This is a genomic window from Chromobacterium sp. INPA-IVC (assembly GCF_059047085.1).
Window position 1 is genome coordinate 56,047 of sequence record NZ_JBTNLS010000004.1, and the last position, 54,577, is coordinate 110,623.

Here is a 54,577-nt window from a genome sequence, read left to right on the forward strand (position 1 = left end):
GGCCAGCCGGTTGGCTTCGGCCAGCAACTGGTCCACCTTGCCGGACGCGCGCGGCTGGGCCGATTGCGCCGGCCGGGACGAGGCGCCGGAGCCGGAATGGATGGGCACGCCCAACTGCTGCAGCGCGCTGCAAGCGGTCAGCGAGCCCAGCAGGGAGAAAGCGATGAGCTGTCTTTTCATGGCGGCCATTGTAGCCCGCCCTGCCCGCGCGCCGTCAACGGCAAACGTATTGCGATCGATTGCGCGCGGGGCTGGCCGCTCAGCCCAGGTGCTCGAACAACACGGTGGACAGGTAGCGCTCGCCGAAGGACGGGATCACCACCACGATCAGCTTGCCGGCGTTTTCCGGCCGTTTGGCCAGTTGCAGCGCCGACCACACCGCCGCGCCGGAGGAAATGCCGACCAGAATGCCTTCCTTGGTGGCCACTTCGCGCGCGGTCTGCAGCGCGTCCTCGTTCTTGACGCGGATGATTTCGTCGTAGATGCCGGTATTGAGAATGCCCGGCACGAAACCGGCGCCTATGCCCTGGATCGGGTGCGGACCCTTGGGACCGCCGGAGAGCACCGGCGACGCGTCCGGCTCCACCGCGACGATCTGCACGCCGGGCTTGCGCGCCTTCAGCACTTCGCCGACCCCGGTGATGGTGCCGCCGGTGCCCACGCCGGCCACGAAGATGTCCACCTTGCCGTCGGTGTCGTTCCACACTTCCTCGGCGGTGGTATGGCGGTGGATTTCCGGATTGGCCGGGTTCTCGAACTGCTGCGGCATGAAATAGGTGTCGGGGAATTCGTCGACCAGCGCCTTCGCCTTGGCGATGGCCCCGCCCATGCCGTCCGGCCCCGGCGTCAGGATCAGCTCGGCGCCGTAGGCTTTCAGCAACTGGCGGCGCTCCTTGCTCATCGACTCCGGCATGGTGATCGCCAGCTTGTAGCCGCGCGCCGCGCACACCATCGCCAGGCCGATGCCGGTGTTGCCCGAGGTCGGCTCGACGATGACGGTGTTGGGGCCGATCTTGCCGGCCGCCTCCGCCGCGTCCAGCATCGCCACCGCGATGCGGTCCTTGACGCTGTGCGCCGGATTGAAGAATTCCAACTTGGCGACCACCGTGGCGCCAACGCCCTCGGTGACGCGGTTGAGCTTGACCAGCGGGGTGTTGCCGATCAGGTCGGTGATGGTATTGGCGATGCGCATGATCTTATTCCTCATCCTGCTAAAATGACGATGCCGATATTCCACGGCATCATAATCAATACGATGCGGGCGACCTAATATTGTTTGCTTATATCCAGCAAACCAAACTCCGGCTACCCTCTCTAACCCGCCGCCGACCGCCTGCGGCCAGCCTGGAAACAGGCCAGCCGCCGCTGCGGAGAAAACGCCGGCGGACTCAAACCGCTTTGTTATAGTCAATGCAAACACAGGCAAGGTTCATATGCCCACCCAGGAAACCCTGATTCCGCTGTCCGGCTGGCGCCGCAAACTGTACATCGTCATCTACGAGGCCGACACCCGCGCCGGGCGCATTTTCGACATGGCGCTGATCGCCGCCATCCTGCTCTCCGTCGCCTGCGTGATGCTGGAAAGCGTGTCGTCGATACGCCAGCGCTACGGCACGCTGCTGACCGTGCTGGACTGGCTGTTCACCCTGCTGTTCACCATCGAGTACGCGCTGCGGCTGATCTGCGTGCACAAGCCGATGCGGTATGTGAAGAGCTTCTTCGGCATCATCGACCTGCTGTCCATCCTGCCGCTCTACCTCGGCCTGTTCATCCCGGAAAGCCGCTTCCTCGCCGACGTGCGCATCCTGCGCCTGCTGAGGATGTTCCGCATCCTCAAGCTCAGCCGCCACCTGGGCGAGGCGGCCCAGCTGCGTAAGGCGCTGATGGCCAGCCAGCGCAAGATCACCGTGTTCCTGGTGACCGTGGTGCTGCTGGTGATCGTGCTGGGCACGCTGATGTATGTGATAGAAGGCCCCGAGCACGGCTTCACCAGCATCCCGATCAGCATCTACTGGGCCATCGTCACGCTGACCACCGTCGGCTTCGGCGACATCACGCCGAAAACGCCGCTGGGACAGGCGCTGGCCAGCCTGGTGATGATCACCGGCTACGGCATCATCGCGGTGCCGACCGGCATCGTCAGCGCCGAGATCGCCCGCAGTTCGCCGCCCGAGCCTTCCGAAAACCGCTCCGCCACCCGGCTGTGCCCGCATTGCTTCAGCGAGGGGCACGACTGGGACGCCCGCCACTGCAAGCACTGCGGCGGCCAGCTGCCGCGCCCGGCCAAGGGCGAGGTCAGCTAAGCGCCCGCCGGTAAGCGTCCAGCGCGCGGGTGTCGAAAGCCACCAGCCTCACCTCGCGCAGGCCATGGGGCCGGCTGGACAGCCAGGCCCTCAGCGCGCCGGCCGCCAGACCGCAGGCGGCCTCCAGCGGATAGCCGTAAACGCCGCAGCTGATCGCCGGAAACGCGATGCTGGCCACGCCATGGCGCGCGGCCAGCTCCAGGCTGTTGCGGTAGCAAGCCGCCAGCAATTCCGGCTCGCCCTCTCCCCCGCCCTGCCATACCGGCCCCACGGTGTGGATCACGTAGCGGGCGGGCAGCAGATAGCCATCGGTCAGCCTCGCCTCTCCGGTCGGGCAGCCTCCGAGCAAACGGCAGGCTGCCAGCAGGCCTGGGCCCGCCGCCTGATGAATCGCGCCGTCCACCCCGCCGCCGCCCAGCAGGCTGTTGTTGGCCGCATTGACGATGGCGTCCACCTCCATGCCGGTGATGTCGCCCTGAACACATCGCAGCAAATCTTCCATATCGTCTCCTTCGCCTCGCAGCCCGCGCCCGATCTCCGGCCGCTATAAAGCCTCCGGGTGGTATCATGGCCGCTGCCGCAATGGCGGGTTTCAATTCACGCTATTGTCATTTATTCGACACAACAGAGACAAATCGCCTCCGCCAAATAGCAAGCGTTTACTCTGGCTGCGGCGCTGACGCAACATGCCATTGGCAATCCTAATCGCTCCGCCCGGCAGGGAACAAGGCTGCGCCAAGCTTTGCGGCCCGCTGTGGATAACTTTGTTGATAAGCCGGTGCACAGTTGGGCTAAACCCTTGCCAAGCGCGGCTTCCACTGGTTTTTCACGCCGGGGATTGATTTTTGTAAGATATTGATTTGATTGCACTTTGAATCAGATATCAAACGCTACGCAGGTGGGAGGCCGCCCGCGTCCCTTGAATATTTACTCCAGTGAAGCATTGTGGATCACTTGACAAGATACAATTTCCCTGATCAGAGCCAGGACGTGATCAGCGTCTCCTCCCTCAACCGCATGGCGCGGGACCTGCTGGAAGCGGGCATTCCGCCAGTGTGGATAGGCGGGGAAATTTCCAACCTGACGCTGGCCGCCTCCGGCCACGCCTACTTCTCGCTGAAGGACGGCGGCGCCCAGCTGCGCTGCGTGATGTTCCGCCACAAGCTGTCCCTGCTGCCGTTCCGGCCGCAGGAAGGCATGCAGGTGGAGCTGCGCGGCCAGGTGACGCTGTACGAGGCCAGGGGCGAATTCCAGATCAACGTCGGCGAGATGCGCGCCGCCGGGCTAGGCAGGCTGTACGAGGCTTTCGAGCGGTTGAAGGCGCGGCTGCAGGCCGAGGGTCTGTTCGACAATGCCCGCAAGCGCGAGCTGCCCGTCCACCCCGCGGCCATCGGCATCGTCACCTCCCCCGCCGCCGCCGCGCTGCGCGACGTGGTCAGCACGCTGCGCCGCCGCATGCCGGGCATCCCGCTGATCCTCTACCCGGCCCAGGTGCAGGGCGAAAGCTCGGCCCGGCAGATCGCCGATGCCATCCGCCAAGCCGGCGAGCGCCGCGAGGTCGACGTGCTGATCGTCTGCCGCGGCGGCGGCAGCATCGAAGACCTGTGGTCGTTCAACGAGGAAATCGTCGCCCGCGCCGTCGCCGCCTGCCCGATTCCCACCGTCAGCGGCGTCGGCCACGAAACCGACTTCACCATCTGCGACTTCGTCGCCGACCGCCGCGCGCCGACGCCGACCGCGGCGGCGGAGCTGGTATCGCCCAACCGCGAGCACCTGGCCATTCAGCTGGAGCAAACCCGCCGCGCGCTGGAGCGGGCGCTGGGCCGGCTGCTCACCGACAAGGCCCAGCAGCTGGATTTCCTCGGCCGCCGGCTGACCCACCCCGGCGCCAGATTGCAAACCCAGCGCGAACGGCTGAACACGCTGTCGCAAACGCTGAAGCAACGCGTACATGCCGCCTTCGAACAGGGCCGCTGGCGGCTGCAGCTGGCCGGCACCCGCCTCGCCCGCCACCAGCCGGATCTGGACGCGGGCAGACAGGCGCTGCAGCAACGGCAGGCCGCGCTGATCCGCGCGCGCGACCGGCTGCTGGAGCGCCGCGCCCAGCGGCTCGCGCAGCTGGCCGCCACGCTGACCGCGCTCAATCCCGATGCCGTGCTGGCGCGCGGCTACGCCATCGTGCAAAAACAGGATGGCCAGGCGGTCAAGAACCCGGCCGAGCTGCTCAACCACGAAAAGGTGACGCTGCGGCTGGCCGAAGGCAGCACCGAAGCCCGTATCGAGCATTCCGAAGGCGCGCAAGCCCAGCTGCCGTTTTAAGGCCTGCTAAAGATCCCTGCCGGCGAAAACCTCGCGGCAAGGAGCCAGATGCGCCATCAACGGCGCCTGGCCACGCCTCTGGTTTCACCCCGGTGCCGCCGACTATCAGCCCCATCCCGTGAAAGACGCCGCCGGCGTCTTTTTTCATTTCCGTTTCACTCTTCCGGAACGGTTTATTTCCACAGAAATAATTTGCCGATTATTTATCCAAGCGCAGCTTAAAATAAATCCCGCCTTATTTTATTTCTCCGCGCCATATTCTTATCAAATCACGCATTTGCTGATCCAGATTAATCCTTTCCGATTGACGACGTCATTTAGCTTTGCGATCATGCGCCGCAACAAAAACATTCATCCGCGCAGCGCATTGATTTTAATGAATGTTCGCAATTGAATGGTCGCTGTTGGCTATATAAAAATGGCGTGAGAAAACATGCTGACCAATTTAAACAAGGCTGACAAACAGCCGCATGAAACCCATCAACACAAGGCATTGAATATGAAACCGAAGCAAATCAATAGCGCCGCCGAATTTGAAAGCCAAATTCAGAAAAGTTTGGACCTTGCCAAAATGATTCGATTAAGCGCCGAGGAAATAGAAATGATCAGCGGCGGCGCGCAGGAAAATCCGCCGCGCATGACAGGGAAAATCGTACAGCCATCAGCCAAGCAATAAAAGCGGCCATCCATTCCGCCCAAGCGGCGGGCGAACATTCATTCAGGCGCTTCGCGAACCAATATGAACAACGACCAAACCCGGCTCTGTCCCAGCTCCACCTTCGAAGGCGATGGCAATATGGTGTTCGGCATCGTGGGCGGCAGCGCGCATCAGCGTCGCGTGATCTATCTGAAACAAATGCTGCCGGCCGCCGGGATCGACCGTTCCCGCTTGGACGGCATCGCGCCGGAGGAAGTGTTCCGCACCGCCGGTCCTTGCGCCCAGGCCCGTTGCGCCCATCACGACAATGCCGCCTCGCGCTGCACGCTGGCCGAGCGCGTGGTGGCCGCGGCGGACGAAGTGGTGGACCGGCTGGCCTACTGCGCGATACGGCCCCGCTGCATGTGGTGGAGCCAGCACGGCCGCGACGCCTGCGCGCGCTGTCCACAGGTGGTATCCATCGATCGCCTGCCGGGTGAAGCCATCGCCCAGGCCCGAATCCCGCCCCGGCACGCCGCCGCCGGCCACTGAACCCCTTCCAGCAATCGCTCAGAAAAGGAAAATCGCCATGAAGCAAAGCCAGACCCTTCAACACGCCGAGTGGGACGCTCAGCTCGACCGCAGCCTGGAAATCGCCCAGCTGGTGCGCCTGAGCGCCGACGAGATCGAATGCGTATCCGGCGGGCAGGCCAACAACGGGCCGAGCACCGGCTTCGTGCCGCGCAAGCCGCCGACGACCGGCTTCGTTCCGCAGCCCTGAGCCCGCCATGAAAAAGGCCGCTCCCGATGGAGCGGCCTTGGCTTTTGCGATACGAATTCGCGTCAGGCTTGCGGGCGCAGCGCCGGCGGCAGCGCGAATACTGTGCTCTCCTCCACCCCGGGCAGCTCGGTGACCTGGGTGACGTCGAACGCCTTGATGCGGTCGATCACCGCCTGCACCAGCACTTCCGGCGCGCTGGCGCCGGCGGTGACGCCGACGCGGCGCTTGCCGACGAACCATTCCGGCTCCAGCAAGCTGGCGTTGTCGACCATATAGGCGTCGACGCCCTTCAGCGCCGCCACTTCCCGCAGGCGGTTGGAATTAGAGCTATTGGGCGATCCCACCACCACCACGATATCGCACTGGTCGGCCAGCAGCTTCACCGCGTCCTGGCGGTTCTGCGTCGCGTAGCAGATGTCGTCTTTCTTCGGACTGTGGATCTTGGGGAAGCGGGCCTTCAGCGCGGCGATGATGTCGCGGGTCTCGTCCACCGACAGCGTGGTCTGGCTGACGTAAGACAGCGCGTCCTCGCGCTTGACCTGCAGCGTGGCGACGTCGTCTACCGTTTGCACCAGATACATGCCGGAATCCACCTGGCCCATCGTGCCTTCCACTTCCGGATGGCCGGCGTGGCCGATCATGATGATTTCCATGTCAGCCTTGTGCATCCTCTTCACCTCGACATGCACCTTGGTCACCAGCGGACAGGTGGCGTCGAACACCGTCAGCCCCAGCGCCTCGGCCTCCGCCCGCACCGTCAGCGGCACGCCGTGGGCGGAGTAGATCAGCGTGCTGCCGGGCGGCACGTCTTTCAATTCCTCGATGAACACCGCGCCCTTGTTGCGCAGGTCATCGACGACGAAGCGGTTGTGCACCACTTCATGGCGCACGTAGATGGGTGCGCCGTACAGCTCGATGGCGCGCTCGACGATGGCGATGGCCCGGTCGACGCCGGCGCAGAAGCCGCGCGGGTTGGCGAGCATGATGGTCTTCGTCATCAGAATTTCCTCAATCGAGCCGGAACCGCGTCCCGGCAGGTGCGCGAATGGCCCGCTGCGCGGGCCATCGCCTTGCATTCACAACGGCGTGTCTCAGTTCGACGGTTTTTTCAGGCTGTCCAACACCATCAGCGCCGCGCCGACGCAGATGAAGGAATCTGCCAGGTTGAACGCCGGGTAGAACCACTGGTTGTAGTAGTGGAGCATGATGAAATCGATAACGTGGCCATAAGCCAGGCGGTCGATCACATTGCCCAGCGCGCCGCCCATGATGAAGGCCGCGGCCAGGTTCATCATGCCGGAAAAACGCCGCTTGACGATGTTCCATCCCAGCCAGCCGGACACGGCGAAGGCCAGGATGGTGAACAGATACTTCTGCCAACCGCCGGCATCGTGCAGAAAACTGAACGCCGCGCCGGGATTGTAGACCAGGGTGAAATTGAAAAAGCCTTCCACCACCGGCCGAATTTCGCCGTACTGGAAGCGGCTGTTGAAATACAGCTTGCTGATCTGGTCCAGTACGATCACCAGGGCCGCCAGCGCGAACCACTTGGGCCAGCTGCGGGCGCCGGGCATAGTCATTGCAGAATCCATCTATCGGTATCCATGGGCTGGCGGGGCCGCCTCGGCGGCCCCGGCGGACGGTCAGGCGTGCAGCCGCGGCTCGCCCTTGCCGTCCAGGTTGTCGACGCAACGGCCGCAAACGGCGCCGTGTCCGGCGTGGCTGCCCACGTCGGCGCGGTAGTGCCAGCAGCGGTCGCACTTGCCGTGCGCGGACGGGGATACCCGGATGGCCAGCTCGCCAGCCTCGCGCACACCCGCCTTGGACACGATCAACACGAACTTCAGTTCCTCGCCCAGGCTGGCCAGATGGCGGGCCAGCTCGGCCGGCGCGTCGATTTCGATCTCCGCCTGCAGCGAAGAGCCCAGCTTGTCGGCGCTGCGCAGCTCCTCGATCTCCTTGTTAACCGCGACGCGCAGCTCGCGGATCGCTTGCCACTTGGCGGACAAGGCGGCCTCGCGTTCGACGGCCTGCGCCGGGAACTCATGCCAGATGTGGTACAGCGTGGACTCTTCCTCGCTGTCCACCAGCACATTCCACGCCTCGTCGGCGGTGAAGCACAGGATGGGCGCCACCATCAGCAACAGGCTGCGGGTGATGTGGTACAAGGCGGTCTGCGCGCTGCGGCGGGCGTGGCTGCCGGCCTGGGTGGTGTACAGGCGGTCCTTGATCACGTCCAGGTAGAACGCGCCCAGGTCTTCCGAGCAGTAGCCGACCACTTCCTGCACCACGTGGTGGAAGGCGTAGCGGGAGTACAGCTCGCCCACCACTTTTTCCTGCACCTCGCGGGCGCGCAGCAGCGCGTACTGGTCCAGCTCCACCATCTTCTCCAGCGGCACGGTGTGCTCCAGCGGATCGAAGTCCGACAGGTTCGACAGCAGGAAGCGGATGGTGTTGCGCAGGCGGCGGTAGCTTTCCGTAGTGCGCTTCAGAATCTCCTGCGACAGCGACATGTCGCCGGAGTAGTCGGCACTGGCGACCCACAGACGCAGGATGTCGGCGCCCAGAGTGCCGCAGATCTCTTCCGGCGCGATGCCATTGCCCTTGGACTTGGACATCTTGTAGCCCTTGTCGTCCACGGTGAAGCCGTGGGTCAAGAGCTGCTTGTACGGCGCGCGGCCGATGGTGGCGCAGCCGGTCTTCAGCGACGACTGGAACCAGCCGCGGTGCTGGTCGGAACCTTCCAGGTACAGGTCTGCCGGCCAGGCCAGCTCCGGGCGCTGCTTCAGCACCGCGAAGTGGGTGGCGCCGGAGTCGAACCACACATCCAGCGTGTCCGTCAGCTTGCGGTATTGCTCGGCCTCGTCGCCCAGCAATTCCTTGGCGTCCAGGCTGAACCAGGCTTCGATGCCCTGCTGCTCGATGCGCAGCGCCACTTCCTCCAGCAGCTGGGCGGAACGCGGATGCAACTCGCCCGACTCCTTGTGGATGAAGAAGGTCATCGGCACGCCCCAGTTGCGCTGGCGCGATACGCACCAGTCGGGGCTGTTCTTGATCATCGCGTCCAGACGCGCGCGGCCCCAGGCCGGGAAGAACTCGGTAGCGTCGACGGCGCGCTGGCTGATCTCGCGCAGCGTCTCGCCGCCATTGGCCTGACGGTCCATGCTGATGAACCATTGCGGCGTGGCGCGGAAGATGATCGGCGTCTTGTGGCGCCAGCAATGCGGGTAGCTGTGCTCCAGCTTGGCCTTGTGCACCAGCGTGCCGTGCGACTCCAGCGTCTCGATCACCCGCGGGTTGGCGTCCCATACCAGCATGCCGGCGAACAGCTCGGTGGTGCTCTTGTAGCGGCCGTCGTCGGCAACCGGGTTCGCGATAGGCAGCTTGTACTGCAGGCCGGCCTGGAAGTCTTCCAGGCCATGGGCCGGCGCGGTGTGCACCAGGCCGGTGCCGGCGTCGGTGGTGACGTGGTCGCCCAGGATCACCGGCACCTGACGGTCGTAGAACGGGTGGCGCAGCTGGATCAGCTCCAGCGCCTCGCCCTTGGCTTCGCCCAGCACGCGATATTCGTCGACGCCGTAGCGCTTCATCGCCGACTCGACCAGATCCTTGCCCAGGATCAGCTTGCCCTTAGGGGTGTCGACCAGCTGGTAATCCAGATTGGCGCCGGCGGCGACGGCCTGGTTGGCCGGCAGCGTCCACGGCGTGGTGGTCCAGATCACAGCCATGGCGCCGGAAGCGTCCGCGTCGAAAGCGGCGGAGGCCTTGTCGGCGTCGATCACCTTGAAGCCGACGTCGATCGCCGGCGACACCTTGTCTTCGTATTCCACCTCGGCCTCGGCCAGCGACGAGCCGCACTCGATGCACCAGTGCACCGGCTTCTCGCCCTTGGTCAGGTAGCCGTTTTCATGGATCTTGCCGAGCGTGCGGACGATGTCGGCCTCGGTCTTGAAATCCATGGTCAGATAGGGATTGTCCCAATCGCCGAGCACGCCCAGACGGATGAAGCCCTTCTTCTGGCGCGCCACCTGCTCCTTGGCGTATTCGCGGCACAGTTCGCGGAACTTGGCGGCGGGAATGTCCTTGCCGTGCAGCTTCTCGACCATCAGCTCGATCGGCAGGCCGTGGCAGTCCCAGCCCGGCACATAGGGCGCGTCGAAGCCGGCCAGCGTCTTGGAGCGGACGATGATGTCCTTCAGCACCTTGTTGACCGCGTGGCCCAGATGAATGTCGTTGTTGGCGTACGGCGGGCCGTCATGCAGGATGAACTTGGGCCGGCCGGCGGACAGTTTGCGCAGCTTGTCGTAGCGCTTCTCTTCCTGCCAGCGCTTGACCCAGGCCGGTTCGCGTTTGGCCAGATCCCCGCGCATGGCGAAGGGTGTATCCAGCAGGTTTACGGTTTTACGATAATCGATGCTCATGCCTGCTCTCGCTGCAAACTTGTCAAATAGGTCTTGGCGCTGGCCGCGTCGCGCTCGATCTGGGCCACCAGGGTCGCCAGATCATCATAGCGCTCTTCGTCGCGCAGTTTCTTCAGGAAGCGTACCGTCAGCCGCTGGCCGTACAGATCGCCCGAAAAATCGAACAAATGCACTTCCAGCTTGTAATCCGGGGTGTCGCTGACCGTCGGGTTCAGGCCCAGGCTGGCCACGCCGCCCAGGCGGCCCTGCGGCGCGTCGACCTCCACCACGAACACGCCCTTCAGAGCCGGCTTCAAATGCGGCAGGTGGATGTTGGCGGTGGGAAAGCCTATCGTGCGTCCCAGCTTCTGGCCATGCATCACTTTGCCCGATATCCGGTATACGCCGCCCAACAGCGCGTTGGCCGAGTCCAGATCGCCGGCGCCCAAGCGCTCGCGTACCAAGGTGCTGGAAGCGCGTTCGCCCTTGACCAGCACCGACGGCATCGCCTCGGTGGCGAAGTGCGGACAGGAAGCCAGCAACTCGAAATCGCCCTTGCGGCCGGCGCCGAACTGGAAATCGTCGCCGATCAACAAATACCGTGTTTTCAGTTCCCGCACCAGCACCTGGTCGACGAAACCCTGCGCCGACATATTGGAAAAGCTGTGGTTGAAACGGTAAACGAACACGTAATCGATCAAGCCCAGCTCTTCCAGCAGCGCGAACTTGTCGCGCAAGGTGGACAAGCGAGCCGGCGGATTGGCGCGGGCGAAAAACTCGCGCGGGTGCGGCTCGAAGGTCAGCAAAGCCGTTGGCAACGCGCGCGCGCGCGCTTCCGAACGCAAACGTTCCAGCATGCGCCTGTGGCCTTGGTGCACGCCATCGAAGTTGCCGATGGTCAACGCGCATCCTGGCAGGGCGAAACGACGCGGATCCCCCAGAAATACCTGCATTCGCTGTCTTTACATACGTCCCGAAACCTTCGATTGTAGCCGCCGGCTAGCGATAGCGTCCAGCCATGATCTGGAAGGAAAGCAAACAAAAAGCCCCGCTTGTTGCGGGGCTTTTTGACGTTTGGCAAAAATTAGTTGCCAGACTTCTCTACCACGGACTCTTTAACAGCGTCGATGGTCACTTCTACGCGACGGTCAGACTCGATGCAAGCCTTGATTTCGGCGTTTTGCTTCTTGTTCTTCACGTATTTCGGGAACTTGGCCTTGCACTCTTCGGTCATCTTGGCTTCAGCCTTGCCCTTGCCAACTGCGGCAACCTTCTCGGCCGGCACGCCAGCGTTCACGAAGTAGTTCTTAACAGCGTCGGCGCGGTTCTGGGACAGAGCGTTGTTCAGCTTGTCGGAACCCATGAAGTCGGTGTAACCGTCGATTTCAACACCGTTCAGGTAACCCTTGCCGGCGTGAGCCTTCAGCTTGGCGACCAGCGGGTCCAGTTCGTTCTTGGCGTCAGCGCGCAGAACGGACTTGTTGAAGTCGAACAGAACCTTGGCGGACAGGGTCACTTTTTCCTTCACGGAAACCAGAGCCGGCTTCGGAGCGGCGACAACCGGCTTGGCGGCTTCGCGATCGCCACATTCAACCAGACCGTCCTTGGCCTTGTCGAAATAGGTGGTCTTCCAGCATTCGCCGTAGCTGTTGCGGGTCACTGCGTCAGTGGATTGGTCAACGGCATAACCCGGTTTGGCAGCAAAAGCGCTAGCAGAAACCAACAGGGCGGCAACCAGTGCGCTCAGTTTCAGCTGTTTAGTCATGTTATTCCCTCTTTAATCTATAAAATGGGTAGCAATGCGGGCTGACGCAAAGACCACGCGAACTAAGTTGACTGCAAACATCAGGGATGGCTACATGCTGTGTTGATGCAGTTAACCCGCACTATAGGAATGCTGCAACACCATGTCAACACGGCGTCGGGCGCTTTGTCGCGTCAGCGTTGTATAAATACATCACATTTCGCTAAATTATACCCGAAGCTGTATCGATCATGCGACACATTACGGTCTTGTGACGCGTCGGCGAAACAGTGGCAACGGCTGCCTATAAGTCACCTGATAGCTATCACTGAAGGTATTGTAATAATCACCATCATCCAGCGACTTGCCGTCCTTGACCGCGAAGGCGTCGAAACCCACCTGCCACAAGGGCCGGATCAGATCCGCCCAGACATCGCCCACCGCCCTCAGCTCGCCTGCATAATCATAGCGCTCGCGCAACAGCCTGGCGAGGCTGTAGCCGCGTCCATCGGTGAAGGCGGGAAAATCCACGGCGACCAGCGCCAGTTCGGCCAGATAAGGCTGCAATTGCGCCGGATCGTCGTCCGGCGACAGATAGACGCCGACGTTCCCCTCTCTCGCGCGCCAAGCGCCGGCATCCGCCAGCCAGCTGGCCAGCGGCACGATCACGTCCTCGGCGGGATCCGCGTCTGGCAGCTTGCCGCTCTCGTCCGGCCGCAGCAGCCGCCAGTGGTCGGCCTGCAGCCGGCCATCCTTAATGAACTGGGGCATACACCCTCTCCTTGAACGGTTCGGCGCCGAGGCGGCGCAAGGTTTCGATGAAGCGCTCGCCGTTCTGCCGCCGCTCGATGTAGACCTGCATGATCTTGGAGAAAGCCACCGGCACGTCGGCCTGGGCGAAAGACGGGCCGATCACCTTGCCGATGGCGGTGTCGCTGCCCTGGCTGCCGCCCAGCGTGATCTGGTACCACTCCTCGCCATTCTTATCGACGCCGAGAATGCCGATATTGCCGATGTGGTGATGGCCGCAGGCATTCATGCAGCCGGAGAAGTTACAGGCGATGTCGCCCAGATCATATAAATAATCCAGATCGTCGAAAGTCTTCTGGATCGCGTTGGCCACCGGAATGGAGCGCGCATTGGCCAGCGAGCAGAAGTCGCCGCCCGGACAACTGATGATGTCGGTCAGCAGGCCGATGTTCGGCGTCGCCATGCGCAGTTGCCGCGCCTCTCGCCACAGCGTGTACAGATCCTTCTGCTCGACGTCCGGCAATACCAGATTTTGTTCGTGGGCTACGCGCAGCTCGCCGAAACCGAAACGTTCGGCCCAGTCGGCGGCGGCTTCCATCTGCTCGGCGCTGATGTCCCCCGGCGGCGCGCCGGTCTCCTTCAGCGACAGGACCACCGAACGGTAGCCGGACAGCCGGTGGCCGCGGGTGTTGCGCTCGAACCAGCGGGCGAAGGCCTTGTCCTCGGCCAGCGGACCGGCCAGCTCGGCCGGGTCGTCGGCAAGCATCTTGTAAGCCGGATCACCGAAGAAGCTGGCGTAATGGACGACATCCTCGTCGCGGAGAGTCGCCGGGCCATCCTTCAGATGGCGCCATTCGTCCTCCACCTTGGCGGCAAAACCGTCCCGCGTCAGCGCCTTGACCAGAATCTTGATCCGCGCCTTGTACTTGTTATCGCGGCGGCCGAAACGGTTGTACACCCGCAAAACCGCGTCCAGATAGGTCAAGAGATGCTGGCGCGGCAAGAACTCGCGGATCACTTCGCCCACCATCGGCGTGCGTCCCAGGCCGCCGCCCACGATCACCTTGAATCCCGCCTCGCCGGCCTCGTTGCGGCTGACGTGCAGGCCGATGTCGTGGACCATGGTCGCCGCGCGGTCTTCCACGCTGCCGGACACCGCGATCTTGAACTTGCGCGGCAGGAAGGTGAATTCCGGGTGCATCGTGCTCCACTGCCGGATGATCTCGCAGTAGGGGCGCGGATCGAACAGCTCGTCGTCGGCCACGCCGGCGAAAGCGTCGGTGGTGGTGTTGCGCACGCAGTTGCCGGAGGTCTGGATCGCGTGCATTTCCACCGTGGACAGCTCTTCCAGGATGTCCGGCACGCTCTCCAGCGCCGGCCAGTTGAACTGGATGTTCTGCCGGGTGGTGAAATGGCCGTAGCCCTTGTCGTAGCGGCGGGCGATGTCGGCCAGCTTCCGCAGCTGCTCGCTGCGCAAGTGGCCGTAGGGAATCGCCACCCGCAGCATGGGCGCGTGGCGCTGGATGTAGAGGCCGTTCATCAGCCGCAACGGCCGGAATTCGTCCTCGGACAGCTCGCCTGCCAGGAAGCGGCGGGTTTGATCGCGGAACTGGACCACGCGCTCGCGCACCAGCCGATGGTCTACTTCATCGTATCGATACATGTTTGGATTCCAGCGGGAATGCCGACGACTGCGGGCCGGCGGTTCAAACGGGGCGTTGCAGCGGACTGGACTTCGCGTGCAGCCCGCACTCCTTGGTTTCCGGGTTTTCCCACCACCAGCGTCCGGCTCGCACATCCTCGCCCGCGCTGATGGCGCGGGTACAGGGCGCGCAGCCTATCGACGGATAGTGCCGGTCGTGCAGCGCGTTGTACGGCACCTGGTTTTCCTTCAGGTACTGCCACACCTCGGCCTCGGTCCATTCCAGCAAGGGGCTGAACTTCACCAGGCCGTTGTCGGCGTCGTACTCCCTGTCGGCCAGGTCTTGCCGAGTAGGCGACTGCTGGCGGCGCAGGCCGGTGATCCAGGCCGAACGGCCGGCCAGCGCGCGCTTCAGCGGCTCCAGCTTGCGGATCTGGCAACAGGATTTGCGCAGTTCGACGCTCTGGTAGAAACCGTTGATGCCGTGGAAGTTGACGTACTGCTCGGTGGCGGCGGTGTCGGGGAAATACACCCTGACCGGATGGCCTGGATAGCGCTCGGCCACCCGCTGCATCAAATCATAGGTTTCGGCCGGCAGGCGGCCGGTATCCAGACTGAAGCTTTCCAGCGGCAGATCGAGGCGGGCGATCAGGTCGGTCAGCACCATGTCTTCGGCGCCGTAGCTGTTGGCCAGCACCGCGTCGGGGTGCTCGGCGGCGACGGTTTGCAGCAGGGCCGTGGTGGCGGCGAGTTTGGACTCCAGGCTCATCAAGCGCTCCGGGGATGGTTCGAGCGTATCCTAACCAAAGCGCTTATAAACCTAAAAGAATATTGTGTTAGTATTTAATGACTACAGGTTGTATAGAGGATAGATCGCCAAGATGAAGCTACAACAACTCCGCTACCTGGTCGAAGTGGCCAAGCAGGGCCTCAACGTTTCCGAGGCCGCCGAAAAGCTGCACACCTCGCAGCCCGGCATTTCCAAGCAGATCCGCCTGCTGGAGGACGAACTGGGCATCCAGGTATTCATCCGCAACGGCAAACGGGTGGTCTCGGTGTCCGAGCCGGGCAAGGAAGTGCTGCGCATCTCCGAGCGCATCCTGCGCGAGGCGCAGAACCTGAAGCGCGTCGGCGACGAGTTCTCCCGCGAATCGGAAGGCGCGCTGACCATCGCCACCACCCACACCCAGGCCCGTTACGCGCTGCCGCAGGCCATCGCCGAATTCGTGCGCCGCTATCCCAAGGTGCGCTTGTCGCTGAAACAGGGCAGCCCGACGCAGATCTGCGACATGGTGGTGTCCGGCGAGGCCGATCTCGCCATCGCCACCGAGGGCATCGCGCTGTACAAGGAACTGGCGACGCTGCCCTGTTACGAGTGGAACCGCTCGCTGGTGGTGCCCAAGGGCCATCCGCTGGCCGCGCTGGAGCGGGAGGTGACGCTGGCCGACATCGCCCAATATCCTATCGTCACCTACGATTTCGCCTTCGCCGGCCGCTCCAAGATCAACAAGTCCTTCGCCGAGCAGGGCCTGACGCCCAATGTGGTGCTGACCGCGATCGACACCGACGTGATCAAGACCTACGTTTCGCTGGGCCTGGGCATCGGCATCATCGCCAGCATGGCCTTCGAGCCGGAGCGCGACCACAACCTGACCGCGATCGACGCCGGCCACCTGTTCGAGCCGTCGACCACCAAGATCGGCATCCGCAAGGACGCCTATCTGCGCGGCTTCGCCTACACCTTCATTGAGCTGTTCGCGCCGCATCTGCACCGGCGCGAGGTGGATTCGGCGCTGCTGGCGCACGACGTCGACGACGAGGAATGATCGCCCGCCGAAGCATGCCGACACACAAACGCCCCGGACCAACCGGGGCGTTTTCTTTGGCAGGGCAGGCTAGCGCTTACAGCGTCAGGCCGCCGGTCACCTCGATGGCGGCGCCGTTGATGTAGCTGGCCTCGTCGGACGCCAGGAAAGCGTAGACGTTGGCGATCTCGGCCGGATCTGCCATGCGGCGCATCGGCACCTTGTCTTCCATCGCCTGCAGCACTTTTTCCGGCATCGCCTTCAGGATGGGCGTGGCCACGAAGCCCGGACACACCGCGTTGGCGCGGATGCCCTTCTTGCCCAGCTCCTTGGCCCAGGTCTTGACGAAGCCGATCACGCCGAACTTGGCCGCCGCGTAGTTGGTCTGGCCGAAGTTGCCGTAGACGCCGACCACCGACGACGCGTTCAGGATCACGCCGCCGCCCTGCTCCACCATGGTGTCCACCACGGCGCGGGCACAGTTGTAGACGCCCTTCAGGTTGATGTCGATCACCTTGTCGAACTGGTCTTCGCTCATCTTGATCAACTGCGCGTCCTGGACGATGCCGGCGTTGTTGACCAGCACGTCGATGCGGCCGCAGCGGTTTTTCAGGTCGGCGACCATCTCGGCGATCTGGCCCTTGTCGGTCACATCCACCTTGTAGCCGTAGGCCTCGCCGCCCAGCGCCTTCAGTTCATCCACCACGGTCTTGACCGCGTCCGGGTTCAGGTCGCACACCGCGACGATGGCGCCTTCCTTGACGAATTTCTCCGCCGTCGCCTTGCCGATGCCGCTGGCCGAGCCGGTGATGATGGATACTTTCCCTTTCAAACGCATGTGATTTCCTTCTATCTCTCTGGCTTGCAGATCTCATCAGGTCGCCAGGACGGATGAGCCCGGATGTCTCCATCATCGGCCTTCCCGGCCGGGTCCCCGATTATTGTTTTGTCGCCGCGGATCGCGGATATGAAAAACGGGAGTTTGTGCACCGCAATATAGCGCACGCCCTCCCGTCGGTAAAGTTACGGCCTGTGACAGACCGTATCCGTATGACTTCTGATTACTCCAAGCCCTTGCTGGCCAGGTAGTCTTCGTAGTTGCCGGTGTAGTAGTCGTAGCCGCCCTTGCCGTCCAACTCCAGCACGTGGGTGGCCAGAGAGCTGACGAACTGGCGGTCGTGCGATACGAAGATCAGGGTGCCCTTGTACTTTTCCAGCGCCATGTTCAGGGATTCGATCGACTCCATGTCCATGTGGTTGGTCGGCTCGTCCATGATCATCACGTTCGGCTTCTGCAGGATCAGCTTGCCGTACAGCATGCGGCCCTTCTCGCCGCCGGACAGCACGCGCACCGCCTTGCCCACCTCGTCGCCGCCAAACAGCAAGCGGCCCAGCGTGGCGCGGATCGCCTGCTCGTCGTCGCCCTCCTGGCCCCACTGGCGCATCCACTCGCTCAGGGTCCAGTCGCTGTCAAAGTCAGCCTCGTGATCCTGCGCGAAATAGCCGATCTGGGCCTTTTCCGCCCACTTGATGTTGCCGTAATCGGCAGCCAGGCCTTCGGCGTAGGCTTGCTCGAACGCGCCGGCCAGCAGCTTGACCAGCGAGGTCTTGCCCGCGCCGTTGGGGCCGATGATGGCCAGCCGCGCGCCGGCTTCCAGGATCAGGTTCAGATCCTTGAACAGCACCTTGCTGTCGTAGGCCTTGTTCAGGCTCTCCACCTCCACCGCCTGGCGGTGCAGCTTGAACTTGTCGTCCATCTCGAAGCGGATGAACGGGTTCTGGCGGCTGGACGGCTTCACCTCCACCATCTCGGACTTCAGCTTGTCCACCTGCTTCAGGCGCGAGGTGGCCTGGCGGGCCTTGGACTTGTTGGCGGAGAAGCGGGCCACGAACTCCTGCAGTTCCTGGATGCGCTCCTTGGCCTTGCTGTTGGACGACAGCTGGCGCTCGCGGGCCTGGGCCGACGCGATCATATAGTCGTCGTAGTTGCCCGGGTAGATCCGGATGGTGTTGTAGTCCAGATCCGCCATGTGGGTGCAGACCGAGTTCAGGAAGTGGCGGTCGTGCGAGATGATGATCATGGTGGAGTTGCGCTCGTTCAGCACATGCTCCAGCCAGCGGATGGTGTTGATGTCCAGGTTGTTGGTCGGCTCGTCCAGCAGCAGGATGTCCGGATTGGAGAACAGCGCCTGCGCCAGCAGCACCCGCAGCTTCCAGCCCGGGGCCACTTCGCTCATCGGGCCGAAATGCTGGTCGACCGGAATGCCCACGCCCATCAGCAGCTCGCCGGCACGCGCCTCGGCGGTGTAACCGTCGTACTCGGCGAACTTGGCCTCCAGCTCGGCCGCGCGCATGTAATCGTCTTCAGTGGCTTCCAGGTTGGCGTAGATGGCGTCGCGTTCGCTCATCGCCGCCCACATCTCGGTGTGGCCCATCATCACCACATCGATCACGCGCTGGTCTTCATAGCCGAACTGATCCTGGCGCAGCTTGCCCAGGCGCAGGCCGTTTTCGATGGCGACTTCGCCCGCGGTCTGCTCCAGATCGCCACCCAGGATTTTCATGAAAGTGGACTTGCCGGAACCGTTGGCGCCGATCAGGCCGTAACGGTTGCCTTCGCCGAATTTGACGGTAACCTTCTCGAACAGAGGTTTCACGCCAAACTGCATGGTAATGTTGCTTGTGGTAATCACGCTTGAGGATCCTTCAGCCAGGGCCGTGAACCTGTTTGCGATCTTTTCGCGAGCGTCTCCCGGCCTCTTTGCGCCGAGGCATGGCTTCGCCAAACGCCTCCGGCAGGGACTGACGCCGCGGCGCAGCCATCAAACAGCCGCCGCCGGGCAAGATCTCAAACAAGTTCTAAGTATCGGAAAAACGTAGGATTCTATCACAACGGGGACCATTCCCCGAAGCCTCGCGCGGCCGCGCCTCACGAACTTTTGCCAGCCAGACGAATTCCGATACAATCGTAAACCTTGTAAATCCTTATTCCAGATAGGCAAAACTATGCTTACCGGCAGCTTGGTAGCGCTCGTAACACCGATGTCGAACGATGGGGCGGTGGATTTTGCGGCGTTGCAACGATTGGTTGAGTTCCACATCGAAAACGGCACCGCCGGCATCGTCGCCGTCGGCACCACCGGCGAATCGGCCACCCTGTCGGTGGAAGAACACATCGCCGTGGTGAAAGCGGTGGTCGAGTACGCCAAGGGCCGGGTCAAAGTGATCGCAGGCGCCGGCGGCAACGCCACCAGCGAGGCGATCGAGCTGGGCAAGCTGTCGGCCGATGTCGGCGCCGACATGGTGCTGTCGGTGGTGCCCTACTACAACAAGCCCACCCAGGAAGGCATCTACCAGCACTTCAAGGCCATCGCCGACGAAAGCCCGCTGCCCGTCATCCTTTATAATGTTCCCGGCCGCACCGTCGCCGACATGGGCAACGACACCGCGCTGCGCCTGGCCGCCCATCCGAACATCGTCGGCCTGAAGGACGCCACCGGCGACATCGGCCGCGCCTGCGACCTGGCGCTGCGCGCGCCGGAAGGCTTCGCGCTGTACTCGGGCGACGACGCCACCGGCATGGCCTTCATGCTGTGCGGCGGCCACGGCGTGATCTCGGTCACCGCCAATATCGCGCCCAAGCAAATGAGCGAACTTTGCCAAGCCGCCACCTCCGGCGACGCCCGCAAGGCCCGCGCCATCAACGACAAGCTGCAAGGCCTGCACAAGCAGCTGTTCGTGGAGCCCAACCCGATCCCGGCAAAGTGGGCGCTGGAGCGGATGCGACGCATCCCCGCCGGCATCCGCCTGCCGCTGACCCCGCTGAGCGCCGCCGCCCAACCTCTGGTTGACGCGGCGCTAAAACAAGCCGAAGTCATTTGATTCACCCCCGAAAGATGGGAGTAAGCATGAAACGAAGCGCGTCCGTCGCGATTCTGCTGGCAAGCGGCGTTCTGGCCGCCTGCAGCACCCAGCAACCGCTGAGCAAGCCTCTGGACTTCAAGTCCGACGCTCCGAAAACCACCGCCAACAGCCTGGAAGTGCCGCCCGATCTGACCGCGCCGCAAGTCCAGAACAAGTACAACCTGCCTGGCGGCGCCATCGCGACCAACGCCGATGCCGCGGAGCCGGCAGTCGGCTCGCCCGTCGCCGTCAATCAGCTGGACAACATCAAGATGGAGCGCGCCGGCACCCAGCGCTGGCTGCTGGTGGGCAACAAGAAGGCCGCCGAGCTGTGGCCGGTGCTGAAGGCGTTCTGGCAGGAAAACGGCTTCGTGATCAAAACCGAGGACCCGAGCCTCGGCATCATGGAGACCGACTGGGCGGAAAACCGCGCCAAGCTGCCAAACGACGGCCTGCGCAAGCTGCTGGAAACCGTCGGCCTCGGCAGCGTGTACTCCACCGGCGAGCGCGACAAGTTCCGCATCCGCCTGGAAAACACCCCGCAAGGCACCGAGGTCTACTTCTCGCACCGCGGCATGGAAGAGGTCTACGCCGACAACAGCAAGACCAACACTGTGTGGCAGCCGCGCGCCACCGACCCCAACCTGGAAGCCGAGCTGCTGGGCCGCTTCATGATGCGGCTGGGCATGAACGAAGAGAAAGCCCGCGACCAGGTCAAGCAAACGCTGGCCAAACCGGCCAAACCGCAGGATCCGATCGTCGACGGCCAACTGCAGCTGTCCGACGGCTTCGACCGCGCCTGGCGCCGCGTCGGCCTGGCGCTGGACCGCGTCGGCCTGATCGTCACCGATCGCGATCGCTCCCAGGGCCTGTACTACGTGAAGCCGGCCAAGGGCGACACCGACAAGGAAGAATCCGGCGGCTTCTGGTCCAACCTGGCCTTCTGGAAGAACAAGGACGGCCAGGCGGTCAAACCGACCGAGCCCGAGTACCGGATCAAGCTGGTGGAACAAGGCGCCACCACCACCTTGCAGATCCAGGACAAGCAGGGCAAGCCGCTGTCCGACGACTTCGTCAAAGCGGCGCTGGGCAAACTGCAGACCGAGCTGCAATAACGCAACAAGCCGTGGACCAAAAAACAACAGCCCGCGAAAGCGGGCTGTTTCTTATGCGGGATTCATTTAATTGCCGCCCGATCGCCAGAAACCGCCAGATGTAATAGCGCTGCTGATTATCGATAGCAATATGTAACGCTTTGTATTCGACAGCAATAACTGTGGTTTTTCCACCAAACATTTACAAATCATCGATCCCGCGCCAAACAGCAGGCGCAAAAAAACCGGCCGAAGCCGGTTTTTTTGTGTTGCTCGCCGCTAATTACTTGGCAGCGGAAGCAGCCGGAGCGGAAGCGTCAGCAGCCGGAGCGGAAGCGGCCGGAGCGGAAGCTTCAGCAGCCGGAGCGGAAGCGGCCGGAGCGGACGCTTCAACTGCCGGAGCGGAGGCTTCAGCCGGAGCTTCTTTTTTACCGCAAGCGGACAGGGCTACGGCCAGCAGGGCAGCAACGAGGAGCGACTGTTTCATTTTTTCTTTACCTTTGAGGATAAGTTGAACAAGACGTCAGTTATCGCACGGTCTCGACAATAAGCCGGGCGACTGAAAATCCATCAGTGAGCAAATTGTATCACGAAAAAAATAGCTGTATAGAGGGCAAAAATCTAAAAAAACCACAATGCCAAGCACAGACTGACATACGTCCACTCCAGCATTAAAACGGGCGTTTGCCCCCTGAATTCAGCCTTCCATCGCGTTGCTCGATCGATACAAGCAAGAAAACTGTTGTTATTCTGCTACAACCAACGGAAGATGCCAATAACCTGACAGATAGCCATCGTACAGCGCGTCCATCATATCGGCGGAATAGCGGCCCGCTGGCAGCCTTCTGCGATTGCCGAAGTGTTGCCAATCGGCAAAATCACCATCGGCAACGTCCACTTTCTCGCCGTTGCAGTAGACGCAAGCATCGCAGAACAGAATCTGGCTCTTGCGGTCCAGCTCCAGCCCCCGCTCGGCCAATGCCTCGGCGAACGTGTCTTCGTCCAACTCCTCCTCCGGCGCATCGTAGAACACATGCGCCTTTGGCTCGGTCAGATAGTGGCCGAGAAAATCGCAGACCGTGTCCTTGTCCCAACGGATCTGCGACAACAGGCCGGCCACCTGCCCTATCATCTCGTCGCCTATCCTCGCCGGATCGGCCTGCAGCTTCAGGTCCGGATCGGCATAGACGCCGTCCAGGCAAACGCGGTCCTGCAGATAGACCAGGAACTGCGTCGCCAGCTCCTGCGCCGGCGGCGCGCGGAAACCGACCGAGTAGGTCATGCCCGGCTCCAGCGCCACGCCGTAGTGCGCGCAATGCGGCGGCAGGTACAGCATGTCGCCGTGCTCCAGCACGAACTCCTGCTCCGAGCGGAAATCCTTCAGCACCCGGATCGGGGCGTCCTCGATGAAGTCGTCGTCGTGCTGGGAGGAAATCTGCCAGCGCTTCTTGCCCCCCACCTGCAGCAGGAACACGTCGTAAGCGTCGAAATGCGGGCCGACCGTGCCGCCAGGCGGAGCATAGCTGATCATCAGATCGTCCAGCCTGGCATAAGGGATGAAGTTGAAGCGCCACAGGATGTCGTCGATGTGCGGCAGGTGATGGTTGACGCCCTGGACCAGCAGCGTCCAGTCGGTCTCGGCCAGCCGGCGGAAGCGAGAGGCGCGGAACGGGCCGCGCTCCAGATGCCATTTGTCCTTCTTGTATTCGATCAGCCTCGACTCGGCGTCATCGCGCTGCGCCAGCTCGGACAACACCGAAAGATCGACGTGCGGGCCGACGTCGGTCAGCGCGCCGCGGATCAACAGCGGCTTCTTGTGCCAGTATTCGGCGAGGAATTGTTCGGGCGACATGCCGCCCAGCAAGTTTGTGGTATTCATCAGCTTTTACGGGCTCAGCCGCCCGTCTATGGTTTACAATACGCCAGCGGACGCGCGAGCGTCCTATCTTGCGGTGGAAGGAACACCCTCGGGACCGTCCCTGTCAAGTTTTTTTACCATCCATCACGGATATCCAACTCATGCAAATCGCCAAAAACACCATCGTCACGATCCACTACGAGATGTTCGACGTCGACAATAACCTGCTCGACAAGACCGAAGAGCCGATCAGCTACCTGCACGGCGGCTACGATGGCATCTTCCCGCTGGTGGAAGAGGCGCTGGAAGGCAAAAACGTCGGCGAATCCATCGACGTGAAGCTGACCTCCGACGACGCGTTCGGCGACCCGGAAGAAGAGCTGATCCGCGTGGAAGATCTGGAAGTGTTCCCGGCCGACGTCGAAGTCGGCATGGTATTCGAAGCTGACGATCCGGAAACCGGCGAACTGCTGCTGTTCCGCGTCACCGACATCGCCGACGGCAAAGCCGTTGTCGACGCCAACCACCCGCTGGCAGGCCAGAGCATCCGCTTCTCCGCCAAGGTGGTGGAAGTGCGCGCCGCCAGCGCTGACGAAGTCAGCCACGGCCACGCCCACGGCGAACACGGCCACCACCACTGATCGGCAAGCGGCGATTCATCGCCCTGTCTAAAAAAGCGGCCTCCGGGCCGCTTTTTTATTCGCGCTCAGTACCCGCGCCGGGCAAAGCGCCAGAATCCGACCAAAAGCACCCCGCCCGCGATCGTCGCGCGCAGCCAATACTCGGCGAACACGCCGCGGTGTCCCAGCAGCCATGCCAGCGCGCCAGCCAGCAGCACCAGCAAGATCAACTCCGCCGTTCGGGCGATGTCGCGCGGCCAGCCATCCGGCCAGGCGAAACGCAGCGCCAGCCTCATCGCTCCCCAACCCAGCAGCGCGCCCACCGTCAGATCAAGCGGCCAGTGCACGCCGATGGCGATCCTGGACAACATCACCAGCCCTGCCAGCGGCAGCCAGACCGCCGCCCTGCCCCAGCCTATGCCGCGCCAGGCGAAGGTGGCCAACGCGGCCGAAGCCATCGCGTGCCCTGACGGGAAAGAGCCGTTGCCAGGCAAGCGGTCAAGCAAATCCACCATCCCGTGCGGCAACACCTGCGGCGGCCTGGGCACGGCGAAACCGGCCTTCAGCGATGCCGCCAGCGCGATGGCCGCCGCGCCGCCGGCGATCAGCGCCGGCAAGCGCCGCGGCTCGCGCCAGCACATGGCCAGCATCAGCGCCAATACGGTCGGCCAATCGCCGAACACGCTGAAAAAGCGCCACAGCGGCGCCGGCAGATGATGCAGCAGCGGATGCAGGAACAAAAACAACTGGCGGTTGGCCTGCGGCCAAGCCGCCAGCGCCGCGCTCAATACCGCCAGCAGGACAGCCGGCCAGAATCGACGAAGCCAGGTCATGGCTCAGTCCGCCTTGCGCCCGACGGTGATGCGGTCCTGGCCGGCCAGATCGCGTATGGTTTCCACCTGGCTCAAGCCGGCGGCGGAAAACAGCCCCCTCACCGCCTCGCCCTGATCATAGCCGTGTTCGACCATCAGCCAGCCGCCCTCGGCCAGCCTCTCCGGCGCGCCAGCAGCGATCTCGCGCAGGCAGACCAGGCCGTCCGCCTCGTCGGTCAGCGCGCCGCGCGGCTCGAAACGCAGGTCGCCCTCGGCCAGATGATGGTCGTCGCGCTCGATATACGGCGGGTTGGACACGATCAAGTCGAAGCGAGCGCCGGCATCCAACGGATCGAACCAGCTGCCCAGCCGAAAATCGACCCGGGCGGCCAGCGCGTCGGCATTCCCGCGCGCGACGGCCAGCGCGTCGGCTGAAACATCCACCGCGCCCACAACCCAGCCCGGGGCTTCCAGCGCCAGCGTGACGGCGATGATGCCGCTGCCGGTGCCCAGGTCCACCGCCCGCGCCGGCGCGCCCCGGTCGACGCGGGACAGCGCCTGCTCGATCAGATGCTCAGTCTCAGGCCGCGGAATCAGCACGCCCGGACGAACCTGGAAATCGCGTCCGTAGAATTCGCGCGCGCCAAGCAGATAAGCCATCGGTTCGCCGGCCAGGCGGCGCGCGGCCAGCGCGTCGAAGGCGGATGCGACATCGTCCGGCAGTTCGCGCTCGGGATGGCCGATGATGGCGGCGTGGGTCAGGCCGGGCCAGGCGCGCGTCAGCAGCATCCGGGACTCCAGCCTGGGCAGGGGGTGGCGCCGCAGCGCCTGTTCTATGGTCGGCATGGTTCTATTACAGCAGGAACAGGGTGGCCAGCCCCAGGAAAATCAGAAAGCCGCCGGAATCGGTGCAGGCGGTGATCAACACGCTGGAACCCAGCGCCGGGTCCTTGCCCAGCTTCTGCATCAGCGTCGGGATCATCACCCCCATGGTGGCGGCCAGCATCAGGTTCAGCGTCATCGCCGCCAGCATCACCAGCCCCAGCGACACGCTGCCGTACAGCAGCCAGGCCACCACGCCGATGACGCTGCCCCAGGCCATGCCGTTGATCACGCTGACGCCCAACTCCTTGCGCCACAGCCGGCCGGCCTGGCCGACCTGCATCTGGCCCATGGCCAGCGCGCGCACGATCATGGTGATGGTCTGGTTGCCGGAATTGCCGCCGATGCCGGCGACGATGGGCATCAAGGCCGCCAGCGCCACCAGTTGGGCGATGGAATGTTCGAAGGCGCCGATCACGCGGGAGGCGAAGAAGGCGGTGCAGAGGTTGATCGCCAGCCAGGACCAGCGGTTCTTCACCGAATCCATCACCGGCGCGAACAGGTCTTCTTCCTCCTTCAGGCCCGCCAGGTTCAGCATTTCGCTGTCGGACTCCTCCCGGATCACGTCCACCATCGCATCCACGGTCAGCCGGCCCAGCAGCGCGCCGCGCTCGTCGACCACCGGCGCGCTGACCAGGTCGTAGCGTTCGAAGGCCTGGGCGGCGTCCACCGCCGGCTCGTCCGGGTGAAAGCTGACCACCTCGGTGGCCATCGCCTCCGCCACCAGCGTATCGGGATCGGACACCAAGAGCTTGCGCACCGACAGCACGCCCTTGAGCAGGCCGGCGTCGTCGGTGACGAAGATCTTGTCGGTCTGGCCGGGCAGATCGTCGAAGCGGCGCAAGTAGCGCAGCACCACTTCGCAGCTGACGTCGGCGCGGATTTTCACCAGCTCGAAATCCATCAGCGCGCCGACGCGGTCGTCGTCGTAGGACAGCACCGCCTGCAATTGGCCGCGCTCTTCCTCGTCCAGCCGGCCCATCGCCTCGTACACCACCTGGCGCGGCAGATCCGGCGCCAGCTCGGCCAGTTCGTCGGCGTCCAGTTCGTCCAGCGCCGCCACCAGCTCGTCGGGCTCCATCACCTCGATCAGCGACTCGCGCACCGCGTCGGATACTTCCAGCAGCACCGCGCCGTCGCGCGAGGGATCGGTCAGGTCCCAGGCCAGCAGCCGGTCTTCCAGCGGCAGCGCCTCCAGCACGTGGGCGATGTCGGCCGGGTGCAGTTGGGACAGTTTCTGTCCCAGTTCCAGCAGATTGTGTTGCGGCGCCTGCGGATCGGCGGCGGCTTCGGCCGCGTCCTGACGCGTAGCAAGATGTTCAAGCTGGCGCTGGCGCTCGATCAGGCGCTGCACCAGGCCCAGGCTTTCCTGCAGACGATCGGCGGATTGTTGCTTGTAGGCAACCGTCATGCACGTCTCCTTCCGCCCACTGGGCGCGCGAAGGGGGCCGACGGTGTGAGGCGGGATTTTATAGAGTGATACGGGATTCGATTAAGGGATAACTGGGTAAGTCCATTGCGTTGGCCGCGGCGTGCCCGCGGCGCGCGAAAAGAAAGTCGCGATTGTAACATATCGTCACAAGCGGCTTCCACCCGCCGCCGCGGACAAGGCGGCGGGCGGGAGCAACGGGATCAGGGCAGTTCGACGTAGCCCATCCGGCGCTGGATGATGCGGGTCTTGCGCGCCAGGCCCGGCGCGCCGCGATGCTCGTCGTAATAGCGCGGATTGGGCACCATCGCGGCCAGCTTGGCGGCCTGGGACGACGACAGGCGCGAGGCGCCGGTGCGGAAGTAATAGCGCGAGGCAGCCTCGGCGCCGAACACGCCGTTGCCCCACTCGATCACGTTCAGGTAGATCTCGTAGATGCGGCGCTTGTCCAGCACCGACTCCAGCATCACCGTGATCAGCGCCTCCTCCAGCTTGCGCCACGGCGTCTTGCCGCTGGACAGGAACAGGTTTTTGGCCAGTTGCTGGCTGATGGTGGAACCGCCGGCGACGATCTTGCCCTTCTGCAGATTCTTCTCGAACGCCGCCTCGATGCCGTCCCAGTCGAAGCCTTCGTGGTCGACGAACTTGGCGTCTTCCGATGCGATCAGCGCCCGCTTCAGATTGGGCGATATCTTGTCGTACGGCACCCACTTGTGGCGCAGCTCGGCCTCGGGGTCGTCCTGCTGCAGCCTGGCCAGCTGCTCGTTCATGAAGGAACTGGCGCCGGGATTGTGGTCGCGCCAATAGACGATATGGCCGAGCACCCACAGGTTATACAGCAGAAAGGCGGCCACCAGGGCCGCCAGGATCTTGAACAGGATGCGCGTCATGCTCAGGCCAGCACTTCCCTCAGCATATTGGTCACCTTGCGCGTCTCGGGCTGCACGCCGCGCCAGATGGAGAACGACTCGGCAGCCTGCTCCACCAGCATGCCCAGGCCGTCGGCCAGCATGCCGGCGTTTTCGCCTTGGGCGCGCTGCAGGAACGGCGTCAGGCCGGCGCTATACACCATGTCGTAGGCCAGCGTGCGCGAGGTGAACACGCCGTGCGGCAGCGGCGGCATCTCGTTGTTCAGACTGGTGGAGGTGGCGTTGATGACGATATCGAAGCTGCGGCCTTCCAGCGCGGGGTAGCCGACCGCCTCCACCTTGCCGTAGCGGGCGAAGTGATGAGCCAGCGCCTCGGCCTTGATCACGGTGCGGTTGACGATGGTCAGGCTGGCGGGCTTCTGCTCCAGAATCGGCTCCAGCACGCCGCGCACCGCGCCGCCGGCGCCCAGGATCAGCACGCGTCGACCGGCGATCGGGTAATCCAGGTTTTCCACGATGTCGCGCACCAGGCCGACGCCGTCGGTGTTGTCGCCGTAGACCTTGCCGTCGCGGAAGGCCAGCGTGTTGACCGCCTCGGCCGCGCGCGCGCGCTCGGTCAGCTCGGACGCGTAGCGGAAGGCGTCGCCCTTGAACGGCAGCGTGATGTTCAGCCCCTTGCCGCCCTTGGCCACGAATTCGCCCACCACCTCGTTGAAGCGGCCGATGTCGGCGAACAGGCGCTCATAGCTGATGTCCTCTCCGGTGGCCCGGGCGAACTCCTCATGGATGAACGGCGACTGGCTGTGGGAGATCGGGTTGCCGATTACGGCGTAACGGTCGGTCATGTCCGGCTTTCCAAAATGCGATATGTTTTGTGCGGCCAAGGCGCCGCCGACAAAACCTCCCGGCGCGCCCTGAAACCGGGCGCGCGCCCATCGGGAATGCGCCGTACGGCGCGTCGTGGCTTTGTCGACAGATCGAAGCTGCGGGTTCACCCCACACTTTGCCGCTTAACGCCGCAAACTTCAACCGCCTCGGACAAGGACTGCGCTCAACCCTGCACCCACGGCAGGCCGCGCCAGCGCCAGCCGCCGACCGAGTTGCGGTGGCCGTCGCCGTCGCGGTCGCCCTCGAAGCCTTCCAGCACGTTGTACACCTCGCTGTAGCCGTTGTCCGCCGCCAGCCGCGCCACTTGATCGGAACGGGCGCCGGAACGGCAGATCACCAACAGCACCGCCTCCGGGTCCACCTGATGAGTCAACTGGGCCAGAAAGTTGGGATTCGGCTCCATGCCGGGATAGCTGCGCCATTCGATGTTCACCGCGCCGGGCACGGTGCCGACGAATTGCCACTCCGCATGGCTGCGCACGTCCAGCAGCACCGCCTTGGGCAGGCCTTGCATCAATTCATAGGCCTCGTCGGGCAGCACCGCTCCGCTGTAGGACAGGCCCAACTGTTCGGCGCGCTGGTGCGCGGCCTCCAGAATCAGTTTCATTCTGCTCATCTGTTTTCCTCCTGCAACACTTCGGGCTTATGTTGGCGATTATCGACCCGCCCGGCATGACTGGCAAATTGCACCACATCGGTGCACCGCCCGGATCGAGGCACCAGATTGGTTCAAGCTCAGTCATTCCAGCCGGCTGGATAAGCCAAAGCGGCTATGACACAATGCAGCAGCAGCGTTTCAGAGGCTGGCACGCTTCCTGCTTGCCGGGGACGTACCAAAATTTTCACGCACTTGCCCTTGGGTGCCCGTTGCCTTCCAGGAGATAAAACATGGCAGTAGCCGACGTAGTCAAACTGATCCAAGAAAACGACGTCAAATTTGTCGATCTGCGCTTCACCGACACCCGCGGCAAAGAACAGCACGTCTCCATCCCGGCGCATGTGCTGCTGGAAGACGCCGACGAGTGGTTCGAGCGCGGCCACGCCTTCGACGGCTCCTCCATCGCCGGCTGGAAAGGCATCCAGGCTTCCGACATGCTGCTGATGGCCGACCCTGCCACCGCCCGCCTCGATCCGTTCTTCGACGAGCCGACCGTGTTCATGCACTGCGACGTGATCGATCCGGCCGACGGCAAGGGCTACGACCGCGACCCGCGCTCCATCGCCAAGCGCGCCGAAGCCTACCTGAAGGCATCCGGCCACGGTGACACCGCCTACTTCGGCCCGGAGCCGGAATTCTTCATCTTCGACAGCATCACCTGGGGCGCCGACATGTCCGGCTGCTTCGTCAAGATCAAGGCCGAGGAAGCCGCATGGGCGTCCGCCGAGGAATTCGAAGGCGGCAACATGGGCCACCGCCCGGGCATCAAGGGCGGCTACTTCCCGGTGCCGCCGGTGGACTCCTCGCAGGACATCCGCTCCGCGATGGTGCTGCTGCTGGAAGAACTGGGCGTGCCGGTTGAAGTGCACCACCACGAAGTGGCCACCGCCGGCCAGAACGAGATCGGCACCAAGTTCAGCACGCTGACCCAGCGCGCCGACTGGACCCAGATCCTGAAGTACGTGGTGCACAACGTCGCCCACAGCTACGGCAAGACCGCCACCTTCATGCCCAAGCCCATCGTCGGCGACAACGGTTCCGGCATGCACGTCCACCAATCCATCTGGAAGGACGGCAAGAACCTGTTCGCGGGCGAAGGCTACGCCGGCCTGTCCGACACCGCGCTGTACTACATCGGCGGCATCATCAAGCACGCCAAGGCGCTGAACGCGATCACCAACCCGGGCACCAACTCCTACAAGCGCCTGGTGCCGCACTACGAAGCGCCGGTGAAGCTGGCCTACTCGGCCAAGAACCGCTCCGCCTCGATCCGCATCCCGCACGTGGCCAGCCCGAAGGGCCGCCGCATCGAAGCGCGCTTCCCGGATCCGCTGGCCAACCCGTACCTGTGCTTCTCCGCGCTGCTGATGGCCGGCCTGGACGGCATCCAGAACAAGATCCACCCGGGCGACGCCGCGGACAAGAACCTGTACGACCTGCCGCCGGAAGAAGACAAGCTGATCCCGACCGTGTGCGCCAGCCTGGACGAAGCGCTGGCCGCGCTGGACAAGGACCGCGAGTTCCTGACCCGCGGCGGCGTGTTCTCCAACGAGTGGATCGACGCCTACATCGAACTGAAGATGCAGGAAGTCAACCTGGCCCGCATGACCACCCACCCGGTGGAATTCGCGATGTACTACTCGCTGTAAGCAGAAAACGCGTCAATTGGAACGGCAGCCCAGGCTGCCGTTTTTCTTGCTCTCGCATAAATGACGCGGCGGCCCGATTTGCTTATCATGCAAGGGCGATCCACACCCTGTATCCGGACGATGAAGACATTCGCACTCTGCTTGCTGCTGGCCTGCGGGGCGGCCCAGGCGGCCACCATCTACAAGTACGTCGACCCGCAAGGCAACGTCACCTACACCAATGTGCCGATCCGCGGCGCGCAGCCGATCAAGCTGAATCCGCTGTCGTCCTATCCCAGCCAGCGCGCCAAGAACAACGGCGCCTCCGCCGGCAAGCCCGCCGCGTCCGGCGGCTATCCCAATGTGGACGCCGATACCCAGAAGCAGCGCGACGGCGGCCGCAAAAAGATACTGGAGCAGGAGCTGTCCAACGAAGCCAAGGCGCTGGACGCCGCCAAGAAGGCGCTGGATGAAGGCAAGGCGGTGCGGCTGGGAGACGAGGCCCGCAACTACCAGAAGTATCTGGACCGGGTGCAAAAACTGCAGAACGAAGTCACCGACCGCGAAAAGAACGTCCAGGCTCTGAAGAAGGAACTCGGCCTGCCATAGCCATACGCACCATTATGGTGCACACTTGAGCCAGGACGCGCGTCCGCGCCCCGCGGCGCGGTCCTACGGGCTGGCGCGCTTATTGCTGCGTTCAGCGCGACACCACCATCCAAGCCATCCCATGACGATACCCAGCTTTGCCGGACTGGAGCTCCTGGACACCCCGGTGCTGATCTGCGACGCCGACGCCGCGCTGCGCTTCGTCAATCCCGCCTGCGAAAACCTGCTGGCGCTGGGCAGCCGCGAGTTGCTGCGCCACGCGCTGCCCGACCTGTTCCAGCCCTGCCCCGAACTGCTCCAGGCGCTCTCCACCGCGCTCGGCCAGGGCGCCAGCTACATCGAGCACGACCTGGAGCTGAAGCCGCTGCACAACGACGCGGCGCTGCACGTGATGCTGTCGATCACGCCGATCGATGTCGAAGGCTGCCAGGCGCTGATCGAGCTCAGGCCGCTGGACCAGCAGCTGAAGATCGCCAACGAAGAGCGCTCGCTGATGCAGCACCAGGCCAACCGCGAGCTGATCCGCAATCTGGCGCATGAGATCAAGAACCCGCTGGGCGGCATCCGCGGCGCGGCGCAGCTGCTGGAGCACGAGCTGGCCGACCGGCCGGAGCTGAAGGAATACACCGAGGTGATCACCGAGGAGGCGCTGCGGCTGCAGACGCTGGTGGACCGCCTGCTGGCGCCGCACCGCAGCCACAACCGCGGGCCGATCAACATCCACGAGGTGCTGGAGCGGGTGCGCAGCATCGCGCTGGCCCAGCATCCGCAAGGCCTCGCCGTGGTCCGCGACTACGACACCAGCTTGCCGCTGCTGTCCGCCGACAAGGAACAGCTGATCCAGGTGGTGCTCAACATCGTCAACAACGCGGTGCAGGCGCTGCGCGGCCAGGGACGCATCACGCTGCGCACCCGGGTGGCGCGGCAGATCACGCTGGCGCGCAAACGCCACCAGCTGGCACTGAAATTGCAGATCGTCGACGATGGCCCCGGCATTCCCGACGACATCCGCGACCACATCTTCTACCCGCTGGTCACCGGCCGCGCCGAAGGCACCGGCCTGGGGCTGACCTTGGCCCAGGCCTTCGTCCACCAGCACGGCGGCAGCATAGAGTTCGACTCTCGGCCGGGCCAGACCTGCTTCACCGTGCTGCTGCCCTTCGGCGGCGAAGCCGGATAACGACAAAAGAACACGAGGAGAAACGCCATGGCCAAGCCGGTCTGGATCATAGACGACGACAAGGCGATACGCTGGGTGCTGGAAAAGGCGCTGACCCGCGCCGGCATCGCCTTCGACAGCTTCGCCAGCGCCGACGACGCGCTCAACGCGCTGTACGACGACAAGCCGCAGGCCATCATTTCCGACATCCGCATGCCGGGCACCGACGGCCTGAAATTCCTGGCCAAGGTGAAAACCGAGCATCCGCAGTTGCCGGTGATCATCATGACCGCCCACTCCGACCTGGACTCCGCGGTGTCGGCCTTCCAGGGCGGCGCCTTCGAGTACCTGCCCAAGCCCTTCGACATCGACCAGGCGGTGCTGCTGATCGAGCGCGCGCTGGCCGAGAGCGAGGCGCAGGACGCCGGCGCCGACAGCCCGGAAGCGATGCCGGTGCTGCTGGGCCAGGCCCCGGCGATGCAGGACGTGTTCCGCGCCATCGGCCGGCTGGCCCAGTCCAACGTCACCGTGCTGATCACCGGCGAATCCGGCACCGGCAAGGAGCGGGTGGCCGAGGCGCTGCACCGCCACTCGGTGCGCGCCGGCAAGCCCTTCATCGCGCTCAATACCGCGGCGATACCGAAAGATCTGCTGGAATCGGAGCTGTTCGGCCATGAGAAAGGCGCCTTCACCGGCGCGCTGGCCACGCGTCGCGGCCGCTTCGAGGAAGCCGAAGGCGGCACGCTGTTCCTGGACGAGATCGGCGACATGCCGACCGAGCTGCAGACCCGGCTGCTGCGGGTGCTGTCCGACGGCCACTTCTACCGCGTCGGCGGCCACACCCCGATCAAGGCCAATGTGCGGGTGATCGCCGCCACCCACCAGAACCTGGAACAGCGGGTGCGCGACGGCCAGTTCCGCGAAGACCTGTACCACCGCCTCAACGTGATCCGGCTGCGGCTGCCGCCCCTGCGCGAGCGGCGCGAGGACATCCCGCTGCTGGCCCGCCACTTCCTGGCCAAGAGCGCCGCGCAGCTGGGCGTTGAGTCCAAGCGCCTGTCCGAGGCGGCGATGGCGCTGATCCAGCGCAGCGCCTTCACCGGCAACGTCCGCGAGCTGGAAAACCTGTGCCAGTGGATTTGCGTGATGGCGCCGGGCCAGACCGTCGAAGTGGCCGACTTGCCGCCGGAGCTGCGCGAGCCGCAGGCCGAGGCCTCCGCCTGCCCCGATGGCGACTGGAACCGGATGCTGGAGGAGGAAATCCGCCGCCGGCTGCGCGCCGGCGATGTCGGCATCGTCGACGAGCTGACCCGCCGCTTCGAAACCACCTGCATCCGCGCCAGCCTCGGCCATACCGGCGGCCGCCGGGTGGAAGCCGCCCACCTGTTGGGCTGGGGGCGCAACACGCTGACCCGCAAGATTCAGGAGCTGGGATTGGAGCGCGGCAGCTAGCACAGTCGATTGTTAATCAAACAATGATAAAACAATCAGCATATTTTCAATTAATTTTGATAAAATGGGCAGACCTATTCCCAGTTCGAATATCCGATGTCCCGTCTGCCCATCGCGCTGGCTTGTCTGTGCCCCCTGTCGCTGTCCGCCGCGGAGCCTCTGCGCGTCGGCATCAGCGACGCGCTGACCAGTCCCTATATGATCGAAGACCCGGCGGCCGACAGCCCGCCCCGCGGCCGGGCCATCGACCTGGCGCGGAGCGCGCTGCGCCGCTGCGGGCTGGACGCGCGCTTTCTGCGGCAGCCCGGCAAGCGCCTGGTGCAAAACCTGGGCCTGGATAGGCTGGACGGCGCGCTGCTGCTGTCCTACCAGCCTCCGCGCCGCGGCCTGATGGCCTATCCGATGCGCGACGGCCAGGCGGACCCCAGCCGCCGGATGGCCACCTTCGACTATGCCTTCTATATCCGCGACGACAGCGACCTGAGCTGGAACGGCGCCCGACTGCGAGGACTGGAAGGACCAGTCGGCATCAATCGCGGCTGGTCCATAGAACGGGATCTGCGGGAGCTCGGCCTGCGAGTGGAAAACGGCAACGCCATCGGCGACAACTTCGCCAAGCTGCAAGCGGGCCGCATCCAGGCCTACGCGGTTCATCGGCAGGCCGGCGACCTATACCTGCGCCATCATCCGGAACTCAAGATCCGCCGGCTATCGCCTCCCCTGCTCAGCAAAACCTATTACTGGGTGTTCAGCCGCGGCTACGCCCACCGCCACCCGCGGCAGACCGAATGCCTGTGGCGGCAATTGCCGCGGCTGCGCGCGGCCTATCTGCCGGATAACGGCTAAGCGCCGCGGGCCAGCTCGCGCGCCCAATCCAGCCGGCCATCTCCGGGCTCGCGGTCGCGCGCGTCCAGCGCAGCCTCCGGCACGAACCAGCACACCTCGAACAGCAAGCCGTCCGGGTCATGGCCATATACGCTCTTGTGCACGCCGTGGTCTTCTTCCATGCCCAGCTTGCCGATCTCGGCCAGATGGTCGCGTATCCGCTTCAGTTCCTGGATGGTGTCCACCTCCCAGGCCAGGTGGTACAAGCCGGCCCTGGGCTGATGGGGAGCCGGCGTTTCGCCGTTCGGGCTGAACGGGCCCGACCGCTGCTGGCCCAGATTGAGCTGGAACAGCGCCAGGTCATGGTCGTTGTCAGAGTGCGCGGCCTGCGCGAACACCGCGCGGCGGGAAGCGGCGTCGCCCTTGGGACGGAAGCCCAGCACATCGCGGTAAAAAGCCGCGCTGTCGGCCACGTCGCTGACGTAAAGCACGGCGTGGTTGAGTCGTTTGATGCCCATCTATCACCTGATTATTAAAATAGCCGCGCCCCGCTCGCGGCGGGCCATGCGGCAAGAGTCCGAATATTCGCCAGCCATGCCGAAGTAAATGATGCGGCCGCGCGGCGGATCGCCGTACACTGGATTCGTCCCAACCTAGACGGAGCCAAACATCATGAACACCCGACATGCCGGAGCCGGGTTCTCCCTGGGCACGCTGATCGCGGTCGCCCTGTCGTGGTCGGCCAACCACTCCATTCTGTGGGCGATCATCCACGGCTTTTTGAGCTGGCTGTACGTCATCTACTATCTGATAACCCGCGTGCTCTGAATCGGCATCCGGATGGATTCGGCTGGCGGCATGCCGCCGCAGACTGCCATGCTTTCGGCATTTCGCCAAGCGCCGCGTTACGGCAGCGCTTCATACACCTCGGCCAGCACCCGCCCGTCGCCGCCCAGCATGTAATGGCTGCGGCCGTAATGCCGGTCGCAGCAGCGACGGTAGGCGATGCCGCCGCTGGCGGCGAACAGCCCGGGCAGCGCGAAATACTGTCGGCCGGCAAAGGACGGATGGATGCCCGCCCGCGCCAGGATGCCGCCAAACGGCAGGTCCGACTCCACCAGCTGCCGCTTCAGCCGCGGCTCGAACGCCAGCAGCTCTATCCTGATCCAGGCCGCAACGTGGCAGCGCTGCCGCTCGTCCAGCAACAGGATGCTGCGCTCCAGTCGCCGGGCGTCGTGCCGCTGCCACAGCCGGCGGATGCGCAGCGCGCAGCTTCGGCTGGCTTGCAGCGCGCCGGTCATATACCCCTGGTGGACCAGCGCCTCGCGGCTGCAGGCGCAGATTTCGTCCGGCGAAACCGGCCACGCCTCCCGCCAGGGAATCTCGATAGTCGGCCGCGCCTGCCCGGCGTCCGCCAATGATGGCGGGAGCCGGACACGCTCCGCGCTTGCCTGATGCAGCCTCACAGGCTGGTGACCATGTGCGAGGAGCAGACTGCGGCGATGTCGCCATCCACGCCGCGGTCGCGCAGCATGCGCGCGGCGGCGATGGCCGCGCCGGACGACGGCCCCACCGGCTCGCCGCAAGCGGCCAGCGCCTCGCGCGCCGTGCTCCAGGCCAGCTCCGACGCCACCGGCACGATACCGGCCACCGCCTCGCGCCGGAACAGCCGCGTCGGCGCCGGCGGCGCCAGGCCCGGAATATTGTGCGGCCGCCACGGCTCGCCCGACAGCACCGCCGCCTCCGCCGGTTCCACCGCATAGACCGGCACCCCGGCCGGCGCCAACGCTTCGGCGATGCCCATCAGCGACGCGCAGGTGCCGGCGGACACCGTCACCGCCGCCAGCCCCGGCGCCTGGCGCAGCAGCTCTTCCCCCACTTCCCGGTAATGGCCGATCAATTCCGTGTCGCTCAATTGCTCCACCACATGGCTGCCCGGCATGCCGCGATGGGCGTCCAGCAGCTCCTGCAGCTGCGGATGCGGACGGCGCTCCACCTCGGCGCCCAACCAGCGCGCGTAATTGACCACGCTGTCCGGCGCGCTGTCCGGCACCAGCAGCAGCGCCTTGCAGCCTATCTGGCTGGCGGCCCAGGCGACGCTGACGCCGGCGCTGCCGGCGGTCATGATCACCAGCGTCGTGTCGCGGCTTATCCGCCCGGCGCGCGCGCGTTCGAGCAGCGTCGTCGGCAATGAGCGGTGCTTGATCGACAGCGAGGGGTTCAGGTATTCGAGTTTCAGGCTCAGGCCGGACAACAAGCCCGGCGCCGGCAGCAATGGCGTCATGGGAAATCCCTCACAGATAGGCATGGACGGGCAGAGGCAGATCGATGAAGCGCGGCACTTTGACGCCGTTGCCGCTGGCCATCTTGTCCTGCTTCAGCTTCTGGATCAGCTCCGACGGCACCAGGCGCAGGCAAGGCGCCACCGCCAGCCGCTGCAGCAACATCTCGCCAACGCGGCGGACGATGTCAGCTCCCTCCCCCATCGCTGCGGACAGCCATACCTCCACCCGCTGGCCGCCCTGATCATCCGGACAGCGCACCACCAGTTCATTGCTTATCCCGTCCACCCGGCCCAGCACATCGAAGATCAGGTCCGGGTAGACCGTCTGGCCCTGGATCTTCAACTGGTGATCGACCCGGCCGATGATGGCGCCCAGCCGCGGGCTGCGGCGGCCGCAGTCGCAGGGGCTGTCGTCCAGCCCGCTGGCGATGTCGCCGGTGCCGTAGCGCACCGCGATGAAGCCCCGCGGCAGGGTCAGCGAAGTGACCACCACCTCGCCCGGCTGGCCCGGCGCGGCCGGCAGGCCGGTTTCGGGATCGATCAGCTCGACGTGGACCGCGTCGTCGTTGATGTGGAAGCCTCGATGCTGCAGGCACTCGTGGCCAACCGAGCCCAGCTCGCTGCAGCCGTACTCGTTGAGCGCGTCCTTCAGCCCCCACAGCTCCATCACCTTCTGCGCCACCGGCGTCGGCCGGTTGTCGGCGTCGAAAGCGCCGCAGGCGCCGAAATAGGCGTAGTCGGGCAGGCACTCCGGAGCCGGAAAGTCCGCGCCCATGGTCTGCGCCAGCTCCAGCATCACCACCGGATTGCCGACCACGAAGGCCGGCTGGTGGTAATGCACCACGTCCAGAATGCGCCGCGTGCGCTGCGGCGAGCAGCGGAACGGCCCCAGCCCCACTTTCTTGGCCGCCTGCAGCACCAGCGGCCCCAGCGTGAACATGTCGTTGTTGCTGAGCAGGTGCAGCATGCGGTCGCCGGGCTTCGCGCCCAGCTCGGTCAGCACCCGCGCCACGCAATCCACCCACACCATCTCCTGCAGCCGGTGCACCGGCAGCTCCACCGGCCGGCCGGTGGTGCCCGAAGAGCTGACGACATCGGTGAAGTCGCCGTACTCCATCAATTCGTCCCAATGATTGGACAGGTCCTGCTTGCGAATCACCGGCACCCGGTGATACTCGCCGTCGCGCAGCCATTGCATGATCTGGCCGCGCTCCACGCCCCAATGGCGCGGATAGAACGGACGCAGCGACGCCTGCTCGACGACGCGAGCAATCCTTGCTACAGGCAACATGGTTGATTTCCTCGTTGGACTTGCAATCAGACGCCGGCCGCGCGGGCCGGCCACGACGCCGCAGCGGCCGCTAAGTCATGGCGGGCCCCAGGCGGCTGTTCAGATAGCGCTCGCTGACGCGGCGCAGCGGCGTCGGCACGCAGGCCAGCCACTGGTTGAAATGGATGCCCAGCAGGGTGTTGTTGCCGGCCCGGCTGGCCACAGCCTCGGCCAGCGTGGAAAACCGGGGGTTGTCCGGCGCGAGGTTTCCCGGCTCGGCCTGGGAAAACGCATCGTTGCGGCCGTTCCAATCGCAGACCGCGCCCTGCCCCAGGCCGAAGCCGCGCTCCAGACCGGCCGCGCGCAAGCGCGCCCGCTGCTGACGAAAGCCCGAGCGGTCGAAGATATAGCTGTCGATATTGAGTTTCTGGCCGCCCAGCCTGACCTGAGTAACGGCGTGGAACAGCTTCGGCGGCAGGCAGAACAGCACCGGCGCCGGCACCGCGTGGCGCAGGATGCGCTTGTCCAGCGCGACGAAGCGCAGACCGGCTTCGAAGCCGGCGCCGCGCAGCAGCTCGCACAGCAGGTCGGCCTGGGCATTGCAATGCCCCCGCCCCAGGATAAGCGTCTGCTCCGGCGTCACGCTTTCGAAACCGGTGGTGAAGCCGAAACGCACCTGATCGCGCACATAGTCGTGCAGGGCGACGCAGTACTCGCGGTCGTCGGCCGGCAGGGCCTGGCGGCGCACCGTCTCCAGCACGCCGGCTATCGTCTTCCCGCTCATGCCCATGCCCTCCTTCCGATGGCGACGGCGCGCCGTTTTAGCAGCAAGGCCGCGGCGGCCAGCAGCGCGGGCAGAGACAGCAGGGCAAAAAACAGCGGCAGGCTCAAGTGGAGCTTCAGCAGCGTCGCGCCCAGCAAGGCGCCGGCGATGCCGCCGAAGCGGCCTATCCCCATCATCCACGCCACGCCGCTGGCGCGGCCCGCGGTCGGATAGTAGGCAGCCGCCAGCGACGGCATCGACGCCTGCGCGCCGTTCATCGCGATGCCGGCCAGACAGATGGTCAGCGCCAGCAGGCCATGATTGTCCAGCGCCTGGCCGATGCAGAACACCAGCGCGCCGGTCAGCAGATACGCCAGCGCCAGCACCCGGTGCGCGTCGCAGCGGTCCATCAGCCAGCCGGTCAGCGTGCTGCCCAGCAGGCCGCCGAACGGGAACAGCGCGGTCAATAGCGCCGCCTGCCGCAGATCCATGCCGCTGTCGCTGATCAGGATGGGCAGCCAGCTGGTCAGCAGATAGAAGATCAACAGACCCATGAAATAGGCTGTCGCCAACAGCAGCGTGCCGGTCCGGTAATCGGCGGACCAGACCAGCCGCAAGCCTGGCGTCCGGTCCTCCTCGCGCAGCACCAGCCTGTCGCCGTCGCCCAGCCGCACGCCGGGCAGCAGCCGCTTCAGGATGCGGCGGGCTTCGCCGTCGCCGCCGCGCAGCAGCAGGAAGCGCAGCGACTCCGGCAGCAGCAACCACATCGCCGGCAGCAGCAGCAAGGGCGCGACGCCTCCCAACAGCAGCACGCTGCGCCAGCCGGCATGCGGCACCAGCCATGAAGCCAGCAGCCCGCCGCAGGCCGCGCCCAGCGGAAAGCCGCAGAACATGGCGCTGACGATGAAGGCCCGCCGCGGCTCCGGAGAATACTCGGACATCAGCGTCACCGCGTTGGCCATCGCCGCCCCCAGGCCCAAGCCGGTGGCGAAGCGCAGCCAGGCCAACGCCGACAAATCGGCTGCGCCGGCCGCCGCGACGCTCATCGCGCCGAACAGCGACACCGCCCCCAGCAGCACGCGCTTGCGGCCGATCCGGTCGGCCAGCGGCCCCGCCAGCAGGGCGCCGGCGGCCAGCCCCCACAACGCGGCGCTCATCACCGGCCCCAGCTGGGTGCGGGCCACGCCCCAGTCGCGGATCACCGCCGGCGCGATATAGCCGATGGCGGCGGTATCGAAGCCGTCGCACAGCACGATCAGGAAGCAGAGGATCAGGATGCGCCATTGCCGCGCGGAAAAGCGCTCGCGATTGATCAACTCGCCGATATCCAGTTGCCTGGCCGACATCGATTCCTCTCCCATATAATTTTAATTCATAAAAATATATTGATTTCAAATATATGGTGCGCAACAATGCCCGCCGAAGTCAAACGAAATATTCATTCTGGGAATAAGTTAATTATTTATTTCCTCATGTCATTGATGTCGATCAAACCATCACTCAACCAGGACGCGGCCTCCCGCGCAGCTCCGCCATGTCGACAACAGGAAACAGACCATTTGAAAACCATATCCGCATCCTGACTTTCCCTGAGCCGCGGCGCGCCGAGCTGAAACCCATCGCCCTGGTCCGCGACGGCGAATGCCTGGGCCGGAGCCTGGATCTTGCCCGTCATCCGCTGGCCGATTGGATGTCGCGGCAGCGCCACAGCGGCTGGCTGCTGGAGTCGATGCTGCCCGAGATCCGCACGCTGGCGATGCTGCTGGCCGCCCGCCGCCCGCGCGTCAAGCCGACGCCGTCCCGCCTGAGCGACGAGGCCGACTGGCTGGCCGCCCGCATCTATCTGCTGCGGCTGGAGAAAGTGGAAATGGCGGAAGCGGAAAAAGACATCCTGGAGCGGGCCAACGATAGGCTGCGCGATCTGTGCGGCGCCGGCGCCCCCGCCGCGGCGGCCTGCCCGGCCCCTTCGCCCCAGCCAGCGTGGCTGCTGGCCGGCTGGGCGCCGTTCCAGCAGGCGGTGCGGGACATCGGCGGCGCCGCCGCGATGGCGTCCAACAGCCGCCGGCTGCGGCCGCAATGCCGGCAGCGGCTGGACGCCTTGCTGCCCATGCTGCGGATCGAAGCCGGCCGCTCAGGCCTCCAGCCGCGATAGGCCGGGCAGGGTCGCGAAGCTGCTGTCCCGCACCGTCTGCACGAAATCCTGCATATAGGCGCGATCGGCGTCGTCCTCGCGCAGCGCCGCGTACAGCTCGCTGCGCAGCTTCTCCTCCCCCACCTGGCGGGCCACCACGTAGCCGCGCTCCAGATACGGCTGCACCGCCCAGTACGGCAGCACCGCCACCCCGCGCCGGCTGGCCACCAGCTGGATGATGGCGATGGTCAGCTCGGCGGTGCGGCGCGCGGGATTGACGCCGGCCGGCAACAGCAGCTTGCGCAGCAGGTCCAGCATCTCGTCGGCCACCGGATAGTGGATCAGCGTCTCGGCGGCGAAATCCTCCGCCCGCCACGCCGTTTTCGCCGCCAATGGATGCTCGCGCGCGGCGATGCCCACCATCTCATAGGAAAACAAAGGCAGATGGACCACCCCGGCCTGCGGCTCCGCCTCGGACACGATGGCGAGATCGGCGCGGTCGCTGAGCAACAGGCCGACAGGATCGGCGTGAAAACCGGACACGATGTCCAGCTCCACCGCCGGCCAATTGCGCCGGAACTGGTCCATCGCCGGCATCAGCCAGTCGAAGCAGGTATGGCACTCCACCGCCACCCTCACCTCGCCCGCCTCGCCCTGGCGAATGCGCGCCAGATCCCGCTCCGCCGCCGCCACCTGGGCCAGCAGATCCCGCGCCAGCCGCAGCAGCCGCTCGCCGGCGGGCGTGAAGCGCAAGGGCTGGGTCTTGCGCTCGAACAGCGTCAGGCCATAGGCGGCCTCCAGCTGCTTGAGCTGATGCGACAGCGCCGATTGCGTCAGGAACACCCGCTGCGCCGCCTGCGACACGCTGCCGGTTTCCGCCAATGCCAGCAGGCTCTTCAAATGCCTCAGCTCCAGCACGCTCATCATCGATTCCATTCATGTTGAACAGCAAAATAATGAGTTTGAATCATACACTGCAATGACAGATGCTTGTTCCATCACGACAAGACAAAACAGGAACGCACGCATGAGCCACCCCACCCACCTGCTCGGCTTCCCCCGCATCGGCGCCAAGCGCGAACTGAAAACCCTGCTGGAAAACCATTGGCAGGGCGAGCTGGACGAAACCTCGCTGCTGCAGGGCGCGAAGGAGCTGCGCCAGAAGCACTGGCTGTTGCAGAAAGGCGCCGGCGTCGAGCTGAGCCCGGTCGGCGATTTCTCGCTGTACGACCACGTGCTGGACGCCCAGCTTCTGGTCGGTGCCGCGCCGCCGCGCTTCGGTTTCGACGCGGCTACGCTCACCACCGCGCAATATTTCGAACTGGCGCGCGGCAACGCCGCCCAGCCGGCGCTGGAAATGACCAAGTGGTTCGACACCAACTACCACTACCTGGTGCCGGAATGGCGAGCCGACACCGCCTTCGCCGCGCAGCCCGAGCGCCTGCTGTCCCAGATTCGCGAAGCGCGCGCGCTGGGCGTGGCCGCCAAGCCGGCTCTGCTGGGGCCGCTCAGCCTGCTGTGGCTGGGCAAAGCCAAGGGCCAGCCTTTCGACAAGCTGTCGCTGCTGCCCGGCCTGGCGGCCGCCTACCGCGAACTGCTGGCCGCGCTGCGCGCCGCCGGCGCGGAATGGGCGCAGATCGACGAACCCATCCTGGCGCTGGACCTGGAGCCGGAATGGCTGAACGCCTTCGCGCCGGTCTACGCGCAATTGAGCCCGTCCGCGCCCAAGCTGCTGCTGGCCACTTACTTCGGCGACGTGTCCGCTCACGCGGCGCTGCTGAAATCTCTGCCGGTGACGGGCCTGCACCTTGACCTGGTCCGGGCGCCGGAGCAGATCGCGGCTTTCGCCGCCGATTACCCGGCCGACAAGATACTGTCCGCGGGCATCATCGACGGCCGCAACATCTGGCGCGCCGACCTGTCCGCCCTGCTCGCCCGCTTGCGGCCGCTGGCGGAAAAACTGGGCGACCGGCTGTGGCTGGCCCCCAGCTGCTCGCTGCTGCACAGTCCTTTCGACGCCGCCGCGGAAACCGCGCTCGATCCCGAATTGAAAACCTGGCTGGCTTTCGCCGTGCAGAAGCTGAACGAGCTGAAAACGTTGAAACGCGGGCTGGAGGAAGGACGCGCCGCCATCTCGGACGAGCTGGCCGGCAGCGATTTCGCCCGCTCGCAGCGCCAAACCAGCCCGCGCATCCACAACCCGGCGGTGGCCGAACGGCTGGCGGCGCTGCCGGCGAACGCCGACCGCCGCGCCAGCGCCTACCCGGTCCGCGCCGAGCGGCAGCAGGCCTGGCTCAAGCTGCCGCCGCTGCCCACCACCACCATCGGCTCCTTCCCGCAGACGCCGGCCATCCGCGCCAGCCGCGCCGCGTTCAAGAAGGGCGAGCTGTCCGCCGCCGACTACCGACAGGCGATGGAGCAGGAAATCGAGCTGGCGATCCGCCGCCAGGAAGCGCTGGGCCTGGACGTGCTGGTGCACGGCGAGGCCGAGCGCAACGACATGGTGGAGTACTTCGGCGAGCAGCTGGCCGGCTTCGCCTTCACCGCCGGCGGCTGGGTGCAGAGCTACGGCAGCCGCTGCGTGAAGCCGCCCATCATCTTCGGCGACGTCGGCCGCCCGGCGCCGATGACCGTCGACTGGGCGCGCTACGCGCAAAGCCTGAGCGCCAAACCGGTGAAGGGCATGCTGACCGGCCCGGTCACCATCCTGCAGTGGAGCTTCGTCCGCGACGATCTGCCCAGAAGCGCAGTCTGCCGCCAGATCGCGCTGGCGCTGAACGACGAGGTTCGGGATCTCGAGGCCGCCGGCATCCGCGTGATCCAGATCGACGAACCGGCGATACGCGAAGGCCTGCCGCTGAAGCGCGCCGACCGCGACGGCTACCTGGCCTGGGCCGGCGAGGCCTTCCGCCTGTCCAGCCGCGGCGTGGACGACGCGACGCAGATCCACACCCATATGTGCTACTCGGAATTCGGCGACATCCTGCCTGCCATCGCAGCCTTGGACGCCGACGTGATCACCATCGAAACCTCGCGCTCCGACATGGAGCTGTTGACGGACTTCGGCCGCTTCCGCTACCCCAACGCCATCGGCCCCGGCGTCTACGACATCCACAGCCCGCGCGTGCCGTCCGCCGGAGAAATCCGGGCTCTGCTGGACAAGGCGCTGAAGGTGATCCCGGCCGAGAGGCTGTGGGTGAATCCGGACTGCGGCCTGAAAACCCGCGGCTGGCCCGAGGTGGACGCCGCGCTGACGGCGATGGTGCAAGTCAGCCTGGAATTGAGGGAACAGCTGGCGCAAACCGCGTAGGCCGCGGCGCGAAAGACGACGCCCCGGCAATGCGGGGCGTCGGACAGGGACAGGGGGAAGGTTCGGGGTTCACGGCTCGAGCATCCCCGGCGTCAGCATCAGCTTCAGCCTGATCTGCTCATAGCCGCCGCGCTCGCGGCGGTTCAGCCACCATACCGAGCCCTTCTTCACGCTCCACATCTGCTGCTGCTCCGACAGCAGCCGCGCCGCCAGCCAGCCGATATAGGGCTGATGGCCGACCACCACCACCGTACGTCCCGCTTCGGGCCAGCCCACTGCCTGCAATACTTCTTCCACGCTCGCGCCGGGGTTCAGTTCCGGCAGCACCTCATAGCTTTTGGCCAGATACGCGGCCGTCTGCTGCGAGCGCTTCGCTTCCGAAGCCAGCAGCAAGTAATCGTCCGGCAGCCTGTCGCGCAGCCAGGACGCCATCCGGCTGGCCTGCTGCTGTCCGCGCCGGGTCAGCGCGCGCGCCAGATCGTCGATGCCGTCTTCGGCCTCGGCGTGGCGCCACAAAATCAGATCCATATCATTCTCCTTATGATCGCGCGCCGGTTTGTCCTGATGCCAAACCCCGCGCGCCCCCGCATGCTAACCGAGCCCGAGCGCCCGCACCAGCCACGGCAGCGCCAGCGCGGTGAACACGCCGTTCAGCCCCATCGCCAGCCCGGCGAAGGCGCCGGCGGTCTCGGACAGCTGGAACAGCCGGGCGGTGCCGATGCCGTGCGCGGAAACCCCGGTGGCCACCCCCAGCAGCATGTCGTCGTTCCAGCCCAGCAGCTTGAACAGCGGCGGCGCCATCACCGCGCCGACGATGCCCGACACGATGACGAACATCGCCGCCAGCTCGGGCGAGCCCCCCAGGCCGCCGGCCAGGCTCATCGCGATCGGCGTGGTCACCGCGCGGGTGGCCAGCGCCGCCAGCACCGGCTGATCGAGGCCCAGCCACCAGCCCAGGCCGGCCGCGCTGATCATGCCGACCAGGCCCCCGGCGGCGATGCTGGCCAGCAAGGGAAACGCCGCCTTCTTCAAGCGCGCCAGATTGCCGTACAAGGGCACCGCCAGCGCCACCGTCGCCGGCCCCAGCAGCAACTGTATGAAGCGGGCGCCGTTCATGTATTGCTGATAGGTGCTGCCGCTCAGCAGCAGCCAGGCCAGCACAAACAGCACGCCCAGCAGCACCGGATTGGCCAGCGGATGGCCATGGCCGCGGCGATGGCCGGCCAGCGCCAGCCGGTAGGCCAGCAAGGTGACGAAAACGCCGGTCAGCGGCGAGTCCAGCCAGGCCGCCGTCAATGCCGCCTCCCGCGCAGCAGCAGTTTCAAGACCAGCCCGGTGGCCAACAGCGTCGCCAGCGAGGAGGCCAGCATGATCAGCGCCAGCTCCCAGCCATGCGCGCGCAGCATCGGCGCGTAGGCCAGCAGCGCGCCGCCGGCCGGAATGAACAGCAGCGACATGTGGCTGAGAAAGCGAGGCGCCTCGCGCTGCAGGATCTCCGGCACCGAGCGGCGCAGCCACAAGGTGGCGAACAACAGCAACAGGCCCATCACCGGGCCCGGCATCGGCCAGCCCATCCAGCGCACCAGCGCCTCTCCGGCCAGTTGATAGCCCAGCAGCCACAACAGCAGGTCCAGCATACGCCCTCCCCTCCAATCCTCGAAAAACCTGCCCGCGGTCTTTTTCCGGCAGCCGCCGCTTTCCGCCCGCGCATGCCCTGCCGGCCGGGTGGCGCCGCGCGAAAAAGACCGCGGACAGGCTCCGAGCATGATAACGGCAAGTCCCCGCGCCGGGTATCGCCGCAGGCGACAAGCCCCCGCGGCTTTTGGCATAATGCGCGCCATGGTAAACGATGCCCTGTGGCGCGCCGCGCCCCCCGCCCTGCCCGACTCCCTTCTGGACTGCCTGACCGAGCCCGCCTCGCTGAGCCTGCGGCTGCAAGCCGGCGGCCGCCGCTTCGCGGTGACCGTGCTCAGCCAGGGCGAGGACCGCGTCCAGGCCGATGAAGCCGAAGCGCTGGATCTGGCCGAAGGCGAGCCGGCATACGCCCGCCACGTGCTGCTGACCCTGGACGACGCGCCGGTAGTGTTCGCCCGCAGCGCCGCCCGCCCCGACTGCCCAGCGTGGCTGCCGGTGCTGCGCCGCGGCAGCCGCTCGCTGGGCCTGACGCTGTTCGGCGAGCTGCCCGAGCTCGTCCGCGACCCGCTGCGCTACGCGCTGCTGGCCGGCGGCCATCCGCTGGCCGCCGCCGCCGACCGCGTCCAGCCGGCGGCCGGCTACCCGGCCCGCCGCTGCCGATTCCTGCTGGGCGGCTCCCCGCTGCTGCTGACCGAGCTGTTCCTGCCCGCCTTGGAGGATTTCCTGTGATCTCGATCGCCGCCGTCCGCGACCGCTATGAAAACTACCGGCAGCTGATGCGTTGGGACAAGCCGATCGGCACCCTGCTGCTGCTGTGGCCGACGCTATGGGCGCTGTGGATCGCCACCCATGGCGCGCCCCACCTGTCCATCATCGCCATCTTCTGCCTGGGCACCTTCCTGATGCGCTCCGCCGGCTGCGTGATCAACGACTACGCCGACCGCGACTACGACGCCCACGTCGCGCGCACAAGCCAGCGCCCGTTCGCCCGCGGCGCGGTCAGCAAGAAGGAGGCGCTGCTGCTGGCCGCCCTGCTGGCCGTCCTGTCTTTCCTGCTGGTGCTGCCGCTGAACAATCTGACCAAGCTCCTGAGCGTGCCGGCCGTGCTGATCGCCGCCAGCTATCCGTTCACCAAGCGCTTCTTCCCGATGCCGCAGGCCTATCTGGGCGTGGCGTTCTCCTTCGGCATCCCGATGGGCTTCGCCGCCGAAACCGGCGAGGTGCCGCTGCTCGCCTGGCTGCTGCTGCTGGCCAACCTGTTCTGGGTGGTGGCCTACGACACCGCCTACGCCATCGCCGACAAGCCGGACGACCTGAAGATAGGCATCAAGACCTCGGCCATCACCATGGGCGAGTACGACGTCGCCGGCGTGATGCTGTGCCACGCCGCCTTCCTGGCCCTGATGTGCGGCATCGGCATCCATCTGGAGCTGGCCTGGCCCTACTACCTGGGCCTGGCCGCCGCCGTAGGCCTGATCGCGCAGCAATACTTCGAGATCAAGGACCGCGACCGCGCCAAATGCTTCAAAGCCTTTCTCGACAACAACCGCGTCGGCGCCGCGGTGTTCGCCGGCGTGGCGCTGAGCTACTGGCTGGGCTGACAGACTGGCCCATATGCCATTTACAATAAATTACGCATCCGTCAGCATCATGGGATGAACTTCGCCAGCCGGCGCGGCTCATAGCAAGGCCGGGCGCCAGCCCGGCGCCATAGCTTGGCTTTCCAATACCAATAAGCGACTTCCTGGAAGGTAAATACCATGAAAAAACTGCTGACCGCTCTGATCGCTGCCGCTTTCGCCACTTCCGCCTTCGCCGCGCCGGCCGCTTCCGCCCCGGCCGCCGAGAAGAAAACGGAACACAAGGCCGAGCACAAGAAGCACCACAAGAAAAAAGCGCACAAGAAACACGCCTCCGGCGCCGCGCATCAAAAACACAAGGCAGCCTCCGCCGCCAAGTAAGCCGCCCCAGGCGCGAAAAAGCTCCCGAAAGGGAGCTTTTTTCATTGGGCCGGTCAGCGCCTTCAGCGCACGCTGAACGGCAGCAGATACGCCGCCTTGCCCGCCTTCAACTCCACCTGCCAGTCTCGGCTGCCGCTGACGCACATCGGCAGGATCGCCCGGGCCTTCCATCCTTCGCCATCGCGAACGAAAGTGTAGCGGTTGAAGCCCATGTCCATGTCCGGCATCGTGAAGTCGGCGGTCGGCGCCGCCTCAACCGCCACGCCGTCCAGCCGGATCTCGAAAGGCTGGCCGTGGGACGGCCGGGCGGAAAAACGCAGCGCGCCGCCGCCCGGCAGCGCGCAGGCGCCGCGTTCGATGTCGCATGACAGCGCCTGCGCCGCCGGCGCGGCCGGCTGCCTGTTATGCAGATACCAGTAGTAGATCAGGCCGAACTTGACGGCCCCGAAGGCGAGCAGCGCCGCGCCCAGGATCAGCAGCTTGCGCTGCTTGGCCGTCATCGCCACGCCCCCCGCATCAGCGCCACGCCATGGGCGCCATGCAGGCGGGCCAGATCCAGATCCTCGGCGCTCATGCCGCCCAAGGCGTACACCGGCAACGGCACGCCGTCGGCCAGGCAGGCGGCGAAACCGTCCCAGCCCAGCAGCGCCGCGCCGGGATGCGTGACGGTGGGCGCCACCGGGCTCAACAGCGCGTAGTCCAGACCCAGCTCGCCGGCGCGCGCCAATTCGTCCGCGCCGTGTATCGACGCCCCCACCCAGTCGAACGCAGGCCGCTCCGTCAGCGCGGCCAGGCGCGCGCCTGTCAGATGCACGCCGTCCACCGGCCAGCCGGCGAGCGAGGCCGGATCGGCGTTGACCACCAGCTTGCCGCCGCGCGGACGGACGATGGCGGCGGCGCGGGCGACGAAATCGGCCAACTCCTCATGCCCCATCCCATGCTCGCGCACCTGCACCATGCCCCAGTCGCGCTCGGCCAGCCGCGCCAGCTGCGCCTCGACGCCGATCTCGGCGGCGCAGGTGATCGCATAGCAGGCCGGCAGCTCCAGCGATTTCAGTATCGGCCCGTTGGCCGGCAGCATCGGCGCCACCGTGTAGCGGCCCGGCCGCTGCCAGGCGAAGGACTGCGCCTCGCGCGGCTGCGGCTCGCCCAGCCAGTCCCAGATGCGGAAAAAGCGCAGGTGGACCGAAGCGTGCTCGTAATGGTGGATCTTGGTCAGCCACGGCGTGGCGGCGGTGACGATGATGCCCATTTCCTCGTGGAACTCGCGCTTCAACGCCTCCAGCGGCGTCTCGCCCGGCTCCACCTTGCCGCCGGGAAACTCCCAGTAACCGGCGTAGGGCTTGCCCTCCGGGCGGCTGCCCAGCATGAAACTGCCATCCGGCCGCATCAGCGCGCCGGCTACCACGTCTATGATCTTGTCGCTCGTCATGTCTTCAATCTGTGTATGGGCGCATGCCGCCCGGGTCATTTCCTGCCGGTCTTCTTGGCCAGTTTCTGGCTGCCCGCCCAGTGGCAGGCGAACTGCCAGGCCACCCGGCCGGAGCGGCTGCCGCGCGACAGGCTCCACTGCAGCGCCGCGCGTTCGGCTTTGTCGCCATATTTCAGGCCGAAATGGCCCAGCCATTCCTTGACCGCCGCCAGGTAAGCATCCTGGTCGAATGGGTAGAACGACAGCCACAGGCCGAAGCGGTCGGACAGCGACACTTTCTCCTCCACCGCCTCGCCGGGGTGGATCTCGCCGTCATGCAGCCAGCCTTCGCGGTTCTCGCTCATCTGCTCAGGCAGCAGGTGGCGGCGGTTGGAGGTCGCGTACACCAGCAGATTGTCGCAGCGGCGGGAAAGCCCGCCGTCCAGCGCGCTCTTCAGCGCCTTGTAGCCGGCGTCGCCGTGCTCGAACGACAGATCGTCGCAGAACAGGATGAAGCGCTCCTGCCGTCCGGCCAGCAGCTCTACCAGTTGCGGCAGATCGGCCAGATGCTCGCGGTCGATCTCGATCAAGCGAAGGCCATCGCGGCCGAACTCCGGCAGCAGCGCCTTGACCAGCGATGACTTGCCGGTGCCGCGCGCGCCGGTCAGCAACACGTTGTTGGCCGGCAGGCCTTCGACGAACTGGCGGGTGTTGGCCAGCAGCTGCTCGCGCTGGGCATCCACGCTGGCCAGCCGGCCCATCTCCACCGAATGCGGCTCATGCACCGCCTCCAGCCAGCCGGCCAGGCCCTGGCGATGCCAGCGGAAAGCCTGCGCGCTCCAGTCCGGCTCGCGCCGCGGCGGCGGCAGCATCGGCTCCAGCCGGGACAGCACCGCCTCGGCGCGGCACAGAAAATCCTGCAGGGCGTCCATCATGCGTTCCTTTCTGCCGATAAGAAAACAGCCTGCCACAAAGGAGGCAGGCCGTAAAAATCATATAAAACAGAAGCGGCGGGCAAGGCGCTCGAGGCAAGGCGCGCCGCCGCAGACAGTACACATCGTACGGCAAGGCGGCGCAACGCGGCATCGGGTGTCTTGTCCGGCGCGATCAATCTCGTAGAGAGATCACCGGCCAGCCATGCTCCTCGGCATACGCCCGCAGCTTGTCGTCGGCGTCCACCGCCACCGGATTGTCCACCAGCTTCATCAGCGGCAGATCGTTGTGCGAGTCGCTGTAGAAGAAGCTTTCGGCATAGCTGTCCCAGCTCTCGCCGCGCTCCGCCAGCCACTGTTCGATGCGGGTGATCTTGCCTTCCTTGAAGCTCAAGACGCCGGTCGGGCGGCCGGTGTAGTTGCCGTCATCGTCCTGCTCCAGCTCGATCGCGATCAGGTGCTCAACGCCCAGTTCGCGGGCGATCGGCCCGGTGATGAAGCGGTTGGTCGCAGTGATGATGACGATCTGGTCGCCCTCGGCGCGGTGAGCGGCCAGGCGCTCGCGCGCCTTGTTGGGGATCAGCGGCTTGATGTGGTTTTCCAGGTAGTCGGCGTGCAGCTCGTCCAGCTGATGGCGCGAGAAGCGCGTCAGCGGCGCCAGGATGAACGCCAGGTACTCGTTCATGTCCAGCGTGCCGTTCTGGTACTGGCGATAGAAATAGCTGTTGCGCTCGTCGTACTGAGCGGCGTCCAGAATGCCGCGCTTGATCAGGAAGCGCGGCCATTCGAAATCGGAGTCGCCGGCGATCAGGGTGTGGTCGAGGTCGAACAGGGCGAGCCTGCGTTTGGCGGGAGTGGCTGTCGTCATGATTCCGGGGTGGCGGTTTGCAAAACGTTTTTCACCAGCGGCACGGTGATCGGGCGCCTCAGCGCCAGCGAATAGCGGTCCAGCATGTCTATCATCGATATCAGGCTGGTCAGATCGCGCCGCCAGTGGGTGAGCAAGTAGCGGTAGACGTCGTCGGGTATCGACAGCTGGCGGTTGGCGGCGTGGCTGCGCAGCGCGGCCAGCTTGTCGTCGTCGGACAAGGCTTTCACCTCCAGCACCAGACCCCAGCCCAAACGGGTGCGCAGGTCGTCGCGCACCGACAGCGCCACCGGCGGCTTGCGCCCGGCCATCAGCAGCCGCCCCTCCCCGCCCTCCTTCAAGGAGTTGTAGAAGGAGAACAGCATGATCTGGTCGTCCGGCGCCAGGTCATCGACGTGGTCCACCGCGATGAAGCTGGCCTCGCGCGCGAAGTCCGGCAAGTGGTCGCCCTTGCCGTCCAGATAAATGGCGGCGCGCCCCAGCCGCTCGGCGTGGGCGATCCAGGCCTGCAGCAGATGGGTTTTGCCGCAACCGGGCTCGCCCCATAAATAGATGAAGCGTTCGCCTTCGGTGGCGGTCAGGGCGGTGATCACTTCGCGGTTGCGCTCGGCCAGGAAATTGTCGAAGGCCGGCAGCGGCGTGGGCGTGAGATCGAGTACGAGCTGGTCCAAAGTTTGCGGTGCTGCGTTGCGTGCTGACATCAATATTCCGATTTTACGCTGAGTCGGGCCGCAGTTGGAACCGCCATTTTCCCGGACAAGATTGATGACATCGGCAAATCGCGGCCGCAATGGAAAAAGACGGCGCGTCGCGTCAGCCTTTTTGCCGATTTTCAGTTAAAATACAGTGCTTTCGCACCGGCGAAAGCTTGATGTAAAAATATTTCAAGTTTGCAGAAAGCGAGATTATCTTGAACACCACGTCCCTCAGTTACCGTGATGCCGGCGTAGACATCGACGCCGGCGACGCGCTGGTCGAAAACATCAAGCCTTTTGCCAAGCGCACCATGCGCCCGGAAGTCCTCGGCGGCATCGGCGGTTTCGGCGCACTGGTGGAAATCTCCAAGAAGTACAAGGAGCCGGTGCTGGTTTCCGGCACCGACGGCGTGGGCACCAAGCTCAAGCTGGCTTTCGACTGGAACCGCCATGACACCGTCGGCATCGACCTGGTGGCGATGAGCGTCAACGACATCCTGGTGCAGGGCGCCGAGCCGCTGTTCTTCCTCGACTACTTCGCCTGCGGCAAGCTGGACGTGGCGCAAGCCACCGAGGTGATCAAGGGCGTCGCCGCCGGCTGCGAACAGGCCGGCTGCGCGCTGACCGGCGGCGAAACCGCCGAGATGCCGGGCATGTACCCGGCCGGCGAGTACGACCTGGCCGGCTTCGCAGTCGGCGTGGTGGAAAAGAGCAAGGTGATCAGCGGCCGCGACATCGTCGCCGGCGACGTGGTGCTGGGCCTGGCTTCCAACGGCGTGCACTCGAACGGCTACAGCCTGGTGCGCAAGATCATCGACCGCGCGCAACCGGAACTGGACGCGCCGTTCGACGGCGCCAAGACCCTGCGCGACGCGGTGATCGCCCCGACCCGCATCTACGTCAAGCCGCTGCTGAAGCTGATGGAGACGCTGCCGGTCAAGGGCATGGCCCACATCACCGGCGGCGGCATCACCGAGAACACGCCGCGCGTGCTGCCGGCGGGCACCGTCGCCCAGATCGACGCCAAGAGCTGGCAGCTGCCCAAGCTGTTCCAGTGGCTGCAGCGCGAAGGCAATGTGGACATCCAGGAGATGTACCGCACCTTCAACTGCGGCATCGGCATGGTGGTGGTGGTGGCGCCGGAACACGCCGAACAGTCCATGGCGCTGCTGCGCGAGGCCGGCGAAACCGTCTACCGCATCGGCCAGGTGCGCGAGCGCCAGGGCGACGAGCACCAGACCCAGATCGGCTAAGGCGAAACCCGCCGCGACACCGCGCGCCGCTGGCTCCGCCGGCGGCGCTTGTCGTTTATCGCCAGGCGAACGGAACCAAGCCGGCGCAATCGCAACGAACAGGAATGGCAAGCCATTCCGGACAAGAGCCATGAAAAACATCGTCATCCTGATTTCCGGCCGCGGCTCCAATATGCAGGCCATAGTCGACGCCGGCATTCCAGGTGCCCGCGTCGCGGCGGTGATCGCCAACCGCCCGGACGCGGCCGGCCTGGTCTGGGCGGCCGAGCGCGGCATCGCCGCGGCGGCGCTGGACCACAAGGCCTACTCCAGCCGCGAGGCCTTCGACGCCGCGCTGGCCGAGGCCATCGACGCCCATGCGCCCGATCTGGTGGTGCTGGCCGGCTTCATGCGCATCCTGACCGAAGGCTTCACCCGCCGCTACGAAGGCCGGATGCTCAACATCCACCCGTCGCTGCTGCCGGCCTTCCCCGGCCTGCATACCCATGAGCGAGCATTGGAAATGGGCTGCAAACTGGCCGGATGCACGGTACACTTCGTCACCGCCGAGCTGGATCACGGCCCCATCGTCGCCCAGGGCGCGGTGAGCGTGCTGGACGGCGACACGCCGGACAGCCTGGCCGCGCGGGTGCTGAAACTGGAACACCAGCTGTACCCGGAAGCGGTGCGCCGCTTCGCCGCCGGCGAGATCGCCGTCGTGGACGGCAAGGTGGCCAGCGGCCCGGGTGCCGCCGCCAGCCTGCTGTCGCCCGTACCCTCAAGCAAGGCCTAAATGACCCGTCGCCGTCTGCTGCTGATCGCCCTTGTCCTGTCGTTGCTGCTGCACCTCGCGTTGCTCGGCTCCGACTTGCTGCCCGCGATCAGCGCGCCGCCGGCGGACGAGCCCAAGCTTGAGAAGATAGACGTCAAGATGCAGGCGATGCGGCTGGACGAGACCCCGCCGCCGCCCGCCCAAGGCACGGCTGGCGTCAGCCTGCGGCCGGCTGAGACGGCGAAG

The 54,577-nt window shown here is 65.3% G+C and carries 59 protein-coding genes (2 of these 59 running past the window's edge); 24 read left to right on the forward strand and 35 right to left on the reverse strand.

The annotated features are described in order from the left end of the window. Together ACX17K_RS07875 and cysK are read right to left on the reverse strand one after the other, a co-directional pair. A protein-coding gene (locus tag ACX17K_RS07875; protein ID WP_493774381.1) for a hypothetical protein crosses the window boundary here: on the reverse strand, positions 1-180 show its beginning. 294 nt of this gene lie to the left of the window's left edge; the window shows 180 of its 474 coding nt (coding positions 1-180); it begins with the start codon at positions 178-180; its stop codon lies off the left edge, out of view. A 79-nt stretch (positions 181-259) separates the two neighbouring features. Then, entirely contained in the window at positions 260-1,192 is a 933-nt protein-coding gene (gene cysK / locus ACX17K_RS07880) for a cysteine synthase A (protein WP_231162731.1), read from the reverse strand. 241 nt (positions 1,193-1,433) lie between these two features. Here cysK and ACX17K_RS07885 point away from each other — a divergent pair, with 241 nt between their 5' ends. Next, positions 1,434-2,303 (forward strand): ion transporter, encoded by an 870-nt coding sequence (locus ACX17K_RS07885; RefSeq protein ID WP_021478996.1) that lies wholly within the window; start codon positions 1,434-1,436, stop codon positions 2,301-2,303. On the opposite strand, the gene ACX17K_RS07890 is transcribed toward ACX17K_RS07885, so the two are convergent. After that, a complete protein-coding gene (locus tag ACX17K_RS07890; RefSeq protein ID WP_493774382.1) occupies positions 2,296-2,805 on the reverse strand; it encodes an O-acetyl-ADP-ribose deacetylase in 510 nt (169 codons plus the stop codon). The genes ACX17K_RS07885 and ACX17K_RS07890 overlap by 8 nt on opposite strands. A gap of 452 nt (positions 2,806-3,257) precedes the next feature. Between ACX17K_RS07890 and xseA the strand changes: the two genes are divergently transcribed. The 5 genes from xseA to ACX17K_RS07915 all read left to right on the forward strand — a co-directional run bounded on the left by xseA (position 3,258) and on the right by ACX17K_RS07915 (position 6,040). Further along, positions 3,258-4,622 (forward strand): exodeoxyribonuclease VII large subunit, encoded by a 1,365-nt coding sequence (gene xseA, locus ACX17K_RS07895; protein WP_493774383.1) that lies wholly within the window; start codon positions 3,258-3,260, stop codon positions 4,620-4,622. A 118-nt stretch (positions 4,623-4,740) separates the two neighbouring features. Next, positions 4,741-5,016 carry a hypothetical protein gene (locus ACX17K_RS07900; RefSeq protein WP_493774384.1) on the forward strand — a complete coding sequence of 92 codons (276 nt, stop codon included), beginning with the start codon at positions 4,741-4,743 and terminating at the stop codon, positions 5,014-5,016. A 39-nt stretch (positions 5,017-5,055) separates the two neighbouring features. Beyond that, positions 5,056-5,298, forward strand: a complete 243-nt coding sequence (locus ACX17K_RS07905; RefSeq protein WP_493774385.1) for a hypothetical protein — start codon at positions 5,056-5,058, stop codon at positions 5,296-5,298. Positions 5,299-5,361: 63 nt separating this feature from the next. Next, the gene (locus ACX17K_RS07910; protein ID WP_493774386.1) at positions 5,362-5,811 is read left to right on the forward strand and encodes a hypothetical protein; all 450 of its coding nucleotides are present in this window, start codon (positions 5,362-5,364) and stop codon (positions 5,809-5,811) included. 37 nt (positions 5,812-5,848) lie between these two features. Further along, complete coding sequence (locus ACX17K_RS07915; RefSeq protein WP_231162736.1) at positions 5,849-6,040, forward strand: hypothetical protein; 192 nt, start codon at positions 5,849-5,851, stop codon at positions 6,038-6,040. A gap of 62 nt (positions 6,041-6,102) precedes the next feature. On the opposite strand, the gene ispH is transcribed toward ACX17K_RS07915, so the two are convergent. The 8 genes from ispH to ACX17K_RS07955 all read right to left on the reverse strand — a co-directional run bounded on the left by ispH (position 6,103) and on the right by ACX17K_RS07955 (position 15,345). Continuing rightward, positions 6,103-7,038 (reverse strand): 4-hydroxy-3-methylbut-2-enyl diphosphate reductase, encoded by a 936-nt coding sequence (gene ispH / locus ACX17K_RS07920; protein WP_221664634.1) that lies wholly within the window; start codon positions 7,036-7,038, stop codon positions 6,103-6,105. Between the two features lie 93 nt (positions 7,039-7,131). Then, entirely contained in the window at positions 7,132-7,614 is a 483-nt protein-coding gene (gene lspA / locus ACX17K_RS07925; protein ID WP_021479003.1) for a signal peptidase II, read from the reverse strand. A gap of 69 nt (positions 7,615-7,683) precedes the next feature. Beyond that, the gene (gene ileS, locus ACX17K_RS07930) at positions 7,684-10,461 is read right to left on the reverse strand and encodes an isoleucine--tRNA ligase (RefSeq protein ID WP_493774387.1); all 2,778 of its coding nucleotides are present in this window, start codon (positions 10,459-10,461) and stop codon (positions 7,684-7,686) included. Further along, positions 10,458-11,393, reverse strand: coding sequence for a bifunctional riboflavin kinase/FAD synthetase (locus tag ACX17K_RS07935; protein ID WP_493774388.1), 936 nt, complete (start codon positions 11,391-11,393; stop codon positions 10,458-10,460). The genes ileS and ACX17K_RS07935 overlap by 4 nt, the downstream gene beginning before the upstream one ends. 131 nt (positions 11,394-11,524) lie before the next feature. Beyond that, positions 11,525-12,205 (reverse strand): OmpA family protein, encoded by a 681-nt coding sequence (locus ACX17K_RS07940; protein WP_021479006.1) that lies wholly within the window; start codon positions 12,203-12,205, stop codon positions 11,525-11,527. Between the two features lie 240 nt (positions 12,206-12,445). Next, on the reverse strand, positions 12,446-12,955 hold the full coding sequence (locus ACX17K_RS07945) for a DUF934 domain-containing protein (RefSeq protein ID WP_493774389.1): 510 nt from the start codon (positions 12,953-12,955) through the stop codon (positions 12,446-12,448). Further along, positions 12,939-14,597, reverse strand: a complete 1,659-nt coding sequence (locus ACX17K_RS07950; protein WP_231151257.1) for a nitrite/sulfite reductase — start codon at positions 14,595-14,597, stop codon at positions 12,939-12,941. The genes ACX17K_RS07945 and ACX17K_RS07950 overlap by 17 nt, the downstream gene beginning before the upstream one ends. Positions 14,598-14,640: 43 nt before the next feature. After that, positions 14,641-15,345 carry a phosphoadenylyl-sulfate reductase gene (locus tag ACX17K_RS07955; RefSeq protein ID WP_493774390.1) on the reverse strand — a complete coding sequence of 235 codons (705 nt, stop codon included), beginning with the start codon at positions 15,343-15,345 and terminating at the stop codon, positions 14,641-14,643. A 112-nt stretch (positions 15,346-15,457) separates the two neighbouring features. Between ACX17K_RS07955 and cysB the strand changes: the two genes are divergently transcribed. Further along, positions 15,458-16,402 (forward strand): HTH-type transcriptional regulator CysB, encoded by a 945-nt coding sequence (gene cysB / locus ACX17K_RS07960; RefSeq protein ID WP_166440111.1) that lies wholly within the window; start codon positions 15,458-15,460, stop codon positions 16,400-16,402. Positions 16,403-16,478: 76 nt separating this feature from the next. On the opposite strand, the gene fabG is transcribed toward cysB, so the two are convergent. After that, the gene (gene fabG / locus ACX17K_RS07965; RefSeq protein ID WP_011137123.1) at positions 16,479-17,219 is read right to left on the reverse strand and encodes a 3-oxoacyl-ACP reductase FabG; all 741 of its coding nucleotides are present in this window, start codon (positions 17,217-17,219) and stop codon (positions 16,479-16,481) included. A 223-nt stretch (positions 17,220-17,442) separates the two neighbouring features. After that, complete coding sequence (locus tag ACX17K_RS07970) at positions 17,443-19,074, reverse strand: ABC-F family ATPase (RefSeq protein ID WP_493774391.1); 1,632 nt, start codon at positions 19,072-19,074, stop codon at positions 17,443-17,445. Positions 19,075-19,387: 313 nt separating this feature from the next. Between ACX17K_RS07970 and dapA the strand changes: the two genes are divergently transcribed. Together dapA and bamC are read left to right on the forward strand one after the other, a co-directional pair. Then, on the forward strand, positions 19,388-20,263 hold the full coding sequence (gene dapA / locus ACX17K_RS07975; RefSeq protein ID WP_493774392.1) for a 4-hydroxy-tetrahydrodipicolinate synthase: 876 nt from the start codon (positions 19,388-19,390) through the stop codon (positions 20,261-20,263). A gap of 26 nt (positions 20,264-20,289) precedes the next feature. Continuing rightward, positions 20,290-21,399: an NlpB/DapX family lipoprotein gene (gene bamC / locus ACX17K_RS07980; protein WP_493774393.1), complete on the forward strand. Its 1,110-nt coding sequence runs from the start codon at positions 20,290-20,292 to the stop codon at positions 21,397-21,399. Between the two features lie 724 nt (positions 21,400-22,123). Here the strand turns inward: bamC and ACX17K_RS07985 are convergent. Then, entirely contained in the window at positions 22,124-23,257 is a 1,134-nt protein-coding gene (locus ACX17K_RS07985; RefSeq protein ID WP_493774394.1) for a ribosomal protein uL16 3-hydroxylase, read from the reverse strand. Positions 23,258-23,397: 140 nt separating this feature from the next. On the opposite strand from ACX17K_RS07985, the gene ACX17K_RS07990 reads away from it, so the two are divergent. Beyond that, the gene (locus tag ACX17K_RS07990; protein ID WP_046158165.1) at positions 23,398-23,877 is read left to right on the forward strand and encodes an FKBP-type peptidyl-prolyl cis-trans isomerase; all 480 of its coding nucleotides are present in this window, start codon (positions 23,398-23,400) and stop codon (positions 23,875-23,877) included. A 65-nt stretch (positions 23,878-23,942) separates the two neighbouring features. Here ACX17K_RS07990 and ACX17K_RS07995 read toward each other — a convergent pair whose 3' ends face one another. From ACX17K_RS07995 to ACX17K_RS08020, 6 genes are all read right to left on the reverse strand, one after another. Further along, positions 23,943-24,689, reverse strand: a complete 747-nt coding sequence (locus ACX17K_RS07995) for a phosphatase PAP2 family protein (protein WP_493774395.1) — start codon at positions 24,687-24,689, stop codon at positions 23,943-23,945. Between the two features lie 3 nt (positions 24,690-24,692). After that, positions 24,693-25,514 (reverse strand): peptide chain release factor N(5)-glutamine methyltransferase, encoded by an 822-nt coding sequence (prmC, locus tag ACX17K_RS08000; RefSeq protein ID WP_493774396.1) that lies wholly within the window; start codon positions 25,512-25,514, stop codon positions 24,693-24,695. A 7-nt stretch (positions 25,515-25,521) separates the two neighbouring features. Then, on the reverse strand, positions 25,522-26,961 hold the full coding sequence (gene mgtE / locus ACX17K_RS08005) for a magnesium transporter (protein WP_046166806.1): 1,440 nt from the start codon (positions 26,959-26,961) through the stop codon (positions 25,522-25,524). Positions 26,962-27,182: 221 nt separating this feature from the next. Then, positions 27,183-27,869, reverse strand: coding sequence for a monofunctional biosynthetic peptidoglycan transglycosylase (gene mtgA, locus ACX17K_RS08010; protein ID WP_021479019.1), 687 nt, complete (start codon positions 27,867-27,869; stop codon positions 27,183-27,185). Positions 27,870-27,871: 2 nt separating this feature from the next. Further along, on the reverse strand, positions 27,872-28,693 hold the full coding sequence (aroE, locus tag ACX17K_RS08015; protein ID WP_493774397.1) for a shikimate dehydrogenase: 822 nt from the start codon (positions 28,691-28,693) through the stop codon (positions 27,872-27,874). Positions 28,694-28,899: 206 nt separating this feature from the next. Further along, the gene (locus ACX17K_RS08020; protein WP_166440120.1) at positions 28,900-29,352 is read right to left on the reverse strand and encodes a rhodanese-like domain-containing protein; all 453 of its coding nucleotides are present in this window, start codon (positions 29,350-29,352) and stop codon (positions 28,900-28,902) included. 272 nt (positions 29,353-29,624) lie between these two features. Between ACX17K_RS08020 and glnA the strand changes: the two genes are divergently transcribed. The 5 genes from glnA to ACX17K_RS08045 all read left to right on the forward strand — a co-directional run bounded on the left by glnA (position 29,625) and on the right by ACX17K_RS08045 (position 35,088). Then, the gene (glnA, locus tag ACX17K_RS08025) at positions 29,625-31,043 is read left to right on the forward strand and encodes a type I glutamate--ammonia ligase (RefSeq protein ID WP_021479022.1); all 1,419 of its coding nucleotides are present in this window, start codon (positions 29,625-29,627) and stop codon (positions 31,041-31,043) included. 120 nt (positions 31,044-31,163) lie between these two features. Further along, positions 31,164-31,631, forward strand: a complete 468-nt coding sequence (locus ACX17K_RS08030; protein ID WP_493774398.1) for a DUF4124 domain-containing protein — start codon at positions 31,164-31,166, stop codon at positions 31,629-31,631. A 121-nt stretch (positions 31,632-31,752) separates the two neighbouring features. Next, a complete protein-coding gene (gene glnL, locus ACX17K_RS08035; RefSeq protein ID WP_493774399.1) occupies positions 31,753-32,811 on the forward strand; it encodes a nitrogen regulation protein NR(II) in 1,059 nt (352 codons plus the stop codon). A 27-nt stretch (positions 32,812-32,838) separates the two neighbouring features. Then, positions 32,839-34,242, forward strand: coding sequence for a nitrogen regulation protein NR(I) (gene ntrC / locus ACX17K_RS08040; protein ID WP_343479832.1), 1,404 nt, complete (start codon positions 32,839-32,841; stop codon positions 34,240-34,242). Positions 34,243-34,338: 96 nt separating this feature from the next. Further along, positions 34,339-35,088 (forward strand): substrate-binding periplasmic protein, encoded by a 750-nt coding sequence (locus ACX17K_RS08045; protein WP_493774400.1) that lies wholly within the window; start codon positions 34,339-34,341, stop codon positions 35,086-35,088. Here ACX17K_RS08045 and ACX17K_RS08050 read toward each other — a convergent pair. Continuing rightward, on the reverse strand, positions 35,085-35,585 hold the full coding sequence (locus tag ACX17K_RS08050) for a VOC family protein (protein ID WP_231161095.1): 501 nt from the start codon (positions 35,583-35,585) through the stop codon (positions 35,085-35,087). The two genes, ACX17K_RS08045 and ACX17K_RS08050, sit on opposite strands and share 4 nt — an antisense overlap. A gap of 154 nt (positions 35,586-35,739) precedes the next feature. On the opposite strand from ACX17K_RS08050, the gene ACX17K_RS08055 reads away from it, so the two are divergent. Then, positions 35,740-35,895, forward strand: coding sequence for a hypothetical protein (locus tag ACX17K_RS08055; RefSeq protein WP_231151233.1), 156 nt, complete (start codon positions 35,740-35,742; stop codon positions 35,893-35,895). Between the two features lie 77 nt (positions 35,896-35,972). Here ACX17K_RS08055 and ACX17K_RS08060 read toward each other — a convergent pair whose 3' ends face one another. From ACX17K_RS08060 to ACX17K_RS08080, 5 genes are all read right to left on the reverse strand, one after another. After that, complete coding sequence (locus ACX17K_RS08060; RefSeq protein ID WP_493774401.1) at positions 35,973-36,485, reverse strand: hypothetical protein; 513 nt, start codon at positions 36,483-36,485, stop codon at positions 35,973-35,975. 44 nt (positions 36,486-36,529) lie between these two features. Then, positions 36,530-37,351, reverse strand: a complete 822-nt coding sequence (locus ACX17K_RS08065; RefSeq protein ID WP_493774402.1) for a pyridoxal-phosphate dependent enzyme — start codon at positions 37,349-37,351, stop codon at positions 36,530-36,532. A 10-nt stretch (positions 37,352-37,361) separates the two neighbouring features. After that, positions 37,362-38,642, reverse strand: coding sequence for a phenylacetate--CoA ligase family protein (locus tag ACX17K_RS08070; RefSeq protein WP_493774403.1), 1,281 nt, complete (start codon positions 38,640-38,642; stop codon positions 37,362-37,364). Between the two features lie 70 nt (positions 38,643-38,712). Beyond that, a complete protein-coding gene (locus ACX17K_RS08075; RefSeq protein WP_493774404.1) occupies positions 38,713-39,405 on the reverse strand; it encodes a transglutaminase-like domain-containing protein in 693 nt (230 codons plus the stop codon). Beyond that, on the reverse strand, positions 39,402-40,730 hold the full coding sequence (locus ACX17K_RS08080; protein ID WP_493774405.1) for an MFS transporter: 1,329 nt from the start codon (positions 40,728-40,730) through the stop codon (positions 39,402-39,404). Before ACX17K_RS08080 ends, ACX17K_RS08075 begins: the two co-directional genes overlap by 4 nt. 188 nt (positions 40,731-40,918) lie before the next feature. On the opposite strand from ACX17K_RS08080, the gene ACX17K_RS08085 reads away from it, so the two are divergent. Beyond that, positions 40,919-41,536: a hypothetical protein gene (locus ACX17K_RS08085; RefSeq protein ID WP_493774406.1), complete on the forward strand. Its 618-nt coding sequence runs from the start codon at positions 40,919-40,921 to the stop codon at positions 41,534-41,536. Here the strand turns inward: ACX17K_RS08085 and ACX17K_RS08090 are convergent. Next, on the reverse strand, positions 41,516-42,442 hold the full coding sequence (locus ACX17K_RS08090) for a LysR family transcriptional regulator (protein WP_343479840.1): 927 nt from the start codon (positions 42,440-42,442) through the stop codon (positions 41,516-41,518). The genes ACX17K_RS08085 and ACX17K_RS08090 overlap by 21 nt on opposite strands. 100 nt (positions 42,443-42,542) lie before the next feature. Here ACX17K_RS08090 and metE point away from each other — a divergent pair, with 100 nt between their 5' ends. Continuing rightward, positions 42,543-44,825, forward strand: a complete 2,283-nt coding sequence (gene metE, locus ACX17K_RS08095) for a 5-methyltetrahydropteroyltriglutamate--homocysteine S-methyltransferase (RefSeq protein WP_493774407.1) — start codon at positions 42,543-42,545, stop codon at positions 44,823-44,825. Positions 44,826-44,894: 69 nt separating this feature from the next. Here metE and ACX17K_RS08100 read toward each other — a convergent pair whose 3' ends face one another. The 3 genes from ACX17K_RS08100 to ACX17K_RS08110 all read right to left on the reverse strand — a co-directional run bounded on the left by ACX17K_RS08100 (position 44,895) and on the right by ACX17K_RS08110 (position 46,462). After that, positions 44,895-45,353 (reverse strand): SixA phosphatase family protein, encoded by a 459-nt coding sequence (locus ACX17K_RS08100; RefSeq protein ID WP_493774408.1) that lies wholly within the window; start codon positions 45,351-45,353, stop codon positions 44,895-44,897. 63 nt (positions 45,354-45,416) lie between these two features. Continuing rightward, on the reverse strand, positions 45,417-46,121 hold the full coding sequence (locus ACX17K_RS08105; RefSeq protein WP_493774409.1) for an LrgB family protein: 705 nt from the start codon (positions 46,119-46,121) through the stop codon (positions 45,417-45,419). Next, complete coding sequence (locus ACX17K_RS08110; RefSeq protein ID WP_343479842.1) at positions 46,118-46,462, reverse strand: CidA/LrgA family protein; 345 nt, start codon at positions 46,460-46,462, stop codon at positions 46,118-46,120. Before ACX17K_RS08110 ends, ACX17K_RS08105 begins: the two co-directional genes overlap by 4 nt. Before the next feature lie 193 nt (positions 46,463-46,655). Here ACX17K_RS08110 and ACX17K_RS08115 point away from each other — a divergent pair, with 193 nt between their 5' ends. From ACX17K_RS08115 to ACX17K_RS08125, 3 genes are all read left to right on the forward strand, one after another. Next, positions 46,656-47,189, forward strand: coding sequence for a chorismate--pyruvate lyase family protein (locus ACX17K_RS08115; RefSeq protein ID WP_231163100.1), 534 nt, complete (start codon positions 46,656-46,658; stop codon positions 47,187-47,189). Next, the gene (gene ubiA / locus ACX17K_RS08120) at positions 47,186-48,061 is read left to right on the forward strand and encodes a 4-hydroxybenzoate octaprenyltransferase (RefSeq protein ID WP_493774410.1); all 876 of its coding nucleotides are present in this window, start codon (positions 47,186-47,188) and stop codon (positions 48,059-48,061) included. The genes ACX17K_RS08115 and ubiA overlap by 4 nt, the downstream gene beginning before the upstream one ends. A 159-nt stretch (positions 48,062-48,220) precedes the next feature. Next, the gene (locus tag ACX17K_RS08125; RefSeq protein WP_231151207.1) at positions 48,221-48,421 is read left to right on the forward strand and encodes a hypothetical protein; all 201 of its coding nucleotides are present in this window, start codon (positions 48,221-48,223) and stop codon (positions 48,419-48,421) included. A 62-nt stretch (positions 48,422-48,483) separates the two neighbouring features. On the opposite strand, the gene ACX17K_RS08130 is transcribed toward ACX17K_RS08125, so the two are convergent. From ACX17K_RS08130 to hda, 5 genes are all read right to left on the reverse strand, one after another. Then, on the reverse strand, positions 48,484-48,921 hold the full coding sequence (locus ACX17K_RS08130; protein ID WP_493774411.1) for a hypothetical protein: 438 nt from the start codon (positions 48,919-48,921) through the stop codon (positions 48,484-48,486). Beyond that, complete coding sequence (locus tag ACX17K_RS08135; RefSeq protein WP_493774412.1) at positions 48,918-49,853, reverse strand: Nudix family hydrolase; 936 nt, start codon at positions 49,851-49,853, stop codon at positions 48,918-48,920. Before ACX17K_RS08135 ends, ACX17K_RS08130 begins: the two co-directional genes overlap by 4 nt. A gap of 35 nt (positions 49,854-49,888) precedes the next feature. Then, positions 49,889-50,764: an ATP-binding protein gene (locus ACX17K_RS08140; protein WP_493774620.1), complete on the reverse strand. Its 876-nt coding sequence runs from the start codon at positions 50,762-50,764 to the stop codon at positions 49,889-49,891. 175 nt (positions 50,765-50,939) lie between these two features. Continuing rightward, positions 50,940-51,632 carry a histidinol-phosphatase gene (locus tag ACX17K_RS08145; RefSeq protein ID WP_463088405.1) on the reverse strand — a complete coding sequence of 231 codons (693 nt, stop codon included), beginning with the start codon at positions 51,630-51,632 and terminating at the stop codon, positions 50,940-50,942. Next, the gene (hda, locus tag ACX17K_RS08150) at positions 51,629-52,303 is read right to left on the reverse strand and encodes a DnaA regulatory inactivator Hda (RefSeq protein WP_011137161.1); all 675 of its coding nucleotides are present in this window, start codon (positions 52,301-52,303) and stop codon (positions 51,629-51,631) included. The genes ACX17K_RS08145 and hda overlap by 4 nt, the downstream gene beginning before the upstream one ends. Positions 52,304-52,542: 239 nt before the next feature. On the opposite strand from hda, the gene purM reads away from it, so the two are divergent. From purM to ACX17K_RS08165, 3 genes are all read left to right on the forward strand, one after another. Further along, positions 52,543-53,580 carry a phosphoribosylformylglycinamidine cyclo-ligase gene (purM, locus tag ACX17K_RS08155; RefSeq protein WP_493774413.1) on the forward strand — a complete coding sequence of 346 codons (1,038 nt, stop codon included), beginning with the start codon at positions 52,543-52,545 and terminating at the stop codon, positions 53,578-53,580. A 130-nt stretch (positions 53,581-53,710) separates the two neighbouring features. After that, positions 53,711-54,352 (forward strand): phosphoribosylglycinamide formyltransferase, encoded by a 642-nt coding sequence (purN, locus tag ACX17K_RS08160; RefSeq protein WP_493774414.1) that lies wholly within the window; start codon positions 53,711-53,713, stop codon positions 54,350-54,352. Then, a protein-coding gene (locus tag ACX17K_RS08165) for a DUF3108 domain-containing protein (protein WP_493774415.1) crosses the window boundary here: on the forward strand, positions 54,353-54,577 show its start. It continues 912 nt past the right edge of the window; 225 of the gene's 1,137 nt are visible here — the first part of the coding sequence; the start codon lies at positions 54,353-54,355; the stop codon falls past the right edge of the window.

What these genes read in the sequence shown, in the direction of transcription:
- cysK (WP_231162731.1), bottom strand. Translation starts at nt 1,192, where the DNA reads ATGCGCATCGCCAATACCATCACCGACCTGATCGGCAACACCCCGCTG.
- ACX17K_RS07885 (WP_021478996.1), top strand. Translation starts at nt 1,434, where the DNA reads ATGCCCACCCAGGAAACCCTGATTCCGCTGTCCGGCTGGCGCCGCAAA.
- ACX17K_RS07890 (WP_493774382.1), bottom strand. Translation starts at nt 2,805, where the DNA reads ATGGAAGATTTGCTGCGATGTGTTCAGGGCGACATCACCGGCATGGAG.
- ACX17K_RS07905 (WP_493774385.1), top strand. Translation starts at nt 5,056, where the DNA reads ATGCTGACCAATTTAAACAAGGCTGACAAACAGCCGCATGAAACCCAT.
- ACX17K_RS07910 (WP_493774386.1), top strand. Translation starts at nt 5,362, where the DNA reads ATGAACAACGACCAAACCCGGCTCTGTCCCAGCTCCACCTTCGAAGGC.
- ACX17K_RS07915 (WP_231162736.1), top strand. Translation starts at nt 5,849, where the DNA reads ATGAAGCAAAGCCAGACCCTTCAACACGCCGAGTGGGACGCTCAGCTC.
- ispH (WP_221664634.1), bottom strand. Translation starts at nt 7,038, where the DNA reads ATGACGAAGACCATCATGCTCGCCAACCCGCGCGGCTTCTGCGCCGGC.
- lspA (WP_021479003.1), bottom strand. Translation starts at nt 7,614, where the DNA reads ATGCCCGGCGCCCGCAGCTGGCCCAAGTGGTTCGCGCTGGCGGCCCTG.
- ileS (WP_493774387.1), bottom strand. Translation starts at nt 10,461, where the DNA reads ATGAGCATCGATTATCGTAAAACCGTAAACCTGCTGGATACACCCTTC.
- ACX17K_RS07935 (WP_493774388.1), bottom strand. Translation starts at nt 11,393, where the DNA reads ATGCAGGTATTTCTGGGGGATCCGCGTCGTTTCGCCCTGCCAGGATGC.
- ACX17K_RS07940 (WP_021479006.1), bottom strand. Translation starts at nt 12,205, where the DNA reads ATGACTAAACAGCTGAAACTGAGCGCACTGGTTGCCGCCCTGTTGGTT.
- ACX17K_RS07945 (WP_493774389.1), bottom strand. Translation starts at nt 12,955, where the DNA reads ATGCCCCAGTTCATTAAGGATGGCCGGCTGCAGGCCGACCACTGGCGG.
- ACX17K_RS07950 (WP_231151257.1), bottom strand. Translation starts at nt 14,597, where the DNA reads ATGTATCGATACGATGAAGTAGACCATCGGCTGGTGCGCGAGCGCGTG.
- ACX17K_RS07955 (WP_493774390.1), bottom strand. Translation starts at nt 15,345, where the DNA reads ATGAGCCTGGAGTCCAAACTCGCCGCCACCACGGCCCTGCTGCAAACC.
- cysB (WP_166440111.1), top strand. Translation starts at nt 15,458, where the DNA reads ATGAAGCTACAACAACTCCGCTACCTGGTCGAAGTGGCCAAGCAGGGC.
- fabG (WP_011137123.1), bottom strand. Translation starts at nt 17,219, where the DNA reads ATGCGTTTGAAAGGGAAAGTATCCATCATCACCGGCTCGGCCAGCGGC.
- dapA (WP_493774392.1), top strand. Translation starts at nt 19,388, where the DNA reads ATGCTTACCGGCAGCTTGGTAGCGCTCGTAACACCGATGTCGAACGAT.
- bamC (WP_493774393.1), top strand. Translation starts at nt 20,290, where the DNA reads ATGAAACGAAGCGCGTCCGTCGCGATTCTGCTGGCAAGCGGCGTTCTG.
- ACX17K_RS07985 (WP_493774394.1), bottom strand. Translation starts at nt 23,257, where the DNA reads ATGAATACCACAAACTTGCTGGGCGGCATGTCGCCCGAACAATTCCTC.
- ACX17K_RS07990 (WP_046158165.1), top strand. Translation starts at nt 23,398, where the DNA reads ATGCAAATCGCCAAAAACACCATCGTCACGATCCACTACGAGATGTTC.
- ACX17K_RS07995 (WP_493774395.1), bottom strand. Translation starts at nt 24,689, where the DNA reads ATGACCTGGCTTCGTCGATTCTGGCCGGCTGTCCTGCTGGCGGTATTG.
- prmC (WP_493774396.1), bottom strand. Translation starts at nt 25,514, where the DNA reads ATGCCGACCATAGAACAGGCGCTGCGGCGCCACCCCCTGCCCAGGCTG.
- mgtE (WP_046166806.1), bottom strand. Translation starts at nt 26,961, where the DNA reads ATGACGGTTGCCTACAAGCAACAATCCGCCGATCGTCTGCAGGAAAGC.
- mtgA (WP_021479019.1), bottom strand. Translation starts at nt 27,869, where the DNA reads ATGACGCGCATCCTGTTCAAGATCCTGGCGGCCCTGGTGGCCGCCTTT.
- aroE (WP_493774397.1), bottom strand. Translation starts at nt 28,693, where the DNA reads ATGACCGACCGTTACGCCGTAATCGGCAACCCGATCTCCCACAGCCAG.
- ACX17K_RS08020 (WP_166440120.1), bottom strand. Translation starts at nt 29,352, where the DNA reads ATGAGCAGAATGAAACTGATTCTGGAGGCCGCGCACCAGCGCGCCGAA.
- glnA (WP_021479022.1), top strand. Translation starts at nt 29,625, where the DNA reads ATGGCAGTAGCCGACGTAGTCAAACTGATCCAAGAAAACGACGTCAAA.
- ACX17K_RS08030 (WP_493774398.1), top strand. Translation starts at nt 31,164, where the DNA reads ATGAAGACATTCGCACTCTGCTTGCTGCTGGCCTGCGGGGCGGCCCAG.
- glnL (WP_493774399.1), top strand. Translation starts at nt 31,753, where the DNA reads ATGACGATACCCAGCTTTGCCGGACTGGAGCTCCTGGACACCCCGGTG.
- ntrC (WP_343479832.1), top strand. Translation starts at nt 32,839, where the DNA reads ATGGCCAAGCCGGTCTGGATCATAGACGACGACAAGGCGATACGCTGG.
- ACX17K_RS08045 (WP_493774400.1), top strand. Translation starts at nt 34,339, where the DNA reads ATGTCCCGTCTGCCCATCGCGCTGGCTTGTCTGTGCCCCCTGTCGCTG.
- ACX17K_RS08050 (WP_231161095.1), bottom strand. Translation starts at nt 35,585, where the DNA reads ATGGGCATCAAACGACTCAACCACGCCGTGCTTTACGTCAGCGACGTG.
- ACX17K_RS08055 (WP_231151233.1), top strand. Translation starts at nt 35,740, where the DNA reads ATGAACACCCGACATGCCGGAGCCGGGTTCTCCCTGGGCACGCTGATC.
- ACX17K_RS08065 (WP_493774402.1), bottom strand. Translation starts at nt 37,351, where the DNA reads ATGACGCCATTGCTGCCGGCGCCGGGCTTGTTGTCCGGCCTGAGCCTG.
- ACX17K_RS08070 (WP_493774403.1), bottom strand. Translation starts at nt 38,642, where the DNA reads ATGTTGCCTGTAGCAAGGATTGCTCGCGTCGTCGAGCAGGCGTCGCTG.
- ACX17K_RS08075 (WP_493774404.1), bottom strand. Translation starts at nt 39,405, where the DNA reads ATGAGCGGGAAGACGATAGCCGGCGTGCTGGAGACGGTGCGCCGCCAG.
- ACX17K_RS08080 (WP_493774405.1), bottom strand. Translation starts at nt 40,730, where the DNA reads ATGTCGGCCAGGCAACTGGATATCGGCGAGTTGATCAATCGCGAGCGC.
- ACX17K_RS08085 (WP_493774406.1), top strand. Translation starts at nt 40,919, where the DNA reads ATGTCGACAACAGGAAACAGACCATTTGAAAACCATATCCGCATCCTG.
- ACX17K_RS08090 (WP_343479840.1), bottom strand. Translation starts at nt 42,442, where the DNA reads ATGATGAGCGTGCTGGAGCTGAGGCATTTGAAGAGCCTGCTGGCATTG.
- metE (WP_493774407.1), top strand. Translation starts at nt 42,543, where the DNA reads ATGAGCCACCCCACCCACCTGCTCGGCTTCCCCCGCATCGGCGCCAAG.
- ACX17K_RS08100 (WP_493774408.1), bottom strand. Translation starts at nt 45,353, where the DNA reads ATGGATCTGATTTTGTGGCGCCACGCCGAGGCCGAAGACGGCATCGAC.
- ACX17K_RS08110 (WP_343479842.1), bottom strand. Translation starts at nt 46,462, where the DNA reads ATGCTGGACCTGCTGTTGTGGCTGCTGGGCTATCAACTGGCCGGAGAG.
- ACX17K_RS08115 (WP_231163100.1), top strand. Translation starts at nt 46,656, where the DNA reads ATGCGCGCCATGGTAAACGATGCCCTGTGGCGCGCCGCGCCCCCCGCC.
- ACX17K_RS08125 (WP_231151207.1), top strand. Translation starts at nt 48,221, where the DNA reads ATGAAAAAACTGCTGACCGCTCTGATCGCTGCCGCTTTCGCCACTTCC.
- ACX17K_RS08130 (WP_493774411.1), bottom strand. Translation starts at nt 48,921, where the DNA reads ATGACGGCCAAGCAGCGCAAGCTGCTGATCCTGGGCGCGGCGCTGCTC.
- ACX17K_RS08135 (WP_493774412.1), bottom strand. Translation starts at nt 49,853, where the DNA reads ATGACGAGCGACAAGATCATAGACGTGGTAGCCGGCGCGCTGATGCGG.
- ACX17K_RS08140 (WP_493774620.1), bottom strand. Translation starts at nt 50,764, where the DNA reads ATGGACGCCCTGCAGGATTTTCTGTGCCGCGCCGAGGCGGTGCTGTCC.
- ACX17K_RS08145 (WP_463088405.1), bottom strand. Translation starts at nt 51,632, where the DNA reads ATGACGACAGCCACTCCCGCCAAACGCAGGCTCGCCCTGTTCGACCTC.
- purN (WP_493774414.1), top strand. Translation starts at nt 53,711, where the DNA reads ATGAAAAACATCGTCATCCTGATTTCCGGCCGCGGCTCCAATATGCAG.